A 55,037-nucleotide genomic window follows, 5' to 3' on the forward strand; every position below is an offset into this window, starting at 1 on the left:
GTTCCCATGCCGAACACGGAAGTTAAGCGTCTCAGCGCCGAAAGTAGTTGGGGGATCTCCCCCTGTGAGGATAGGACGTTGCCAGGCAACAACGCAGAGGACGACCGAGCATAACGCTCGGTCGTCTTTTTTATGTTTGGATGTAATATTTATTTGACTAAATGACAAAAAAATATTACATTCGAACGAGAGAGAATTTTTCAAGAAAGAAGGCATTTAAAAGATGGTCAAAAAAATGAGCGGGCAACTTCACAATCGTTTAAGTGTATTACGAGCAGAGCGGAAATGGTCACAGCAACAAGTCGCTGATTTGTTAGGAGTGAGTCGACAAACTATTGTGTCTCTTGAACATAATCGATACAACCCCTCGTTAAAGTTAGCTTTTGAGATTGCAAATTTATTTGATACGACAGTTCATGACGTGTTTCAATATGAAAAAAAGGAGCAACATTTATGATGTTATGGATCAACATTCTTGTCTTTCCAATTTTTCTTATCATGCTTATCATTACATTGAGGTTTTTGTTTGGGAGAGAAGGAAAAGACGAGCGTGGAAAAGAAATTGCAACTGCTTCTTACATGGTGGCCGCCCCGATTTTCCCCATCGGATGGTTACTCATCGAATGGTATCATCGCTGGTTACATGTCTTGTCGTTTGATGTGTATCGTGATGTGATTTCACTTTTGATAGGTTTGACATTTATCGTTCAAGGAGTGACCATCACCGTTCTAAAACGTCGAATCTAATCTGAATCGCACTCACAGCGAGTGCTTTTTTTGTTGGATGAAACATTTAACGAGTGAAGCACGTATAACATTGTATAGAATCAACGTGACCTGACGAATGTCACGTTGACAGGATGTGACATCGAAGGCATGACGATAAATGGCGTTCCAATCGACACCTTAATCAGTACTAAGAGAGGGGAAACGTAATGAAAAATCTTCAGCAGACCCAATTAGACTTACAACAGCGTATCGCCGAGCGTGATCGACTTGTTCGGAAGCAAGAGACACTTACAAAACAGTTGAAAGAGCATGAAACGGTGCGGAAAGCGTTACTTAATACATTCACGAAAGAACAACGCGATGTGTATGACCTTGAAAGCTTTTCACTCGTCAACACATGGTGGAAGTTAAGAGGGACGTTCGATGAACAACGGACGATCGAAATGGAAGAGGCTGCTCGCGCTGAACTGAAATTACGGGAACACGAGGCGATGATTGACGAATTGACGCTCGAACATCGAGATTTACAAGAACAGCTCGAGGCATATGAAGGAATCGACGCTGAGTGGGAGACCTTCTTAGAAACAAAAGAATCGCATCTGGCGAAAGATCCAGCTGTTCGCCGAGACCTCCATCATCTCACGAATCAACAAGCCGAAACGAATGAACTTCTCATCGAGTATCAGGAAGCCATCGTTGCCGGTAAGGCAGCACGCATATCGATTGCAAAAACACTCAAACATTTGGATAGTGCGAAGGGGTGGTCAACGTATGACACGTTCTTCGGGGGTGGTTTGATTGCAACGGCAATGAAGCATGATGCGTTAGATGCTTCCGAGCAGACGATGCACGAATTACAATCTGCGTTGGAGCGCTTCTCCCGTGAATTAGCGGACGTGCAAGGGATGGTTCAGGAGTTGTATGTCGATCGAGGTTCACTCATTCAGTTCGCCGATTATTTCTTGGATGATATTTTTTCCGAGTGGACCATGCACGGACGAATCAATGATTCATTAGATCAAGTGAACGGACTGGATGAGGAAATCAGTCAGCTGATTACTCGTATGACGAGACAAGTGGAACGGTTAGAACAGAAGCTTGAAGAGACTGAAGAAAAAAGAAGACAGCTCATCCTTACGCAATGAGCTGCCTGTCATTAGATTTCTAGTAGTAAGGGTTCTTTTGCTTAGTTCAAGGAGAGTGAAGAGAGAATGAGCAAAACGATGGCATTTCTTATTAGAGGGATGGGAGTCACGGGTGCGCTATTGATTTTATCGATTCCATTTTTCTTTAGTTCTCCCATATCGACCACTCTGATCATTGTCAGTTCGATTTCGTTGATTGCCTTTGTGATGTTTACTGTTTCAGCAATCAGGCTTCGAAAGCGGATAGAGGATGAATGACGCTTATATTAGTAAAGCTATGTACTAAAATCAAGAAAGGAGTAAGTCACTTTGAAAAAACCGTTATTGTGGATTATAGCGGGTGTAACCCTCGTCTCTTTATTGATGGCAACTCAATTATTACTGCCCGTTACCTTTCAAGAAGTTTTTTCGATTTTACTAGTATCGATTATTATAGGATCAGTCATAGGGGTGATTGCTTCGATTTTGCATCACTTTATTATGACTAGAAAAGAAAAAACTAGCTAAAGACAGAGTAAAGCGCCTCGAATAAGAGAATGAAAAAGTATCTTATTCAGAGTGTTTTGATTGATTAAGGAATGTTACACATCACCTTAAAAAATCACCGCTCACGAGGAGCGGTGACTGCGTAACGTTTCTTGAATTCCGAGACCGAGCTGTTCTTGTTCGCGCTCGAGTTGCTCCCATGTGAGAGAGCGATGTCGCAATTCGACGTCGGTCGCCATCGATTCGAGCGTTCGTTGGGTCTCGATATTGTCGAGCCAGTAGTAGAGGTCAATCCCGTCTTCATGTAGGCGCCAAAACGATTTGACGACCTCGAACTCATCGGCCCATTCTCCGACCGGCTTGAATCCATACTTTTCAACGAACGGATAAGGACGTTCTTCCCCGAGCGGGTCGATCACATTTCGGACGAACATCGGCTCAAGACCGGCATGAGCGGTCGCTTCGAGTAAGCGTGTTAACTCAGGCATCGGTTCGATTTCGATGTGTTCCATCACGTCAAACCAGACACGTTTCATATCTTTATCCCATAACGTTGCTTCCACACTATAGGGAGCCCCGGCAGACGAGGGAGCATACATCGTCAACTCGAACGAAAAAGGAATATCCTCTTTATCTCCGGGTCCCAACACGACAGACAGTGGGATTGGTATCTCTTGAATGTCAGATTCTCGATTGAACTCGTTTCCTTCTATAGTGATGTCTTTGAACGTCGTCAAAAAGTTTAGGGTCAATTCTTGCAGTCGGACGACATTGGTCGTCGGGTTAGATACGTGCAAGATTCCAGTCACTACCTGCTTCGGAATGAGTGCCGCAGGGTCAAACGTGATATCAGCTTCAATCTCCGAAAAGAACCATTTTTTGAATCGGTTTCCCCATTTGGACATGGCGGTCGCGCCCCTTTTCTCTAAATTATATGCTGTTATATCTGTTCCCGATTCCTTTTTTCAAAAAACATAGAGAAAAAGGTTGCTTTTTATAACTGTCTCACTTATTATAGAGGATGTCGAAACAATTCAAACCATCGCGGGGTGGAGCAGTCTGGTAGCTCGTCGGGCTCATAACCCGAAGGTCGTCGGTTCAAATCCGGCCCCCGCAACCAATTTTTATTTAATTTCATATGTCGTCGCGGGGTGGAGCAGTCTGGTAGCTCGTCGGGCTCATAACCCGAAGGTCGTTGGTTCAAATCCAGCCCCCGCAACCAATTTTTAAATGAGATAGCGAAACGATAGCGTTTCGTGTTTTTTTTTGCTTAAAATGAAGTGTACAATGAGTACGTAATGAGAAGTGATAAAAGGAGAACCATTCATGTATACATTGATTACGCATTCTGCGGCAGAGACGCAGGCGGTGGCAGAACGTTTGGCTACGCTCGTCGATGCAGGAACGGTCATCACATTAAACGGTGACCTCGGTGCCGGCAAGACGACGTTCACACAAGGGTTCGCAAAAGGACTCGGTGTCACGCGGAACGTCAACAGTCCGACATTCACCATTATGAAACAATACAAAGGGCGTTTGCCGCTCTATCATATGGATGTCTATCGACTCGAGGATACGGGGGATGACATCGGTCTTGAGGAATATATCAACGGTGACGGTGTCGCCATCGTGGAGTGGTCGAACTTGATCGAGTCCTCGCTTCCGGAAGAACGCTTGGCCATCACGATTGAACGGGTCAGCGACGAAGAACGGAAACTGACACTCGCTCCGATGGGTGAGCGTTACGTTCAAATCGCCAAGGAGGTGCTCGCATGAAGCAATTGATGATTGATACCGCGACGACACGTTTATCTGTCGCGTTAAGTGAGGCTGGAGAGATTCAAGCCGAAGCGACGGTCATGGTCTCAAAAAATCATGCGGTCACCCTCATGCCGATGATCGAACAGCTCATGGCAGCAGTCAAATGGACACCGAACATGCTTGAGCGCATCGTTGTCACGACAGGACCTGGGTCGTACACGGGAATTCGGATTGGAGTGACGACGGCGAAAACACTCGCTTATACGCTCAATCTTCCGCTCATCGGGGTATCTGCCCTAAAGCTTATGGCAGCGGCCCCAAATACGGACTTGCCGGTCGTCTCGTTGATTGACGCGCGCCGTGGCAACGCGTATATCGGATACTATCAGCACAACAAGGCACTGACACACGATCAGCACGCCTCGGTCGCGGACTGGTTACGATTGAATAGCCAAGGGCGTTTCCTCGTCGTCGGAGACGTGGAGCCGTTCCGTGACGTGTTAAGCGAATACGACTATATCGAAGCACCGGCTGCCCATCGATACGGGCGCGCGAGTGATTTGGTCGTATTCAGCGATGAGACGAGCGACGTCCATGCGTTTGAACCAGAGTATTTGCGTCTCGCCGAAGCAGAAGCGAAATGGTTAGAGGGACAAAACAATGGCTGACGTGAAAATTCGTCGGATGACGTGGCTCGATGTCGAAGAAGTGACAAAAGTCGAGAAAGCGTCGTTCTCTATTCCATGGACAAAAGAAGCGTTCATGAATGAAATGCTCCGAAATGAACAAGCGATTTATTTTGTCGCGGTCCATGACAAACGGGTCGTCGGTTTTGTCGGGGTATGGCAAATCGTCGATGAAGGACATATCACGAACATTGCCGTCTTACCTGAATTTCGGGGGCAAGGGATTGGAAATCAACTGTTAGCGGAACTCGTCACATTCGCCAAGTCGAAAGGACTTGTCGGATTGACGTTAGAAGTCCGTGTGTCAAACGTCGGCGCACAAAAACTGTATGAACAGTTCGGTTTTATGCAAGCTGGACGGAGAAGGCGCTACTATCAGGATAATAATGAAGACGCCTATATTTATTGGGCGAAGTTAGGAAGTGAATCAGAATGAACACATCACTGATCCTCTCAATCGAGTCGAGCTGTGACGAGACGTCCGTTGCGCTCGTCAAAGACGGAAAGACGTTATTGTCAAACGTAGTCTCTTCTCAAATCGAGAGTCATAAACGATTTGGTGGCGTCGTCCCTGAAGTGGCGTCCCGTCATCATGTCGAGCGTATCACGTATGTCATTGACGACGCGTTAAGCGAAGCAGGCGTGAAGATGGAAGATGTGGACGCGGTCGCAGTCACACAAGGACCAGGTCTCGTCGGTGCCCTTCTCGTCGGCATCAGTGCAGCCAAAGCATTGGCGTTCGCCCATCAAAAACCGCTCATCGGCGTCCATCATATCGCGGGACATATTTACGCGAATGAACTCGTCGAAGAGATGCAATTCCCGCTCGTCTGTCTCGTCGTCTCAGGAGGCCACACGGAACTCGTCTATATGCCAGAACATGGTGTCTTCGAAGTCATCGGTGAGACACGTGATGACGCGGCGGGTGAGGCGTACGATAAGGTCGCGCGCACGCTCAGTCTCCCCTATCCGGGAGGACCTGCGATTGACCGCTTGGCAGCAGTCGGGGAAGACACATACAACTTCCCACGCGTTCGTCTCGAACCGGGTAGCTTCGACTTCAGTTTCAGTGGCTTGAAGTCATCGGTCATCAACGCCGTACACAATGCGGAGCAACGGGGAGAGACGGTCATCCCTGAAAACTTGGCGGCGAGCTTCCAGGCGAGTGTCGTCGAAGTGCTCGTCGAGAAAGCGATCCGTGCCGTGAAGGAAAAAGGGGCGAAGCAATTGCTTGTCGCAGGTGGTGTCGCGGCGAACCGTGGCCTCCGCGCAGCGCTTCAGGAAGCGGCTACAGCTGAAGGGATTCAACTCGTCATTCCACCGCTTGACCTGTGTGGGGACAACGCCGGCATGATTGGGGTTGCGGCACATCACGCGTATGTGCGCGGTAAGCGCGATACACTAGCGATGAATGCGGTTCCTGGGTTATCCTTAGAAGAGAGCATGACAGTCTAGGGGGAAATAGAGACATGACGAAACGCATCATCATCGGAGGACTCATCGTACTACTCGTCGTTGCGACGTTCTTACAAGTACGTGAGATCATCCGCGCTTACAATATCGCCTATCAAGAGGAGATTGTTCCAGAAGAGACACGAGTGAAGTCACTGACTGGAGAAGACACATTGGAGGGCATCGGTCGCGTGACCGGAGAGAATACGCTCATCGAGTCACTATATGGCTACACAAGTGTCGTCGACCAAGAGCCAGAGCGTGTGATCGTCGTTGATCGCAATCTCGGGGTACAGCCAAAAGCGAGCGATGCTTATTATGAAATCGAGCGGGGTCGCGAGGCAACGGAAGAAGAAGCGGCGAAGTTTGATGATTTGATCGAGGAGCTCGACGAACAGCAGCTGTTCGCGCAAGTCATCTCGACACACGAGGCACGCTATGTGACGAATGGCGAAAAGCCGATGACGTTCTATAAGGTGTTCACACGTGACGTCGATACGAACGAGGCTGTCTTCTTTATCGCTGAGGACGGGACGAAGCTCGACTTCCATACGGTAGGATTCCAGCCGTTACGATATTTCTAATATAAAGAGAGGTCGGCGTATGACAACGCTGACCTCTCTTTTTACTGTTTACGCTTTTGGTTGTCGATAATTCTCCCGGTGCCACGTGTTGATACGACTCACGATGAACACGAGAAGGGCGAGAATCCACATGAAGAGTGTCTCTTCGTAGAAGTGGGCCCATACCGAGCCTGGCGCATAGAACGTATGAACGGTCACGTCGACCGGCCAGACGACGATGCGAATGAAGAGCGTGCTCATGAGTAGACCACTGAAGAGACTGAGCAAGATCCCTGGCCACGTCTGAATGATGAAGCCGATGACGACCGGTAAAAAGTAAAAGAGAATAGACGGGACGATCGTCGGCTCACCGCGGATGAGTTCAGATACGAACTCGGTCCCGGTCGGCACGATATAGGCCAGTCCCGTGAGGAACGCTTGAATGAACTCGATTCGCATGGCACGGGTACGCATCATGTATGGAGTTCCTCCCATTCCGCATAGAGTGCGGTGATCGATTCTTTCGCTGCGTCCGATTCGGTCGATAGTTCTTGGGCACGGGCGAAGTCGTTGAAGACGTCCGGCTCACAAAGCAACTGTTCGATCTCGTCGAGACGCTTCTCATGTTGCTCGATCGCCAGCTCGATCTCTTCGATGCGCTGTTTGATCCGGCGCTCTTCCCGTTGCTGTTCCTTGTCGGCGCGTTGTTTTTTCACGACGACCTGCTTCGTCTCCTCACGGGCGAGTCGGGCGAGTTCTTCGAGCTCTTCTTTCTTCTCGACGTAGTACGAATAGTCTCCGAGATACTCATCGATGCCGTTCGGCGTGATCTCTAATACACGTGTCGCGAGACGGTCGATGAAGTAGCGGTCATGCGAGACGAAAAGGATCGTGCCCGGATAGTCGAGGAGGGCATTCTCTAAAATCATCTTCGAGTCGAGATCCAAGTGGTTCGTCGGCTCGTCTAAGATGAGGAGGTTCGGTTGCTCGAGCTTCAGCTTGGCTAACGTAAGACGTGCCCGTTCACCACCCGATAGTTCGAGGACACGTTTCGTGACATCATCCCCGCTGAAGAGGAACTGACCGAGAAGACTCCGCACTTCTTGCTCACGCATGAGCGGCCAGTCGTTCCAAATCTCATCGATGACACGGTTTGTGTCAGACAAGTTTTGTTGCTCCTGATCGTAGTAGCCGATCTCGACGCCGGTCCCGTAACGGATCTCACCCGTGAGGACGGCTTGTTGTTTCGTCAACACTTTGAGAAGTGTCGACTTCCCGACCCCGTTCGGACCGACGAGCGCGACGGATTCACCGCGCTGCAGCTGGAAGCGGAGATTTTTGGCGATTTCTTCCTCATACCCGATGGCGAGGTCACTCGCGCTCAACACATCGTTCCCGCTCTGGCGTTTGATGGAGAACGAGAGGACGGCGCTGCGTTCGTCACCGTCCGGGGCATCGAGTCGGTCGACTTTCTCGAGACGCTTCCGCACGCTTTGTGCACGCTTCGTCGTCGTCGCTCGGGCGATGTTTCGCTGAATGAAATCCTGCATCTTGGCAATCTCTTCTTGCTGCGACTCGAACTGCTTCTTCTCTTGCTCGTAAATGGCGGCCTTCTGTTCGAGATACTTCGTGTAGTTCCCGACGAAGCGACGGCTCCGATGACGTGACAGCTCATAGACGACCGAGACGACACGGTCGAGGAAGTACCGGTCGTGGGAGACGATGAGGACGGCTCCTTTATAGCCGCCCAAGTACTTCTCGAGCCAGGCGAGCGTCTCGATGTCCAAATGGTTCGTCGGCTCATCCAAGATGAGCAGGTCAGGACTTTGAAGGAGCATCTTCGCCAAGGCGAGACGCGTCCGTTGTCCCCCGGATAGCGTGTCGATGCGACGTTCGAAGTCATCCGGATAGAAGCGCATCCCATGGAGGACCGAGCGGATGGTCGCTTCATACTGGTAACCGCCACGCTCTTTGAACGTATGCTGCTCTTCATCGTAAGAAGAGAGGAGACGTTCGTACGCAGCGGCGTCATTTAGGATTCGTTCGGATCCCATATCGGCTTCCATGCGACGGAGCGTCTTCTCCTGCTCGATCAAGTCCGTGAAGACGGTGAGCATCTCGTTCCAGATTGTCTCGTCGGATTCGAGTCCTGAGTCTTGGGCGAGATAGCCGATGGTGACGTCTTTTGGCTTCATGATGTCCCCGGAATCATAGTTGTATTCACCAGCGATGACTTTCAAAAGTGTGGACTTACCGGCACCGTTCCGACCGACGAGGGCGACACGTTCACCTTCCTGGATTTCGAGTTTTACGTTTTCTAAAATCGGCTCGACGCCGAAGGATTTGGATAAGTTGTTGACTTGCAGTAGGATCAAGTGAAAAAACCCCTTTCTCTCTATTTAGTATACTGTATTTTTCAGCGATTTTAGGTATATTCGTTGAGTGGTCATGTGAATTCGTTTACAATCAAGGTGTATGAAATTCAGATTCGTTTGTAACGTGTCGTAAAAAGGAGGCTCTTTCCGTTGAGTCAAAACGAACCAAAGATTCCACAAGCGACAGCCAAACGGTTGCCACTATACTATCGATTTATTCAAAGCCTGCATGCGTCAGGGAAACAACGTGTCTCTTCAGCAGAACTGAGTGAGGCGGTCAAGGTCGATTCGGCTACGATTCGCCGTGATTTCTCGTACTTCGGTGCGCTCGGTAAAAAGGGATATGGCTATAACGTGCAGTATCTGTTAGACTTTTTCCGAAAGACACTGAATCAGGACGAGATTACGAATGTCGCCTTGGTCGGGGTCGGTCACCTTGGGACGGCATTCGTCAACTATAACTTCCTTAAAAACAATAACACACATATCGTCGTCGGGTTCGACGCAGACGAGACAAAAGTCGGCACGACGATGTCAGGCGTCCCAATTCATCACGTCGATGAGATGGAACAGATCATGAAGCAAAACAAGATCGACGTCGCCATTTTGACGGTACCTTCTGCCTATGCGCAGCCCGTCGCAGACGACTTGGTGCGATTCGGCATCAAGGGTATCTTGAACTTCACACCGGCACGACTCACTGTACCGGACACCGTTCGCGTCCATCACATCGATTTGTCGATTGAGCTGCAGTCACTCATTTACTTTATGCAACACTATCCAACCGCTGAGGGGGTCCATCAATAATGGAATTACTAGCATCATCACTCGTCGTCGGGATGCCAGGTGGGGTGAGTCTATTTGTCATCGCCATCATCGCACTCATTCTCTTCGGACCGAAGAAATTACCGGAGTTTGGTCGCGCGGCCGGGCAGACGCTTCGTGAGTTCAAAAATGCAACGAACGGCATGATGAACGAGCACGACGAGAACGACAAGAACGACAAGAAAGCTATCGAAAAGAAAGAGCAGTAAGCCATGAATCATCAACCTGATCAAGAGCGGGAACTCACCGATCACTTGACAGAGCTGCGGAGACGACTGATGCTATCTGCATTTGTCGTCTTTGCCTTCTTTTTGATGGCTTTGCCGAGTGTCAAATATGTACTCGCGTACTTGCAAGAAGATCTCATCGAACGTGGGCTCGAACTGAACGCCTTTGGGGTCGCGGACCCACTCATGATTTACTTGAACTTGGCGCTCGTCATCGGCCTGATTGCGGCGAGCCCATTCCTACTGTATCAAGTGTGGGCATTTGTCGCACCCGGTCTGCATCCGAATGAGCGGAAAGGCACGCTTGCCTATATCCCGATCATCTTCGGATTGTTCTTGATTGGTCTTGCGTTCGCCTACTATTGGTTGTTCCCGCTCGTCCTCGATATCTCGACGGACCTCGGGCAAGACCTCGGACTCGAACAACTCATCGGGGCCAATAATTACTTCACGTTCTTGTTGCAGCTGACAATTCCGTTCGGTCTATTATTCCAATTACCGGTCGTGACGATGTTCCTCACCCGGATCGGTGTCGTGACCCCGTACTTCTTATCGAAGATTCGAAAGTACGCGTACTTTGCGCTATTCGTGGTCGCGGCGTTCATCACACCACCGGACTTGACGTCGCACCTCATGGTGTCACTACCGCTCTTCTTCCTATATGAGATCAGCTTATCGATTTCACGTATCACCTATAAAGGGGTGCTGCGCCGGGAGAAAGAAGCGATGGTGCAAGAACAGATGGATTTAATGAAACAGATGAATGAGAAATGAGCATCGTTCCTTCCAGGGAGACGGTGCTTTTTTGATTTTTGGTAACGAACGTTTTTCAACAACACGAAAACACATGACTGACATGATAAAATAAAGCTACTCAGTTGGATGCCAGGGGGAGAAGCGATGATTTGGGAGTACTACGGGGATGCAATCATCATCATCGGTGTGTTGACGACGATTTTATTGATTGCCATGCTGAACTTTTTGAAGTCGAAATTTAAGCGAAGACTCGTCTTTTCGTTGATGCTGCTCGTGGTAGGATACACGCTGATCTTGATTGGTCTCGTCTTTGTTCGCGGATGGGATGGTCTGGGCTGGAGCATGATCGGCTTCAGTTTATACGTGATCGGTCTTGTCACCTATATCGGCGTCGTCATCTATCACTGGATCAAAGCACGACGCACGACGAATTCGTAAGTGAACCGTTCCGGTTGCGGGACGGTTTTGTTGTCACGCATGGAGTTCAAACTTTAGACACTTTTACGTGAAATAGTGAGCAAAAGGATTGTCAAACCTTCTTGTGAAATAGTACACTAAGTTCAGAAAGTGAATGTGATTTTTATCACAAACGCTAACTTGCCTAACACCTAAAGGAGAGACAATCATATGAAAATCGCAGTCATCGGATGTACACACGCAGGAACAGCAGCTGTTAAAGGATTACTCGCCAAGCATGACAATCTCGACATCACCGTTTACGAGCGGAACGATAACGTCAGCTTCCTCTCGTGTGGGATCGCGCTCCACGTCGGTGGGGTCGTCCAACGTGCGGAAGAGTTGTTCTACTCCTCTCCACGTGAACTTGAAGAACTCGGTGCGACGATGCGCATGAAACATGACGTCTTGTCGATTGACACCGAAGCGAAGACGGTCCACGCCAAAAATCTTGAAACCGGGGAAGACGTGCATGACACGTATGACCGTTTGATTGTCACGACGGGTTCATGGCCAATCGTCCCAACGCTCCCAGGAATCGAAATGAATGGAATCGAGCTCTGTAAAAACTATGCGCATGCCCAACGCATTATCGAGCGTGCGACGGATGCGACGAAGATTGCCGTCATCGGGGCGGGCTATATCGGGGTCGAACTCGTCGAAGCGTTCGAAGCATACGGAAAACATGTCACATTTATCGATAGTGCCGACCGCATCTTGAACAAATATCTCGATAAGTCGTTCACAGATCCATTAGAAGCGGACATGACCAGTCGCGGGATTGATCTCGAACTCGGTCAGACGGTCGATGCGTTCCGTGGAACAGATGGGAACGTCACACATGTCGTGACAGACAAAGGTGAATTCGAAGCGGATCTCGTCATCTTGTGCGTCGGATTCCGTCCGAATACAGGACTCCTAGAAGGACAGGTCGACATGCTCGGGAACGGCGCCATCATCGTCGATGAATACATGCGCACGAGCAACCCGGATATCTTTGCGGCGGGGGACAGTTGTGCCGTCTACTACAACCCGGCACGCACACACGCCTATATCCCACTTGCGACGAACGCTGTCCGCATGGGAACGCTCGTCGCGGAGAACTTGATGCAACCACGAGTCCGCTACCAAGGAACACAAGGAACGTCAGGACTTCGACTTTATGACTGGAATATCGCGTCGTCTGGTCTGACGGAAGAAGCGGCAGCACTCTTTGGGCTCGAAGTCGAAAGTGTCGTCATCGAAGACGCGTATCGTCCGGAGTTCATGCCGACCGCAGAGAAAGTCGAATTCAAACTCGTCTATGAAAAAGGAACACACCGTATTGTCGGTGGACAAGTGCTATCGAAAGCGGATTTGACGCAAGCGGTCAACACACTCTCGCTAGCCATCCAAAACGAGATGACAATCGAAGAGCTCGCCTATGTCGACTTCTTCTTCCAACCGCACTACAACAAACCATGGCACTTCCTGAACAGCGGAGCGCTTGAAGCGATGAAAGACAAAGTGAATGCCTAACAAAAAACGCGGAAGCTAAAAGCTTTCGCGTTTTTTATAGATAGCGTGGGGCATCTTTCATGGAATTCGTCAAAATCATATAAAGCAGGAAACTCCCAGGTAGGATCAAAAAGATGAGTCGAACTCCGATTGATGAAATACCAAAGTATTCAGCAATCCCACCGCATACTCCAGACAGAGAGCGGTCGGTCGCCGACTTACGAAGTGTACGTTGCATAGAAAAAGCTCCTTATGAGTTGATATGTAAATTTTACCATATGAGTACAAAGATGTCCGCTTCGATTGATTCGTGTATGTAGATTATTTACAAGTCACTCGGGGAAATAGGATAGGGTAAGTGCGCGTCATGTTGTCTACCTTGAAGGAGGAATTTTTCATGGCTAAAAAGGAAAAACAACCGTATCATATCGTCACGTTCACGTTCCCGGAAGAGGCGATTTCGTATCAGGCGTTCAGTAAGCTGAAAAAGTACCATGCGGATGGGCTTGTCGGTTTTGAACAGCTTGTCGTCATCAAGCGTGAAGAGAACGGGGCGTTTTCGTTTGAGGATGCGGCACAGCTCGCACCGGTCAACAAGTCGACGAAAGGTGCGCTCATCGGGATGGCCGTTGGAATCCTCGGCGGTCCGTTCGGCATCCTGTTCGGGACACTCACAGGTGGTCTCATCGGCGGCACGAAAGACGTGAAGCATATGCAAGGCATTCAAGACACGTTCAAGCGGACAGTCGGTAACATCGAGCCGGGTCAGACAGGCGTCATGGCCATCGGGGATGAATTCGATCCATCAATTTTAGACGGGCTTGCAGAAGAGTTCGGAGGGACGGTCACGCGGACAGACGAGGAGCTGTGAGACATGAAACTCGGAATCTTAGGTGCCGGGAAAGTCGGACGCACGCTCGGGGAGCAGTTCGAACAAGCTGGCTATGAGGTGCTGTACGGGACACGGACGGAACGGGAGGGCACATTGACCTTACAAGAAGTCGCCTCAGCGAGCGATGTGCTTCTGCTATGTACACCGTTCGCGGCAGCGGTCGACCTGTTACCGACACTCGACGGACTGGATGGGAAAGTATTGATTGATGTGACGAATCCAATTGCCATCGAGTTTAACGAAGTCGAGCGCCCAGACGGAGTGTCAGGTGCGGAGTATTTGCAGCGACTCATTCCTGATACGAAAGTTGTGAAGGCGTTCAATCAGACAGGGGTCGAGAATTTAGGCGATCCGAATGGGTCCGCCATGTTCGTCGCAGGTGAAGATGAAGAAGCGGTGCGGCTTGTCGTCGAGCTATCGAACAAAATCGGCTTCGATACGCATCCGCTCCACGGTCTGAAGCTGGCTCGTGAGTTGGAAGGATTAGCGTGGCTATGGATTCATTACGCGGTGAAAGAACGGAAAACACGAGACTTCGCATTCTACTTAACAGAAAGCTAAAAGGCGATCGGGGCAAATGCCTCGATCGTCTTTTTTGATTAGAATCCAGCTTGACGTTCTTCACGTGCTTCGAGTCTTGCAATGGTTTCCCGTTCGATGGCTTCAACTTCTCGTTGTTGCCAACCTGGAATCAGGAAGGCGTCGACAAGAACCCAGATGCCAGAGATTAGAAAACCAAAGATTCCAATAAAAATAAAAGTTAAAACAAATGATGCAACGATTAAAAGAATCATCGCTACAGCAGAACCGGTCTTCTTGAAATAAAAACGGTGTCCGCCGAATCCGCCAAGGAAGAACCAAAGCAAATACGCCACGAGAAGGTTTGGTTTTCGCTTTTCGACTTCGCTGTTTACATACAGCAACTCTTCTGTTGTCAGATTTGAAGTAGAATAACTCATCATGATTTCCTACTTTCTTAATTTGAAATTGTTATAATGAATGCAGGTTTCATTGTATCGGAAAATAAAGTGATTCCCACGAATTACTAAAAGATATTTATAACAAAGAGGAGAATTTGGATGGTATTAGCGATTTTGACGTTCATCGTCGCCTTCGTACACGTCGTTGGTGGGGCGATTGCCCTTTATCAATATCCGCAATACAAACGTATGGCCATCAGTGCCATCGTACTCGGGTTCGTCTACGGTGGGTTGACCGTAGCTGTGATTGGATTATGACGAACAGACGACTGCGTTCGCGTCTTCAAATGAAGAGTGGCTATCAGTTAGGGACATACTTATTTTTAGGGCTCATCATCTTTGATTTACTCTTAGGTGACGTTCCAAGAATCTCTTTTGCGATGTATGCCTTGTTCTTTTACTTTTGGCAACGTGAACGTGTCGAGAAAGAAGAGAAGGGGTTAGCCGAAAAGATGAAGCAGCAGTCAAATGAGTGGACGATCACACTCGTCATCTTACTTTGTTTAGTAGGATATGTGGTCTCCCTTGGCCTACAATATCCTTCTGTTTCGTTGCTCGAGCTGAGCATCTATGGCTTCTCGACAATCTTCTGCATCCGGGCATTGACCTTGATCTATGCGATGCACCAACAACAGATCGACTAAAACCCATCCCTTCGCGTGAGAAAGGATGGGTTTGATTTAGGAAGCCGCTCGTCGTAGGACGAGCTTTTCGTTTACATAGATGCCGCTATAGACGAGGAAGCAGCCGAAGCTGACCAACAGTCCGATGTAGACGCTCATCATGAACGGGGTGAGAAGCGACCCGATTAAAATCGTCGATCGTGATAAGAAGTCGGCACCGGCGAACGATGTCCCCGCAAATGCCGAGTACGCACCACGTCGGTCTTCTGGCATCATGTTCGCCTTCTCCGTATTCAATACGGGCGAGTACAACAATTCGCCGAACGTCGCGATGAGCATGAAACCGAGAAGGAGCATCATCGAATTCGCACTCGTGATGACGGCGTACCCGATCGTGTATAATGCGAGCCCACTGAGAAGCGTGTGTTTATTTGAGAAGCGGGAGGCAAGACGTTGAATGAAGAACGTCAACGCAACGACGATAAGCGTATTTTCGATTTGAATGAGGCTCATCATCCGCACCCCGTTGATCGTCCATGATTCGATCGAGAGCGGTTCGAATGAATCAGCGAGTCGGACCGCGACATAACTACCCATCGAGAACTCGGCGGCGAGGATACACATCGAGCCGAAGACGACTTTGACGAACGGACGGTCACGCCAGGCGATTTGATAACTTTGGAACACGTCGACGAAGACGAGGCGAAGCTTTTGTGAGGTCCACGTCCGTTTCGTGTCCTCGAGGAAGATGGCGTACGCAATCGGCAACATGCTCGACGTGAACGTCAAAATCCAAAACAGTAACAGTTGGTTGCTGACATAGAGCCAGCCCCCTAGAGCCGTCCCGATCGTGATGGATAAGTTGATCAACCAGTAATCGAGCGCGTAAACGGCTTTTCGGTTCTCCGGCGTTGTCGCGTCGATGATGATGGCGCTCATCGCAGGCCGCCCGAGGTTATTCGTGACCGTGAAAATCGTATAGGCAATCATAAAGACGATCATCTGGTCGAACTGAAGACTGAGCGTCATGACGAGAAACATCGAGGCCGTGAGGCTAGCCGTCAACACGAGGAGTCGTTTTCGTGAAAACTTATCAGCGAGGTATCCCCCGATTAACCCGATGACGTATCCGAGACAGACGAGCGAGATCAAGAAGACGCCCGCGATCCATTCATTGAACGCTTTGACAAAGAGAAGTGCCATGAACGGCATGATCGCGAATGAGACCGAACGGTTGAAAAACGATGTAACGAGTCGAACTTTTATTGGTTTAGGTATATCTTTCCATTTCATCTTGTCACCTTCCATTCTGTACCTGTATGATAAACAAGACAACGAATTTGAAAAATGGACGACATGGGGAAATGATGTCCACTTTTAAGGGGGGATGTGACGTGGATGCATATTTATTTCGATTGTGGAAAGAGTGTCGGGACGGAGCGTACACGATTTCCGATATGGCGGAAGCCATTCATTTAAGCCCGAAACAGACGAAGCGCCATTTGGCACGGTGGCAAGAAGAAGGGTGGCTCACGTATACGAGCGGCCGCGGACGGGGGAATTTGACGCGTCTCGAATGGCTACGACACGTCGAGCGTGATTTGGCAAAACAGCTACTCGAACGCATGGAGAAAGAGTCGGTCGAAGCGGTGACGAATCAGCTGGAGTGGGACTGGTCACCAGCACAGGCAGGTCGGTTCATGCGTCAGCTCGAGAAAAAGTTTGGTTACGTCCAAACGTCGAGCGATGCGCTCATCATCCCGCGTCGTCGTCACTTTTTAACGACACATCCACTCGAGGCGGCTGACATTCATAGCGCCCACCTCGTCCAGAACGTCTTCAATCGTCTGTTCATGATTGACGCGTCTGGTGAGGTCACAGGGGAGCTCGCGCATCACTATGAATGGCAGGGAAGTACGCTCGTCTTGTTTCTTCGGAAAGGGGTCCGATTCCATGACGGGTCGCTCATGACGAGTAAAGATGTGACGAAGAGTCTGCGCATGCTCGTCCAGTCGGATGCGTATCGATATATGTACCGGCACGTCCGGCATATCGCATCGAACGGTACGTATCGCGTCGATGTCACGCTCGACCGACGCCGGAATTCGTACATCCCGAAACTGTCGATGATTCATACGAGCATCGCCAAAGGAAGTGTCGGGACAGGACCGTTTCAATTGGACCAGCATGATCGGGAGAAGACGGTCCTCCTCGCCTTCGAGAATTATTTTGGCGTCCGAGCACTTTTGGATCGGGTCGAGTTCATCAAAGTACCGGACGGATACGACCCGACGTATCGCATCTCATCAAGAGACTCCAAAGAAACCGGACAAATCTCGACACCGTCCGGGTTCGGGCTTGTCATCTTGAACAGTCATCCGAATAGTGTGTTCGCCAATGAAGAGGCGCGACATTATATCCATCGGTTGATTGCGGAGATTCGACCGGAGATTGGGACGTTGCATGAGCGGAGAACGCCGAACGATCGAGGTTTTCTCGGTTCTATGAGCGAGACGTATCGCATTCCAAAAGGAATACCCGTCACGTTCGACCGACCGATTCGAATCAAACAGACGGACTTCACGAACGATACGACCGATTGGATTGCCGAGATGTTGACGCGGCACGGCATTGCTTATGAGTTCGTGCCCATCAGCTTCAAAGATTCGATCCATGACAAAACGTATTATGAATACGTCGATTTGGTCGTTCACGGAGAAGTGTTCGAGCGGAACATCACACTCGGGTTTGAACAGTTCATGACGAACGAATACTCGCCGCCACATAAAGTGTTTCCTCATATAAAAGGGATGACGGAACGGCTCGGGCAATATGATGACCTGCCGTTTGAGGACTGGTTGCCGCTGCACCGAGAGATCGAACGTGAGTTGAAAGAGAAGTCGTACTTCATCCCGCTCTATAATGAGGAGCGAACGATTCCGTTCCCGGTCGAGCTAAAGGACGTCTGTGTCGATTTGTTCGGCTATTTTGATTTTGCGAAACTATGGATTCCATCATAAGGAGAGGTTCGATGAGGAAAAAACTATTGTTGGCATTTCTTTTATTCAATCCAATCGTATTTTTGATTGGATGGTGGAATGGGGAATGGGTGATGATTACAGTGGCGGGATTCGGTGTTATCTTCCATGCACTTTATCAGGAGCAACTCGAACAGTTCGACGAAGAGAAGGTGAAGTCATTGATGCAAAATATCGATTCGAAACTCGTCTCATCGATTGGTTTTCTTTCAATTTTTAGCCTTTTTGTCGTCGTCTGGTTTTTTAACGAGATGACAGTTCCGTTGCTTGATACGATGTACGTCGTGTTTGGTGTTATCATGACGCGTCGTGGTCTGTTGATTCGTAGTGCCGTACTCCATGAAAAGATTGATTTGACGAACGTCATCCATATAAAGAAAACCCCGAGCTCGTAAAACTCGGGGTTTCATTATGCGGATTTGTCCGTGCCTTCTTTTTTGACTTTTCGAGCGAGTGCCAAGATTTGATACACTTTGAAAAAGTCGTAAGCGGCGACGGCGATGATAAAGTACGTCCAGAAGCTGAAGCCGTACTCTTGTACCGAGAAGTACGCGAGGACGGTGAACAACACACCGAACGAGAGACTGAAGAGCATCATCACTTTTAGTTGTCGCGGCATAACTACCACCTCATTTCTACATTAAAAATAGTACGAGCATCACGAGCGCGTTATTGAACGCGTGGATGGCGATTGGAACGATCAATCGTCTTGTCTTCGCATACGCATATGAGAACGCGAAACTCATCGCGATATAGACGAGGAATCGATTATCTTGGTGGATGAGCGCGAATAGAATCGAACTGACCCCAAAGGCGATCCAGAACCCGAAGCGTGCATTCAAGTTCCCGAACAAGATGTGACGGAAGAGAATCTCTTCGATGATTGGTCCGAGCAAAATAACCGGCAAAATCAGGAGTGGAATGACTTCCACCATCTCGGCAATGTTTTGCGTGTTCATCGATTCGACGAGGTCACCAGAGATGGCCGTCTCAATCAAGTTCGCCACGATGACGAGCCCGTATTGCATCAAAATCCCGAGCCCGATCCATTTGACCGTGTCGTTCAAGTTCGATTGGATGCCTTGCGCTTTGTATTGCTTCAAATCCGGCCAGATGAGCAGGATTGACAGAACAATCGTCACACTGAATCCGATGGCGAGCCAGAGCCCGACGAACGTTTCCGTTAACCATTCCGGTCGTACTTCAGTGAGGACGAGCGGGAATAGTTGAACGAACGCATAGAGTAAAATCGGGGTGAGGTGCCGGAGACGAATGTTAGGCGCCATCGAAAAACGGGTATTTATCGATTGGTTTGAGTTTAGTGTAGCCAATTCAACACGTCCTTAATCATAAGAATGAACCTACCTTTTTCTCATTGTAACAAATAAGTTCTCTTGACCGCGAGTAAGAGCATTTTTTAATGTATCCTACTTGATTTTTTAATCGTCGCATACTACACTTATCAATGTTAGCACTCCTTTTAACTGAGTGCTAAAACCTTACGATACACATTACATCATTCATATTCGGAGGAGGGTTTTTCCATGTTAAAACCACTAGGCGATCGTGTCATCATCGAAGTCGTGGAGAAAGAAGAAAAGACGATCGGGGGCATCGTGCTTCCTGATACGGCGAAAGAAAAGCCGCAACAAGGGAAAGTCGTCGCAGTCGGTACAGGCCGCGTGACGGACGAAGGCAAGCGCATCGATCTCGACGTGAAAGAAAATGATTTGGTCATCTACTCGAAGTACGCAGGTACCGAAGTGAAGCATGATGGAAAAGAGTACTTAATCGTTCGCGAGAGCGATATTCTCGCAATCGTAGGCTAAGCACCATTATTCAAAAACTTTTTTAGGGGGAAATGAACGATGGCAAAAGATATCAAATTCTCAGAAGATGCACGTCACGCGATGCTTCGCGGCGTCGACGCACTCGCTGACGCAGTCAAGGTAACGATCGGACCAAAAGGACGTAACGTCGTCCTCGAGAAGAAATTCGGTTCACCACTCATCACGAACGATGGTGTGACAATCGCGAAAGAAATCGAACTCGAAGACCGCTTCGAAAACATGGGCGCAAAACTCGTTGCTGAAGTCGCGTCGAAGACGAACGAAGTCGCAGGGGACGGTACGACAACAGCGACAGTTCTCGCACAAGCGATGATCCGTGAAGGGCTCAAGAACGTCACAGCGGGCGCGAACCCGATGATCCTTCGTAAAGGGATCGACAAAGCGGTTCGTTGCGCACTCGAGGAATTGAAATTGATTTCAAAACCAATCGAGTCAAAAGAAGCAATCGCACAAGTTGCAGCCATTTCAGCAGCGGACGAAGAAGTCGGCGAATTGATCGCAGAAGCGATGGAACGCGTCGGTAACGACGGTGTCATCACAATCGAAGAATCACGCGGCTTCACGACAGAACTCGACGTCGTCGAAGGGATGCAGTTCGACCGTGGATACTTGTCACCTTACATGATTTCAGACTCAGACAAGATGGAAGCGTCACTCGACAACCCGTACATCTTGATCACAGACAAGAAAATCTCGAACATTCAAGAAATCATCCCAGTGCTCGAGCAAGTCGTGCAACAAGGGAAGCCGATCTTGATCGTCGCAGAAGATATCGAAGGCGATGCACTCGCGACACTCGTCTTGAACAAACTCCGTGGTACGTTCAACGCGGTAGCGGTTAAAGCACCAGGATTCGGTGACCGTCGTAAAGCGATGCTCGAGGACCTCGCGACACTCACAGGTGGTCAAGTCATCACGGAAGACCTCGGTCTCGACCTCAAATCAGCGTCACTCGACATGCTCGGTCGCGCATCGAAAGTCGTCGTCACAAAAGACACAACGACTGTCGTCGAAGGTGCAGGGAACGAAGAAACAATCAAAGCACGCGTTCAAACAATCCGTAACCAAATCGAAGAGACAACGTCTGACTTCGACCGTGAAAAACTCCAAGAGCGTCTCGCGAAACTCGCAGGTGGCGTAGCCGTTGTGAAAGTCGGTGCAGCTACGGAGACAGAACTCAAAGAGCGTAAACTCCGCATCGAAGACGCGCTCAACGCGACACGTGCGGCCGTTGAAGAAGGAATCGTTGCGGGTGGTGGTACATCACTCATCAACGTTATCCCAGCCGTTCGTGCGCTCCTTGCAGAAGTGACGGCGGATGAAGCAACTGGTGTGAAACTTGTCCTTCGTGCACTCGAAGCACCGGTCCGTCAAATCGCGGAAAACGCGGGTGAAGAAGGTTCGGTCATCGTCGAGAAGCTCAAGAACGAGTCAGTCGGTGTCGGCTACAACGCGGCAACTGGCGAATACGTCGACATGATCGCACACGGAATCGTCGACCCAGCAAAAGTGACGCGTTCAGCACTCCAAAACGCGGCATCTGTCTCAGCGATGTTCCTCACAACGGAGGCCGTCATCGCAGACAAGCCAGAAAAAGACGCTCCTGCAATGCCTGACATGGGCGGCATGGGTGGAATGGGCGGCATGATGTAAGTCATACGCCTTCACAGGAACCATTCATCAGCGAAAGCTGGTGGGTGGTTTTTTTAATGTTTTCAATGATGGCTAATAACCGGATTAAAAAAGTGGCAAAGTTAGTTAAGGATTTTTATCCTCACTACCGATTATATTTTTAAAGTACTGATAATGTTATATAATGGAATTGATAAAATTGAAAAGTAATATAATGTATTTTGATAATCCATTTTAATTAGGGAGGGATTGATTTTGCAGGAAGCGATATATGAGGGAAAGAACGTAACTTTATCAGTTTTATTAGATGAAAAGCGAGAAATTCGTGAATTGAAAAAAAGTTCGGCTAAAGGAGCATTTAGCTGCCCATATTGTAATGAAACACTTATCATAAGGGCCGGGAGTGATCGGGTACATCACTTCTCTCACAAACAATCAAAATCATGTGAACTTTCTATTGTCGCTACTGAAAGTGACAAATATCAGGAGCAAATTAAACGAGAGTCGAAACAGCATTCGGTTATAAAAAACTTTATCCATGATGAACTGAAAGCTCAACAAAAACTAAATAAAGAACTTGAAATTGAATACGGTTTTGTAGCTAAGGCGACTGAAAAGTGGCGTTACTATCCTGATATTATCGTAAAAAATGTGGATAAAGAAATTGCGATTACGGTGCTTACCAATGTGACACAAAATCGAGATGAAAAATTGGCTAATCAAATTATTAAACGAAATACATACTTTAAAGAAAAGGGACTTATACCCATTTGGTTCATTGAAAATACAGAACAGTCGATTGATTTAGGTCGTCATGTGATCCACCTTTGGGAAGCTGAGTTAAATCTAGCGATGAAAACTCCTGAAGATTTAATGTGGGAAACATTATTGAATGAAACAGCGCGTGATCAATCCCTATTTGAACTATTTGATTACCATCATCAACATACTCCAGATTTTTATAAAATTCGAAGCCTTTACTACATCCAATCTAAAGAAGATAGTATCCAATTCTCTGTTCGACGCTTTATTGAAGATGAGCAAAAAAATCCATTCCGAGCATTTGCCTTAAATGGAGGATATGAAATCAGCCTATCCACTGCCCTGTTGACTACTCAAACATTACAACTAAGCGATCCGAAAATCGAAATGCAACTAAGGAATTCCTTTTTACAAGAATTGCAGCAGAAGAAAAATGAATACATGGAGAAACAAAAAGAAATCGCAGACGCAAATAGAACTGAATTACTAAACAAGCGTTACGATTCATCAAAACGTCAAGTAAGCTCGAAGAATTTGCTATCAAAAATCCATTTTCGAATGGCAATTTTAGAATATTTCAAAACGTGTAGAACAAGATTGATAAATGCTGACGATGTAGCGGAGTATCTAGTGCTCAACGGTGCTTCAAATGAGTCTTACAATACAGGACGCTACAAAATTTACTCAGATGTCTGTTCTTGTCTCGATCAATTAGCCGAAGAAAATATAATTGAACTTTCGTCAACGGGTGGGCAGCGAGATCGAACGTATGTTGTAAAAAAATAAAACCATAATAATACCTAGAAACAGCAAAGTATCGAGTAGAATTCTGAATGGCAATTTTGATAACAGATTGTATGTGTTTGAAGGTATTAAATGGAAATTCAAGTCACCTATACATCTCCATATTGAAATATATAGGTGACGTATTGATTAAAACATTATTGGGCTTGTCTTCCTTCGAAAAGTCTTTGTAGAAAAAAGTTATCCTTCTCTGAGCGAAGACCTTGAAGATACTCCAAATAGTCAATTTTTTGAATCGAACCGACGGAACGCTTTTTTGTTCCTGGCATTTCAGTAATGACTTCCATCACGTCGACGGTAGTTGAACCGCGGGGCATTACTAGATATCTTGCTACACTAATTTCTTTTCCTTTACCTACATGTCCATAGCGCACAACTGCTTTCCAATAAGACCACTCTGTAATCGCCTCATTAGTATTCATAACATCTCATCTCATCCCTTCTTCTAATGTTCATTGAATTCAAAGCAAATATTCAACTACGTTATTAAGTTGATTTTAGAAAACGAACGAGAATAAGGTATGTAATAAAATTGACTAAGGTTAATATTTTATGAGGTGTAGTCAAAAGCGCAACAGACAAAAGTGAAAAGACGAAAAATAAAGCAGTGGCCTCGTGTAGTATAAAGTTACGACGAAACTATATTAATACATGATTTAATTTCTAACAGATAAGGAGAGTTTGAAATGGCCACACCGATTACAATTTTTAAAAATAATCAGAGACTAAGGGAAGAGTCGAATATTCAATTAGCAGCAACATTCTTCTCAGACCTTTTAAATTTAAATAAGTCGAAATGCTTTAACGCAATTGAAAGAGGCTATACATATAACATTCCATTTTTTGACCAAGAGGATGAGTATCGATTTGTTGCTCCAAAGGATATTGCATTGAAGAGAAGGATTGAATTAGAAGAGAAGGATTGAATTAGAAGAGAGAGACCATCATAATGCCCGTCGGATTTGGATTATCCCAGCAAATCCGAATGAATATGACTTAGAGAGTGCTTTCGGTCGATATGATTTTTTACATTGGAGACGGTCTTTCAACTACGAAAATGGCGACATCTTATTTATCTATCTGTCTGGCCATATTCAGAAAGTACGTTATAAAGTTGAAGTAATTGAAGGGGTTGTGCGCTCTTCAGATGTAAGTTACGATCGTACATTTCGGAAAGATGAAGTTCAGTTTGAGGATTCTAAAGAATTGGACTGGTCTCGCATTCGTTTGTTAGACGAAGTAGACACTGACCTATTGTCTTTAGAATATTTGCGAGAATATGGGTTGAAAGGAAATATTCAAGGATCGATGAAGTTGACGGGAGAATTGAAAGACTACATCACTTCGTTTTTCGACAAAGATTTAACCGCTGAGTATTATGCAGACGAAGTACCAGAGTCATTAGAAGAAGGAAAACGAAAAGTTGTTACAGTTAATACGTATGAACGTAATCCGCTCGCACGTAAAAGATGCATGGAGTACTATGGGGTGAGCTGTCAAGTTTGCCAAATCGATTTTGAACAAATATATGGTGAAGTCGGTAGAGATTTTATTCATGTGCATCATATTAAACCACTTCATGACATAGGACAGAATTATGTGGTAGATCCAATAACTGACTTAAGACCGGTTTGTCCAAATTGCCATGCGATGCTACATCGAAAAGAAGGTGGCGAGTACTTAACGATTGAACAGCTGAAAAATAGAATAAAATCTAACCTTGGGGGAAATCATGATCATTTATAACGAACCGAAGTACATGTTTGTAGAGCACATCTTAGAAAAAGAAATTAGTTATATCCTTAGTAAAAACATCGAAGAAAAAATGAATCGACGCGTTAGTGCTTCCGAGATGACTTCATGGGAAAACTCACTTTCAGAAATGATGCGAGTCATTCGAGGAGAATCGATACCTGATGACGTAAATATTCTTCTTGAGTTTAATTTACCATCAACTCAAAAACGAATTGATTTCATTATTGCAGGGAAAGATAAGGATGGTCAAAAGAATGCAATTATTATCGAACTAAAGCAATGGACGAAGGCTGATCTCGCTGACGGAGATGGTATCGTCCAAACCGCATTTCACGGTAGAACCCAATCGACCGTCCACCCTTCTTATCAAGCTTTATCGTATCGCCGGTACTTAGAAAATTATCTCGAATCGGTAGATCCGATCGAGTCTGATATAACACTCGATTCATGCGCTTATTTACATAATTATATTCGTTCAAGGAAACATGAAAATGAACCTTTATTGAATGATAGATACAGCCATTATTACAAGGAAGCACCGATTTATTTCAAAATGGATGACCTTCGCTTAGCTGATTACGTCACAAAGCGAGTAGGTGCCGGTCAAGGGTCAGAAATCGCGTCAGAAATTGAGACAGGAAAACTGAGACCTTCCAAAAGATTAGTAGAAACATTAAATCTAATGTTTGAGGGGAACGAAGAGTTCATTTTGTTAGATGAACAGAAAGTGGCCTATGAACAGATCTTAACGATTTATACGGAGCATGTGTTACACACGGACGAGAAGCACGTAGTATTAATTAAGGGAGGACCGGGAACTGGTAAATCTGTAATCGGTTTAAATGCTCTAAAGGCACTCATGAATGAACAGGCGTTAGTCGAGTACATTACGCCGAATGCAGCTTTTCGAGAAGTTTTACGGAAAAAATTAGTAAGACAAAAAAGCATGATTGAAATTCGAGATATGTTCAAAGGTTCTGGTTCTTATGTAGATACTCAAATGAATAAAATTGACGTATTAGTTTGTGATGAGGCGCACCGTTTAAAGAACCATGGACATATGCAACGAAAAATTGAAGGAGAGAATCAAGCAACTCAAATTATTCGGAGTGCGAAAATGAGTGTTTTCTTCATTGATGATGAGCAAATGATTTCGAAGAAAGATATTGGGTCCTATTCGTTGATTAAAGAGGAAGCCAAGAAACAAAATGCAATTATTCACGAATTAACATTGGATTCTCAATTCCGATGTGGTGGATCAGGTAACTATATTGAATGGGTGAATGGACTCTTTAATAATGAAGAGACAATAGAATTAGACGGATCATATGATATTCAAATACTAGACTCACCAAAGGAACTAATTGACGAAGTCGTGTCAAAACGTGACGGTCGAGTGACCGCAGGATATGCTTGGAGTTGGACAAAAGAACGAATAGATGGACAACTTGTTCCTGATGTTCAAATTCCTGAACATGATTTTGCAATGCCTTGGAATGATTCGAAACGTTTAGACTGGGCAATCCATCCAGATGGAAGAGAACAGATTGGATGTATTCATACAGTACAGGGCTTAGAAATGACATATGCAGGTGTAATCATAGGTCCTGATTTAGGTTATGATCCACAATCAAGACAATTGATTGTACGGCGGGAAGAATTCAAAGATAGTGGCGCTAGACCGGCAAAACCGAAAAAGAATGAAATGGACGCTCTTAATCGGCTCGTGAAAAATACGTATCGCACATTAATGACTCGTGGGATGAAGGGGTGTTACGTGTATTGTTGTGATCCTGAATTACAAAAATATATGAAGCAGCGTATATCTTTATAGTCCTTAAGAATAGCAAGTTGACTGGAAGTATGTTTACTTGGTTGTCATTTCTTTTAGATACGTTGTTCTGTACAGGATAGATAAGAAAGAGAAATTACAAAATCATCGTATGTAGAATTAGATAATGTGAAACTTCCCTCCCTTTTGTTCGTAATGAGTAAGAAAGGGGGGTACTTCGATGGCGCCACGTTGTACGAATTGTCGGTATAGATGGAAAGCGAGAGAGGTATGGTCACTCGGGTTTTCAAAAGACGGAAAGGCGTGTTCGAACTGTGGACACACACAATATATTTCTGGTGAAACGCAGCGTCTGTTTACATTAGGCTATTTGAGTCTTCTGTTTGTTCCATTTCTTCTAGTTCGAATCCGACTAAGCGATGAGAATAATCCTTTTCCATAAATCGTTTGAATATGAGACCTGCGTCACGACATCGATCGTGACGCGTTTTTTGTGTCTTCTTGAAATCAAATGCACCCAAATTTGCACAAATGTTCGTTTAAGTGTACATTTGTGCAAAGGGGTGTGACTGAATGTCAGAAGAACTGAAGAGGCTTTACGAAGTAGCGCACTTGTATTACGAACAGAATCAAACACAATACCAGATTGCGGAGACGCTCGATGTCAATCGGGCAACCATCAGCCGCATGTTAAAACGCATTCGGGATTTAGGGATTGTGAAATTTCAAATCGATTATGATCGCTATCAATCAATTGACGTGGCAGTTCAACTAAAAGAGCAGTTCGGTCTAAAGCATGTCATCTTAGTGCCCGAAAAATCAGGACAACGTGAAGAAACGTTACAGCGTATGGGGGAAGCGTGCGCAACATATGTCGAGTCGGTGGTGACCGACAACGATGTGATTGGCTTTTCTTGGGGGACAGCACTCGCTTCCGTCGTGGAAGCACTCACACCGAAAGAGGCGTATTCAACTATCCAATGTGTGCCACTCATCGGTGGGCCAGACGGAAAACTCGAAAGTCGTTTCCATGCGAACACGTTAGCGTATGACGCCTCACGAAAATGGCGTGGACGTTCTAAACTAATCGATGTTCCTGCTATTTTACCGGATGCCGCCATCAAACAAGCATTGACGCAGTCAACACATGCTCAGGAAGTCGTGGAGCTATGGGAGCGGATGAACATCGCCCTCTTTGGAATCGGTTCGGCCCAACTGAACCAGGAATCCAACTGGTTGGCTTTCTATGGCCAAACGTTTACCAAAGAAATAAACGAACTCCAAATCATCGGAGATCTTTGCTCGCACTTTTATAATCAAAATGGAGAGACCGTGACCACTTCGTTATCGGATCGAACAGTCCATATTGAGCATCGACAACTCGCAAAGGTGCCACTTAAAATCGGGGTTGCCTATGGAAGTGAGAAAGTAGAGGCGATTCGAGTCGCCGCCGAGCATCAGCTAATTGATGTCATCGTGACAACTGATCGTACGGCCCAACAACTGTTACAGGGGGAATGAACAGATGGATGTAAAAGAGAAGTGTGCTGAAGCCGCGCTCCCTTGGATTGAGTCAGGGATGACAATCGGTCTTGGGGGTGGCAGTACGATTCAACACCTAATCAATAGGATTCATGCGAATGAACTGGACGTGACAATCGTGACACCTTCATTTGTGACACGACGCGCTTGTTTGGAAAAAGGGCTTCGGGTTGTCGAGACGGGGGATATCTCGCTGATCGACCTTGCCTTTGACGGGTGTGACCAAGTCGATACACGACACCACGCCTTGAAGAGTGGGGGCGGGATTCATACGGAAGAAAAACTCATTGCGACAATGGCGACGCGATATGTATTACTAGTGGATGACTCTAAATTTGTGGAGTGTTTGACGTTCGATCATCCAATTGTCTTAGAAGTTCTTCCACAGGCATTCACCTATGTGAGCGAGAAAGTCCGAGAACTCCTATGGGTAACATCTCTACAAGTTCGTCAAAGTTTGAACAGTGATGGAGCACTAGTGACCGTGAACGGAAACCGATTACTCGACGTGGTCGTCCGCCCGTCTGAAGATCCGATTGAGGTGCACCACCAGTTATCTCAAGTACGTGGCGTGGTTGATACGTCCTTGTTCACAGATGTCGTCACGCACGTCATCGTTGCATCGCATCACGATACGGTCGTCTATTCAACAGAAACGGGGGAAGAGAAATGAAGCAATGGGGAATCATTGGACCAGGTACGATTGCGACAGAATTCGCTCAAGCACTCGCGCAATCAGATGGTATTGCCTACGGAGTGTGGGGACGAGATGTAGAAAAAGCCGAACAATTTGCGCAAAAATATAGTGTAAAAAAGGTCTATCAAACGTTAGATGAGATGTTATCTTCACCTGACATCGACATCGTCTATGTGGCGACGCCTCATCATCTTCACTATTCGATGATGGAACAAGCCATCGCACATGGAAAGCATGTCCTTTGCGAAAAAGCCATCACACTAAACAGTGAAGAGCTCGAGAACATTCAACGTCTGGCTGATGATCAAGGGGTAGTTGTGCTCGAAGCGATGACGATTTATCATATGCCGCTCTTTGAAGAGTTGAGACGTCGTGTTCAGGCAGGTGCAATCGGACGAGTCAATATGATTCATGTGACGTTTGGCAGTTATAAAGAAGATGATCCGTCCAACCGTTTCTTCAATCCGGAATTGGCTGGGGGTGCGATGCTCGATATCGGGACGTACGCCTTATCGTTCGCTCGAAATTTCTTGGACGAAGAAGTGGTGGAAGTGTTGACGACGATGAAACCATACAAGACCGGGGTCGATGAACAATCGAGTATGATCCTTCGTACGGGTTCTGATCAAATGGTGAACATTACCCTTGCGATGCGGACAAAGTTACCGAAGCAAGGAGTAGTTGCCGGAGAAGACGGGTACATTACCGTCAATTCGTTTCCTCGTGCAACGGAGGCGACCATCACGTACACGAAAGATGGCTCGGTTGAGACCGTTCAGCTCGGGGAGACGGAGCAGGCATTACGCTATGAAATCGACGCGATGCATCGTGTCATTTCTGGTGAAGCTGACGAGACGCGACTTTATTCACGGGATGTCATGACGTGGATGGATCGGATCCGTCAACAATGGAAGGGGACTCATCATGAACAGAGGAATTGATCACATTGGAATGACGGTGCCTTCTATTGAGAAGGCGACTACTTTTTTGAAAGATGCGTTCGACGCTGAGATTTGCTATGACGTGCAACGTCCAGAAGACGAACCGATGGAAGGGGAAGAGGCGGAGCAACAACTGGACTTACCAGACGGACAACAAATCATCCATATGCGACTGCTTCAAATCAAATCAGGACCGTCTATCGAATTGTTTCAAGTCGAGCGAGTAAATGAAACCGAACCGACAGGAATCTCATCGTACGGTTTACATCATTTCGCGATTTATGTGGATGATATGCAAGAGGCGGCTCAGCGCTTTGAACGTGCGGGTGGACAGTTGTTATCGAAACCACATCCGTTAGCCGGAGTCGAAGACAATGGAGATAACCGAGGTGTATACGGGAAGGCACCGTGGGGATTGCTCATCGAGCTGATTGCCTATCCGGACGGAATTGATTATCCTGCGTCGAGTGAACAGGAGCGTTGGACACCGGCGGAACATAAATGAGTGTAGATGAAAAGAATCGCCCTTTTCGCGGGCGATTCTTTTTTAGTCCGTCTGTTTCCGATTATACATCACAACGCTACCGACGAATGCGGCAAGCGCCCACGCAGTTAGCAACCCAAGCTCTAGCCCGACTGCACCGAATTTCGCACCGTCTTCCACTTGGTGGGCCACATCAATCAAGAGCACGTTCGGTAAATACTCGAGCACTCCGATGATGGCGAAACGGTCTTGTAGTGGCAACAACATCGGTGAGAACGAGAAGAAAAAGAACGGCAACATGACAATCAGTGAAGCTTCCATGACCGTCTTCGTCATCAAGCCGAACATCGTTCCGATTCCGATATAAAAGAATGTCGAGACGATGAGCGCGAGGGCGATCACAGCCAGATTTTGCGGGGCATAATCCATCAAAAACGACGAAGCTACGATGAGGATCATCGTCGTCACGAATGTGAGAGCGCTCTTTCCGAGCAAGATGTCGAGCGTGCTCGCCGGGGACAACATGAGCCCGCGAAGCGTGTTTTTCTCCTTTTCTTCGGCGATCAATGCACACTGCACAAAGATGGCGACGAGGCTGAACGTGATGTTGATGACGAAGTACGTGACATCGACGCCACCGTCACCGATTCGCGAATAGAAGACAGCGAAGAAGAGCGGCATAATCAAGGTCGACGAGACGAACAAGTTTCGAGACAAATCTTTATAGTCTTTTTGGAAAATGGCGAGTGCGCGTTTCATTGAAAAAGTCATGATAATTTCCTCCCTGTCACTTCGATAAAGATGTCGCCGAGTGTCGGCTCATTGGAGTGGATCGATGCGATATTTTTAGCACGCATCTGTTTATGGAGCCAGTCCGCGCCTTCGTCGGTTTGCGTCACTTCATGCGTCTGACCGTTGTTCAATTCGACAAGCATCGATCCCGTCGCATATTTCCTGCGCAATATGTTCGGGGCATCGAGCAGTTGAATCGACCCTTGATGTAAGAAAGCGACACGATCACATAGCTCTTCGGCTTCTTGCATGTCGTGTGTCGTTAAAAAGATGGTCGTCCCATTAGCCTTCAACCGTTCAATCCCTTTATAGATATGTCGAGAGTTGACCGGATCGAGAGCAGATGTCGGTTCATCTAGAAACAGGAGCTCTGGCTCATGAAGAAGGGCGCGTGCGAGCGTCACCCGTTGCAACATCCCTCTAGAGAGTTTGTCGATGCGCTTTTTCCGTTCCCCGCTAAGATTGACCATGTTCAATACCTCATCGATTCGAGTCTTCGGTTCATCATAGAGGTCACAATATAAACTCAGGTTCTCTTCTATAGAAAGTCGTGTATACAGACCGCTATTGTCCGTCAACACGCCGATGCGTTTACGGTACTGTTCTTGTTTCAAGTCAGCGACCGGCACACCGAAGACGGTAGCATCTCCAGATGTCTGTGCGAGTTGTGACGTCAAAATTTTAATCGTCGTCGTCTTTCCTGAACCACTCGGTCCTAAGAAGCCGAACACTTCCCCTTTTCCTACCGTGAACGTCACATCATGTAACGCTTCCTCGTTCCCAAACAATTTCTTCAACCCGTTCACTTGAATGATTGGTTCCATTCCTGTTCCTCCTTGTCGATGTCATCTTGCTTGCTTCTATCGTATAAGGAATAAAGGGGGACCGCATTCAAATGGCGACAAACGGCGCTTATCATGACGTGAACGAAGCGAATAGAACTGTGAATGGAGACTATTTGAGCCCCATCATCGTCTTCAATTCTGCCATTTTTGTCTTAGATAACGGAATCGTTGTCTTCTCTGAATCATCCAAGACGAGACTGAAGCTATTTTTCGTATAGGTGATGACCTCACGGACACGTTGTAAGTTCACGAGATAGGACCGATGGCAGCGGAAGAAACCGTACGGAGTCAAACGCGTCTCGAGCTCGTTCATTGTGAAGACGCTCGGGAACTGATCCGATTGACTATGTAAAATCGACTGTCCGTCCTGACTTTCGATGAAGTCGATTTCAGGAGGATCGAGTAAGATGATTTTTTCGTTCACTTTCGTTGGGATTTTCTCGAAACGGACGTGGATGACCTCAGATGAGATGTCTGTCTCATCCTCTTCTTCCGGTTCCACGTCTAACAGGCGCAAGTGACGATGGTCAATCCGATAAACGGTCGATGTCATGAAGAGCGCACTCTCTATGTTGCTCGTCAACACGAGGACGGCTTTTTGTCTCGACGTCAATGTCTGTAACGTATCGCGTAAAAGGTGTCGTGTTTCTTGGTCCACGTCTTGATCCGGTTCTTCAAACACATACAGGTCACGGTCCTGGAGAAGCAGCGCGGCGTACTGCGTGCGTCTGACAAGGGAGCGATTGAGACGATGGAGGCGGTGCTTGCGGTAAGTCGTGAGTTGAAGCTGTTGCATCACCGATTCGACTGATTCGGATGAATCATAAAGACGCTTGGTGAAGCGTAAACACTCCTCGATGGTGAGTCGGTCGTATAAACCGTCCCGGATGGAGAAGAGAGACAGCGTTGAAGCGTGGTTGATGTTCCCGGTAAATGTCATGATTTCCTGACTGATGAGACCGAAGATGATTTCTCGGGAAATGACGCCACAGTGGACAGCCGCTAACTCACCTGGTTGGATCGTAAATGAAATGTTTTCGAGAATGAGTGTGTCTTGTTGGCGAACCGAGACGTTTTGAAAAGTAAGCACCGAATCCCTCCCTTTTTAGTTGGAGTATAACATTTTACAGAGAAGGGCTTAAGAGGAAGATGATTACACATGAAAGTTACATCTTTTGGTAAAATAGGATGCGTAACGAATTAGTGAAGGGAAGTGACTCTAATCAATGGATAAGCAATTCGAAGAGATGCAAACACGCATGTTCGAGTTAGAATCTCAAGTTGAAATGCTTCAATCCCTTCTATTTCGAGTGATTGAGCAAGATTCAATACTACATAATCAGGTGAAAACTGAATTAGAGTACGTCTTATTAAAACATGACCTACCAGTCGGAAAGAGACATGATGTTTCATTTTTTCTGATTCGTCTCGAGAAGGCGTATAAGTTTGAAAACAAAATACCGACGTTCGCTTCATTTCATGAAGAATTGAAACTAGTGCTTGAATTAGAGGAGTTATCAGAAGAGGTTTCCGTTCGATTGATTCAAGAGTATGTAAGACGTGGAGTTTTTACTGTGGGTAACATGATTAAATATAAATAGTGAGGACGTGCATGTATGAATGAAGTACAACGATTAATGGATGAGGTCATTAGATTCAGAAATGAGCGTGATTGGGCGTTTCATCATAACCCGAAGGACTTGGCACTTTCCCTGTCCCTCGAGGCGAGTGAGTTACTTGAAGTATTCCAGTGGATCTCGAGTGAAGAAGCGCTTGAGACGAAAAAGACGGAGATGGAAGAGGAGTTGGCAGACGTGTTGATCTATGCGCTGACGTTCGCACATGCTGCTGGCATCGATGTCTCGAAAGCAATTGAAGACAAGCTCGTGAAAAACGCAGTGAAGTATCCGAGTCCTCAGTCGAACGCATAGAGTAAAGAAGTACAATCCATCAGGACTGTACTTCTTTTTGTAACACATCTTTCATGACCTCATTTGTCGTTTGAATCGATGCAAATTCTTCATTCAAACTAGCGAGCGACACATCATGGATGACCGCTGCGGGGATCCATGTCCCGCTGATCGATTGACGGTCGAATGTTGCCGTCGCATCGGAGACGACGATTGGATTGAATCCTAAGTTTCCCGCCATCCGTGCGGTCGTCTCGACACAATGGTTCGTGATCAATCCGGTGATGACCATCTGTGTCGCACCAAGTGCTTCAAGTCGTTCCTGTAAGTCCGTTCCGATGAAGGCGCTATTCACCTGTTTCGTCAGGATGACATCTTGTTCACGAGGTTGGATGAAGTCTTGGAACAAATGACCGTCTTTTTTGAAATAGAAGAGTGAGGTTGGAACGTTCGTGACATGTTGGACGTAGATGATTGGTTGATTTTGAGCTTCCCATGCTTCAATCAACCGCGCGATATTCTCTTCACATTGTGGATTATTGCGGTTTCCCCAGCTTGGATCATGAAAGGCTTTTTGGACATCGATGATGAGTAATGGAACGACTGTTGTTTGCATGTTGATTCCCCCTTGAATTGGTTACTTCAAGTGTATGCAACGGAGGAATACAGATACATAGAGGTTTGACGGAAGTTTCAGCGAATGACTTAAGAAAGAACGGATAATGTACCGTTTCACTTTATTTTTGAAAGGTGAATGCCAAATGGATGAAATAGACCGCCATATTCTTGAATTGATGCAACAACAAGCCCGGATTTCGATGACCGAATTAGGACGACAGATTGGATTATCTACGCCCGCTACGACCGAACGGGTAAAGCGACTTGAAGACCGTAAAGTCATTACAGGATACCGGGCCATCGTAAATCCCGAAAAGATGGACAAGCATATGACTGCCTTTATTCTTTATGACACACATCGGTGTGAGGCGTTCCGTGAATTTTGTCGTCAACAGCCGTCCGTGATTGAATGTCATCGTTTAGCCGGGCAGTATAGTTACCTCGTCAAAGTGGTAACGGAAAACGTGCGCACGTTGGAGACGTTCATCGACGAATCGATGGAGTATGGTCGTCCCTCGTCCCTGATTAATCTATCTTCACCTGTCTCATTTAGACCCATCATATAATATGACCGGGTTATTTTTTTATCGTAGTTCTTTTGCTGAAATCTTTTAAACTAGCCGAAGAGGAACGATGAAAGGATTGAAAGGCATTGGGATTTTATTATACATACCAGCATGAAGCTGCGTGGCATCAGGCTTTAAAGAAGGGATATCTTGAAGCAAGCGGGGAACACGCATTGTTTATGGATCCTGATTATGATGATTTTAAAATATATTATGATTGGATGGTCGAGCAATACGAGAAGCGTACCGATATTTCGATGAATGGGAACTATCCCATCTGGTGTTGGGACGAGTTTCCCGATTTAGGCAGGGATGGACATATTGATCAAGGTGCGAAAGGAATTGTCTTAACGGTTGAGATTCCAGATGAAGCAGTATTGGCATCAGAGTTTCAATACTGGCATATCGTCTTGAATAATGGATATGTTTTCGAAAGTTATGATGAGGAGAACGCTGATTATGACGATTCTCACTTTTCAAAAGAAGAGATCCGAAAATCATGGGAGCGCATTTTTGATCGTGCATGGTGTGAGTCGACCGTAGCGAATCAACCTTCAGTCGGTTTGACATATCAGTATGTCACTCATCGTGTCGATCTCACACAAGTTCGAGCCGTTATGCCTTTTGTCGGTCGAGGCGATAGTTTATTAGACCGAGTGAGAGGGATGGGATGGCGAATCGGGCATAAGCTCGGACTCATTCGATCTAAACCGTTTGAATGGAAAGTGTGATAAGACGAAACGCAGCTAACCTGAGTCAGCTGCGTTTTGCGTTCGAATCTAATTGTTGTTCGATGTGGTCGAGACGTTCGATCAATACTTTTATCTGCTTCGAGCGTTCACGTTCCATAAAGAGTTGCTCGTCAGCCCGTTTCTCAAAACGCACGACGACATTACGAATCCACAACATACCGATGATTAGTACGGCGATTGGCAAAATCGTGAAGATGAGTCCGAATAATGAAACCATGATGACGTTCATATAGACATGCCTCCCTTTCTACGCCTTCATTATACTTCCAAATCCATCCAAAGCGAAAGAGTGGCACTGGCATTGTACCCTTTATTCTCGGTACACTGAATAGAGAGAGTTGAAAGGAGTCGATGGAATGGAAATCTATTATACATATCAGCACGCAGATGCATGGGAAGCCGCTAAGCGAAATGGCTTTTTATTTGGCAACCCGAACTACGGCATGCTTAAAGATCAGGATGATGCCAATCATCGACCTGCCTATGACTGGCTGGCTGACCAATATGAGCAGCGCATGAAACGATTACTGAATGGGAATGATCTTGTTTGGCTTAGTGATACCCCACCCAACGTCGCGCGTGGTGGTTTTCTAAAGGTTGGGGAACCGGGTGTCGTCTTGACCGTCGAGCTACCCGATGAGGCCGTGTTAGAACTGGAAGCAGGATATTGGGTATTCTCCTTAAATCGATGGTTCCTTTCTTTTGAAGACCGTGAGGCAGAGAGCGAAGAAGAACTGCGTACATCGTGGGAGAAGATGTTCGACCGTGAATGGTGCGAAGCAATCGTTGAGGAATATCCCGAAACGAATACGAAATATTACTATATTGTCGACCAGATTCATCTTCACCAGGTGCTCGGTGTCCAATCGTTCATCGAACAAGGTGTATCATGAACAAGCCCACCCGACTTGGAACGGACGATGCTGGTTACGTCATCAACCAAACGTCCATCCGTCATATACAGCCTGAGTTTGAAACCGTCCTCTATAAAGCAATCGAACTGGTGAAAGAAGCATTCGGTGAACAGCTACATAGCATATACCTTTACGGAAGTATCGGGCGCGGGACGGCCGTTGCTGGGCAATCGGATCTCGATTTGACGGTGCTCGTGCATGAGGACATCGATGCCACAGAATTGGTGGAGCAGACGGAGCAATTACTAAAGGAACATCCGGAAGTCATTAAAATCGACTACGATATCGGTCGTCTGGATGTGGCCCTGGATTCAGCGAACCGTTTTGAATGGGGCTTTTGGCTAAGACATCTCTGTACGTGTGTTTACGGGGAAGATGTCTCGACTCAATTCCCGCGCATGAAGCCGGATGCTCGTGTGAGTGAGGCGTTGAACCAGGACTTGGTTTCCTCGATTGAAGCAGCCAAGTTGAAATTGCTTCGTGGACAGATGTCTCATCTGGAGAAACGCTCCATTGTGAAGCGCGTCATCCGAGGGTGGTATTTAACAATCAACGTAAAGGATGAGAGTTTTGCGACCACTGTAGAAGCGTGCTTGGCGATTCTAAAACTCTATTTCCCGGAAGATCAGCGAGTAGAGGAAGGGGAAACACTGTTGAGACAAGATGACATCACGAATCAACAGCTTCTAGATTATCTGAATGAAATAGATTGGACTTAACGATGCCGTTCTGCAATTGGGATGTACCCGTTCGGTCGTCTTCGCTTCACATCTGTGTCAAAGAAAAAATGAGGGACATATAGAGCGCTTGATACGTACATAATGATGACAAATTCGACTGCGGTCGGCCATTGAATGAGGTCGAATAAAAATAGAGACCATACGGGATATGAAACGAGACACATCGCCACAGTCATCCGACCCTTAGTTTGAATAAAACGGTACAAAATGCGCATCAATACGATATAAGGGAAGAATAGATAATAGAACATATTTTTCAATTGATGTCGTCCTTTCTTGCATATGTAAAGCCATCTAACTCAGTATAATCGAGGAGAGACGTACGACAAAGGAGAAGTTACAATGAAATCAATCGCCATCATCGGAGCTGGTGTCAGTGGGCTTTATGCCGCGAGCCAGCTTCATCAAAACGGATATGACGTCACAATCTTTGAGGCACGTGACCGAGTTGGTGGACGTATCTTCACGAAGGACGGCTACGACCTCGGTCCGACGTGGTATTGGCCGGATACGGAGAAGACGATCTCTGAACTCGTGGATACACTCGGACTCAAGTCATTCGTTCAACACACGACAGGACAAATGGTACTCGAACGTCAAACGACGACCGCACCGGAACGACATGTGTTACCGGAAGAAAGCATCGTCTTATCCAAGCGTTTAGTCGGTGGGATGACGAGTCTGGTGGAAGCTCTGCATGCGAAGTTGCCCGATGACATCGTTCGACTTGGACACCGCCTGACCTCGATCGAGCGACAGTCAGACCGAGTCCAACTGACGTTTCAAAATGGTTCGGTGCACCACACGGATAACGTGATCCTTGCGATTCCACCACGTCTCGTTGCGGATGTAGCGATTGCACCTACGCTATCCGCTTCAACACGCAATGCGCTCAAGACGACACCTACGTGGATGGCGTCCCAGGCAAAGGCGCTCATTGTATATGAGACACCGTTTTGGCGAGACGAAGGTCTGTCTGGATTTGGGATGAGTTGGGTCGGTCCACTCCAAGAGATTCATGACGCCTCGCCAATGGACGGACAAGGCGCGCTGTTCGGATTCTTCCGTCTGTCACCGGATGAACGGACAGCGTTAGGGGAAGGACAAGTGAAGACGCGTGTCATCGAACAGCTAGAGAAGTTATACGGTCCGAAAGCGAATGAATTCGTGCGGTTTCATTACATGGATTGGTCGACAGAATCAGAGACAGCGACATCTGATGACCTCATGCCGCTCACGGCATTCCCGGCTTACCGTCCAATCGAGCTCGGGGACCGTCTCCATTTGATCGGTTCGGAGACGGATGCGCAGTTTGGGGGACATATTGAAGGGGCGTTACGGTCAGCGGAGCGGGTTGTAAAGCAATTCAACATAGAAGATTAATCGAGCCTGTCACCCTGTGTGACGGGTTTGTTTCGTATAAGGAAAGATCATGATGAATACAACACAACTTCAAGCACAAGAGGAACAATTAGCACTTTTGACGCTCGGTCACGAAGAGGCACTTCAACTCGGTCAAACGATCATCGACTTGGAGAAAGAGGACGGGGTGAACGTCGCTGTTCATATCGAAAAGAACCTTATCCCGGTCTTCACGTATTTGATGGAAGGAACGCCAGAAGAGAATTACATGTGGTTGTTTCGGAAGAAACGGGTGACGGACCACTATCAACTTAGCTCGCACTTCATCGCAAAGCGTTTTGAAGAGTCGGGTCTCTCACACGATACAGATTCACTGTTACCAGCGAGGAACGCTTCCGATCCGCGTGAACGGTGTCGGGATGATTGGTACGGTGTCAGTCGCAGGCTTAGCATTGGAGATTGATCATAAGTATGCGGTTAGAGGCATGGAACGTTATCGACAGTGTCAAAATTAAATGAAGAAAAAACGACTTAAAATCAAGAACAATTTGATTTTAAGTCGTTTTTTCTTATTGGATGGAAAATATAAGTACATTTTTATAGAAACGTTTCGATAAACCATTGCATCTCTTTTTGTAAGCGCTTATAATTTTGGTATACACAGGTGAAACGTTTCGATTAACAAATAAAAGTTAAAGGCGGGATAGAATGAGAGCGACACAATTAGTGCAGGAGATGACAGTAGCTGAAAAGGTGGGACAGCTTGTTCAGACACTGCCATCCATTTTTTCGGATGATGAGCAAGATGTGATCACCGGACCGATTGCGGAGTTGTTGAAAGAAGACGGCATCACCGACGAGAATAGGTGGAACATCGGATCGGTCATCGGGATCAGCAACGCTAAACAAGCGCAAAAGTTGCAGGAAAGTTACTTGCGACATAATCGACTCGGCATCCCGCTCTTGTTCATGGCGGACATCATTCACGGACACCGGACGATTTTCCCGGTCCCGCTCGCGATGGCCTGTTCGTGGGATCTCAACGAAATTGAACAAATGGCACGCACTTCTTCCGTTGAAGCGACCGTTTCCGGTCTACACGTCACGTTCTCTCCTATGGCTGACTTGTCACGCGACCCACGATGGGGGCGTGTCATGGAATCGAGCGGAGAAGACGTGTGGTTGAACGGTGAGATGGCGGCGGCATTCGTCCGTGGTTATCAGTCGGACGATTTGACGAGAGACGATACGCTGGCTGCCTGCGTCAAGCACTTCGCGGCGTATGGCGCGCCGGAAGGAGGACGCGACTACAATACGGTCGATGTATCTGACCGCGAGCTGCGTGAGTTCCATTTGCCGGCCTATAAACGAGCCCTTGAAGAGGGGGCGAAGATGGTAATGACGAGTTTCAATGTCGTCCATGGTGTTCCGGCCACGGCTAGTGAATATCTAATGCGGGATATCCTCCGCAGTGACTGGGGCTTTGAAGGTGTATTGATCTCGGACTGGACTGCAATCAAAGAACTCATCCATCATGGCGTCGCCGAGACGCTGAAGGATGCGGGTGAACTCGCACTCCGAGCTGGCGTTGATATTGATATGATGTCGGGCGCATACACGAATCATCTGGAAGCGGTGCTTGCAGATGGGGTCGATGAGGCTTTACTGGATGAGGCGGTCTTGCGGATCTTGAAGCTAAAAGAAGAATTAGGTTTATTCGACAACCCTTACCGAGGGATTGATCAAGCGAAAGAGACAACGCTCCACCTTTCAGATGTGCATCGAGACCAGGCGCGTCGTCTGGCAGAAAAGAGTGCGGTCCTTTTGAAAAATGATGGTGTCCTTCCGTTACAAAAGCAACGCATCGCGCTCATCGGACCGTTCGCCGACTCAAACGACGTGCTTGGTCCGTGGGACGGATATGGGAAAAGAGAAGAAGCCGTGACGTTGCGGCAGGCATTTGACCGGGCTGAAATTCCTTATGTGTTTGCGGAAGGATCGACCGTCGAAAAAGAAATTGATTGGACGGAGGCTTGCCGCATCGCAGAACAGTCGGATGTCGTCATCCTGGCGCTTGGCGAAGCCTCGTGGATGAGCGGTGAAGCCGGCAGCCGTACGGACATTCGTCTTCCGAAGACACAGCGCGAAGGGCTTAAGCGTCTAAAGTCACTCGGGAAACCAGTCGTGACGATTTTGTTCAATGGCCGTCCGCTCGATTTGCGCGACGTCGTTGAACATTCGGATGCGGTGCTTGAGGCCTGGTATCCGGGAACTGAAGCTGGTTCGGCGCTTGTGAACTTATTGTACGGGCAAGTCAGTCCGTCGGGGAAACTGACGATGTCGTTTCCTTATAACATCGGACAAGTACCGATCCGCTACGACGCGTTGCGGACAGGGCGTCCGTCAGACATCGAACACGCTGACCCACGCTACACGAGCAAATATCTCGACGCACCGAACGAGCCGCTTTTCCCTTTCGGATATGGTATGACATACACAACGTTTAGCTACAACGATTTCATCGTCAAAGACAAAACAGGCGGCATCGTCGAGGCGACTGTCGTCATTCGAAATGATGGGGCGACGACGGCAGAAGAAATTATCCAATGGTATATCCAAGACAACATAGCCAAAGTCTCACGGCCGGTCAAACAATTGAAAGGGTACGAGAAAGTGACCCTCAAAGCCGGCGAATCCGTGACGGTAACGTTCACCGTTGAAGGAGATATGCTCCGCTATCTTCAGCCGAACGGTTCGTTTGACGCTGATCAGGGAACGTTTACGCTTTTTGTGGGCCCGAACAGCCGTGACGTATTGGCAAAATCTTTTGAACTAAAAACAAAAACGAGGTGTACGACGTGAATGTATTAACCGAACAGACAACACTAACATGCGGAGACGTGAGCCTTTCGCTCACTCCGATGGGAGACATCCGCCAATTTAAAACCGGACCGATCATGGTCAATCAGTTAATCCATCATCCATTTGACGGCTCGATGGCAAACCTTTATGTCCGACATGAGGGCGGAGTTGCCCGACCGTTGCTGGGATTGCATTCACCTAGTGATTTTGCGGCCTCTGGTCAGGAAATCGTTTGGTCAGGACACTATCCGGAGTTCGCATATGAAGTACGAGGGACAATCAGTGACCACGGCGTTCGCTTTGACGCTACATTCGAAGGGACAGGTCAATTCGACGTCACGTACGTCCAAGATCTCGGGCTTGCTGATGAAGGTGGTGTTCGCACGAATGAGGCTTACATGGCCCAGTATATCGACTATATGAAGACGGATACGGCGCTGATGGCGCGCCAAAATCAAAAGCAGTCGACCGGGTTCCCGGCGATTCGAATGACGTCGTCCCGAACTATCGTAGAATATGCGACGGATGGTTTTGATGTATATGGTACATCGTATAAATTGACCGGGCGGGCCGCAGGACTAGACAATGCGTTGCCTTCCCGTGTCTATCAATATGAGTTCGCTTTGCCGACACTTCGTACAGAGACGTTAGACATGGGGACGGAACGAGAAATCACATTCGAATTATCATTCGTTCAAGATCATCCTGAAGAGCTGACAGAGAATTCAATCAAGCATTTCACAACAATCGAAGCGGGCACGCCTGTCGATCAAACAGTACGTCCGCGCCCGCGGCTTCACCAATCGTTCCAACCAATCAGCGGTGGCGGGCTCGCGATGAGCGAAATCGAGCGCCTCTACCCGGTGCGACGACTCGAAGAGATAGAGGGTGGACAGCTCATGTCCTTCTTCACCGAAGAGGGTTCGCACGTCGTCTTAGCGGCGAAAGAGCCTCTCGTTGAGCGAAGTCACGGGAACATCTTATTGAACGCTGGGAGTCTGATGCCGGACGAGTCGAAGCTCGCGACGACCGTATTCATGAACGGTGTCTTTAACTCGCATATCGTTTACGGCAACACAAACTTCAACAAATGGACGACCAACGTCCGTAATCCACTCAATGTCCCGAAAACGTCAGGGCAACGCATCTATGTCGAGATGAACGGGGCATACCGTTTGCTGACGATGCCGAGTCTGTTCGAGATGCGTCTGAACGAGGCCGTATGGCGCTACGAGTTAGACGGGGAGACGATTATCGTCCGTACAGTTATCGCCTCAGATGCTCCTGTTATCAAGACGACCGTCGAATCGTCGCAATCGCGACGGATCGTCATGAGCCACCAGGTCGCGATGAACACGCAAGAGTACGTCGTTCCGTTCCGTATGGAGCAGATGGACAACCGGCTCCTATTCAAAGCGGACAATACGGCAGACAGCGCCGGAACACGACCTAATTTGGCGTACGCGATCGAAAGCAATCAGCCGTTTGAGCTCCTCAAAACGTCAGATTGGTTCGACCGACTGTTTGAGGACGATCTCGTCTGGATGTCTTTTGAGCCGAGTGAGCGTGTGACGATGCACCTTGGACTGGCCACTCACGTCCCGTTCGGACTTGATGAAAATCAGGAGCGACACGCTTACCGGACGTGGATGGATAGCTATATGAACGGACTCACGCTTGAAGGTGAGACACCTGACATCGAAGCGTTGAATATTCAAGCGTTTTGGTACGTTCAAAACATGCGGGTACACTATCAATCACCGCACGGTCTAGAGCAGTATGGTGGAGCCGCTTGGGGGACGCGGGACGTTTCACAAGGACCGATGGAGTTCTTGCTTGCGACCGGTCATTTTGAAGAGGCGCGAAAACTCTTGCTCGTGATTTTCAGTCATCAATTTAAGGACGGAGATTGGCCACAATGGTTCATGTTCGACGAATATGAGGGTATCCAACAAGAGGATAGTCATGGCGATGTCATCGTTTGGCCGCTCAAGGCATTGTCGGATTACTTAGCCCGAACTGAGGACGTGACGTGTCTAGACGAAATAATTCCATTCCGCTATCGTGATGGAAAGACAGAAGCGGAAGCTTCACTGTATTCGCACGTGGAACGAGCACTTGGATTCATTGAAGATCACTTTGTCGAAGGTTCTGTCTTTTCGGCTTACGGTGGAGGAGACTGGGACGACACGCTCCAACCAGCCGATGAGGATTTGAAACGTCACCTCATCAGTTCATGGACGGTCACATTGACGTACCAAACGTTCCGTCAGTTGCACGAACAGTTGCCGGCGTCACATTTGGCAGATCGTTTAGGTGAGTTGAGCCAAGCAATTCGGAAGCAGTTCACAGACGAGATGATTCGAGACGGGGTTATCGCAGGATTCTTAAAAGAAGTTGATGGACGCTTCGAGGCGATGCTTCATCCGTCCGACGAAACGCTGCCAATGCGCTACCGCTTGTTGCCAATGACGCGCAGTGTCATCGCTGAACTTGTCGACCAAGACCAGATGACACGTAACTTTGATTTAATCGCCACGCATTTGACGTTCCCGGACGGAGTCCGTCTCATGAACCGACCTGCCGAGTACCAAGGCGGAGTCAGTCGTCACTTTATGCGGGCCGAACAGGCCGCGAACTTTGGTCGTGAGATTGGGCTGCAGTACGTTCATGCTCATATTCGCTACATCGAGGCGCTCGCGAAGGCGGGGCTTCGAGAGAAAATTCGCCCGGCCTTCAATATGATTAACCCGGTCCGGATGGATGAAGTGAAAAATGCCGCACCGAGACAACGAAATGCCTACTTCAGTAGTTCGGATGGAGATTTCGCTGACCGCTATACGGCGGAGGCACAGTTCAACCGTTTGAAAGATGGAGCGGTACCCGTGAAAGCAGGATGGCGCATTTATTCGAGTGGACCGGGAATCTGGTTCAACCAGCTCGTCTCGAATTACCTGGGGATTCGTCTCGGGACAAATCATGTCGAATTCGATCCGATTGTCGATGCGGACACATATGTGAAAATCCGCCTGTTCGGTGCGGAGACGATGGTCCAGTTCCGTACGGGTGAGCCGAGTATAACGCTGAATGGTCAGAAGTTGAACGGTCACACTCTAACGAACCCATACCGCGAAGCAGGACAGCGTGTCGAAAAAGATGAATTTTTGCGCTACGCCAAGGAAAAGAATGAGTTAGTGATTACGGTGAAGGGGTGACGAATTCGTCACCCTTTTCTTAATAGGAGGACCATATGAACGCAAAAAAAGTGAGCACAGTCTATCAAGTATATCCAAAGAGTTTTCAAGACAGCGACGGTGACGGGGTCGGTGATTTACAAGGAGTGATCAGTCGCCTCGACTATTTAAGCTGGCTCGGGGTAGAGATGATTTGGTTGAATCCGGTTTACGTCTCACCCGGTTACGATAACGGCTATGACGTCGCAGACTATACACGAATCGATTCTCTGTTCGGGTCGATGGATGATATGAACGAGTTGATTCGTGAAGCACGTGTCAGAGGAATCGGCATCATGATGGACATCGTCGCCAATCACACGTCGCATCAGCATGAGTGGTTCCTTCAATCCGAACGTGACCCGGAAGGAGAATTCAGTGATTTCTACATTTGGCGTGATACGCCGAATGAATGGAGATCGTTCTTCGGGGGTGGGACGTGGACGTACTCACCGGTTCGGGGTCAGTACTATTTCCACTCATTCGCTCCGGAACAACCAGATTTGAATTGGGAGAATGAGCAAGTACGCAAGGAAATGTCAGCAGTCTTAGCATTTTGGGTCGAGCGCGGGGTGACTGGTTTTCGGTTTGATGTCATTGATTTAATTGGTAAAGACGTCAATCGAAAGCAATGGCTTGTCTTTCCGTTGATGCGCCGTTACTTGAAAGATTTAGTCGCGCAAGTTGACACCTCTTCCTTGTTGCTTGTTGGGGAAGCGGGCGGGTTGACTCCGAACGAAATTCTAACTTTGCAACGGGACGGTTCGCTCGACGTCGTCTTCAATTTTGAAGTGTGTGCTCTCGATGAGCAGGCAGGGCAAGGCAAATGGGAGCTTGCTCCGTTCGAGCCGTCGAGACTGAAAACCACTCTCGATACGTGGCAACGAGCGTTTGCGGTGGAAGGACGCAATAGCCTGTTCTGGAACAATCATGATCAACCGCGTGTCATTTCACGGTGGTATGATGGTGACGAGCGGGCTGCGAAGATGCTCGCAGTCCTCCTGTACGGGTTGAAAGGAATCCCGTTTTTGTATCAAGGAGAAGAGATCGGGATGACGAACGGTACGATTGCGACAGAGGAGTACCAAGATATCGAGACGCTAAATTATTTGCGGACGGGTGGAACGCTTGATGCTGTTCGCATGAAAGGGCGTGACCATGCCCGAATTCCGATGGCATGGGACGAAGGAACGAACTCGTTCAGCACGGGAACACCGTGGCTTCGATCAGCTCACGACGAAGCAGGCAGGGACGTCGCGACGATGAGTTCAGATGAAACGAGTCTGCTTCATCTGTACCGAGAATTGATTGCGTTACGCCGGACAAATAGACTGCTTCGAGACGGAGCTTATGAACTCGTCCCGACGGAGGAGCGGCTATATGTGTATCGCCGCATAATCGATGGAGAGCCCCCACTCCTTGTCGTCGCAAATTTGTCTCAAGATACGCTACCGCTACCCAGTGGTTGCGGGGAACGTTTAGTTTCGACAGAGAAGGTTGAGGCGCCAATGCTACGGCCGTATGAAGCGTTCATATGTTATAATTTTTGACAGAAGGAAGTGAGGAAATGGCAGGAATTAAAGACATCGCAAAAGAGGCTGGCGTTTCGATATCGACCGTCTCATATGCGCTGAACGGCAGTCCGAAAGTGACAGAAAAGACGAGGCAACGCATCATTAAAATCGCTGAAGAGTTGAACTACGTGCCGAACGCTGCGGCGAGGACGCTAAAAACGAGAAAGACGCATATTATTGGAGCCTTTTTAGGCGATTATTCCGGATCGTTCTATGGAGAGTTATTAAAAGGCATCAACCAAGAGCTGTCTGATACTGGCTATGAGTTGATTGTTTGCAACGGTCCCGAATCACATCGTCTGATGACCGAACGCATGGTGGATGGGGCGCTCATCTTAGGGCATCGCTTCACCCAAGAACAGATTTTAGAGTTCGCAGACCGAGGCCACCCGCTGACGATGCTCGACCGTGAGATTGAGCATCCGAACATCAGTTGTGTGCTGCTCGATAATCAGATTGGGATGAATCAAGAGATGGACGCCATCTTAGAGACCAATCCTGGACAAATCCATCTTGTGAACGGACCGGTCGGCAATCATGACGCTGTCGAACGACGAAAAGTTGTCGTTGATCGCGCGAACGCGGCTAGGGTAACCGTCCGGGAATGGACCGGTGAATTCACGAAACGGTCAGGCATTCGTGCAGCGAGTGACTTACTTGAAGTTCTCGAAGAAGGGGATGCTATTATCTGTTTAAATGATGACATGGCGCTCGGGGTTTATGACGTCTTGCAAAACTCTTCTTTCAGAATCGGAGAAGACATTTCGCTCGTTGGCTTTGATAAACTCGAGATTACCAACTATACGCAGCCCCGAATCGCGAGCGTCAGTTATTCGAAGCCTGACTGGGGCAAAAAGGCGGCTCGCGCATTACTCCATCTGATTGAAGAAAAAGAAAATTCGAAAGAGACAATCCCTTCAAAGTTCATGAAAGACGCCTCGATTCGAAAAAAAAAATAATAAAAGATAAAATACGTATTGTAAGCGGATACATTGTGAACTATAATGTTTATAGAAACGTTTAACCTGTTGATTTGCAGTAAAACCTTTGTATAAACATTATTTTTTTACACGATAATCGAAACGTTTCGATTATCGAGAAAAGGAGGAATTCAGATGAAGAAATTAGGGTTAGCAGCGGTAGCGGGCACGGTAATCATTTCAGGTCTATTGGCGGGATGTTCTTCTGGATCGAGCGGCGATGACGCAAATACTATCACGGTCTGGGCAATGGGTGAAGAAGGAAAAGCTTTACCGAAACTAGCAGAACAGTATGAAAAAGAAAACGAAGGCGTCAACGTCAAAGTACAAGCAATCCCTTGGGATACAGCACACGATAAACTGTTGACTGCGGTCGCTTCGAAAAATGGTCCAGATGTCGTCCAAATGGGAACGTCTTGGATGCCTGAATTCGTAGAGGCGGGAGCACTCGCGAATATGAAAGATTTCGTAAAAGATTACCCGGAACTTGATCCATCAAACTTTTATGAAGGATCGGTTGAAACGGTTCAATTCGAGGACGGTCTTTACGGGGCACCTTGGTATGTCGATACACGTGTTCTTTATTATCGGAAAGACGCACTTGAAAAAGTAGGTTACCCGGAAGCGCCAAAAACGTGGGATGAATTAGAAGACGCTTCGAAAAAACTTGCAGCTCGTGACGGGGAAGACATGTACGGGATTACGTTGGACACGAACGACCAAATGCTATCGTTTATGTTCGCTCGTCAAAACGGTTCAGAGCTGTTAACAGAAAATCAAGAGCCGCTCTTTGATCAACCAGAATTCATCGAAAGCGCAGAATATTTAACAAACTACTTCACAGAAGGATATGCACCAATCGATTTAGGGCTTGATGTTGTGCAGGCGTTCGGGGCAGAAGAACCGAACGTGCCGATGTTCATCAGTGGGCCATGGATGATTAACATTATCAATGATCAAATGCCTGACATTGAAGAGAAGTGGGGCACAGCCGTTCTTCCAGCGAAAGAAAATAATATCTCGTTCCTTGGTGGATCGAACTTAAGTATTTTTGAAAGCAGTGAAAAGAAAGACGAAGCCGCAAAGTTTATCGCATATATGAGTAAACCAGAAACACAGACTGAGTGGATGGAGATGACGAAGTCACTTCCATCAACAAAAGCGACATGGGCAGAGAACGAGACGCTCAAAAACGATGAGAAACTCAGAACATTCGGTGAGCAGATGGAAGCGGCAGAGCCGATGCCGATGATGATAACGTGGGAAAAAGTAGCACAAACATATTTGCAGAGCTTTGAGAAAATGTATCGCGGTGCGGCTACTGTAGAGGATGAAGTTAAGGTGTTCCAAGAAAAAGCGAAGTCGATTTTAAAATAAACAGAGGGGTACCCCCCTCTCGTTTAATTAAAGGAGAACCTTATGAAACAATTTCTTAATGATCGAGCGCCGTATGTGCTCGTCGCGCCGACGGTTCTTTTGTTACTCATGTTCTCAATCATGCCTTTATTTATTGCTTTTTTCATGAGTTTTACAGACATGGATTTGGCGGGAATTGCGAACTGGGCAAACATTGAATGGATCGGACTCACCAATTACATTGAAATTTTCAAAGATGAAGTGTTCATCCAAGCGTTATTGAACACGATTGTTTATGTCGTTATTGGAGTACCGATTGTGATAGGTCTTTCGCTCGCGATTGCGATGGCAATCAATTTCGGGACTGGTAAAGTTTTCGAATGGTTCCGTGTCGTCTTTTATATGCCGTCAATCACGAACGTCGTAGCAGTCGCAGTTGTCTGGGGCTTCTTGTTTAATCCACAGTACGGTCTCTTCAATTTTCTATTAAATACAGTCGGTCTTCCAGACGTCCCATGGCTACAAGATCCGTTTATCGCTAAGTTATCGTTGATCATGCTTGCCGTATGGCGTGCGGTCGGAATCAATATGATTATTTTCTTGGCAGCACTGCAAGGGATTCCACGCACGTACTATGAAGCGGCATCGTTAGATGGGGCAAGTACGTTCCAGCAAATGTTCAAGATTACAATTCCGTTGCTCCGATACGCGATTTTCTTCGTAACGGTGACAACTTTAATCGGATGGATTCAGTTCTTCGAAGAACCGTTCATCATGACCGAGGGCGGTCCGCTCAATTCGACGACGTCGCTCGCGTTGTTTATCTACAACAACGGCTTCCAGCTCAGTAACTTCGGTTATGCGGCTGCCGGGTCGGTCGTGCTGTTCATTCTGATCATTACAGTGACACTCATTCAGTTCCGTCTTCAAAAGAACGAAAACAACTATTAAGGAGGGGCATTCATGATTCCAAATGAAAAACCGGTAGCCGTGAATGTGAAGCGGGAGAAATTCTCGCCACTTCCCGACTTAAACCATAAACGAAAAGCCAAACTCTCGCAGTTGCTCGTCGCGCTTGTTTTGACCGTCCTCGGTATCGCTTTCATGTTGCCGTTCTTCTGGATGGTAATATCGTCCTTTAAAACGGATGCGGAAATCTTGTCGCTACCGCTGACAATCTTACCCGAGAACGTGACGTTCGAGCATTACATCGATTTATTCGTGAATTTAAACTTTTTAACGTATTTGAAGAATACGTTGTTAATCGTGCTCGCATCATTTTTCGGTCTATTGCTCACGGCAATGGCTGGTTATGCGTTTGCGAAGCATAAGTTTAAGGGGAGTAACATCTTGTTCATCGGTGTCTTGGCGACAATGATGATTCCAGGTCAGGTTACGATGATTCCCGTTTATTTGATGCTCAATCAAATGGGTCTGACGAACACCATGATGGGGATTGTCCTCCCCGGTCTCGTTGGTGCGTTCGGGGTATTCTTGTTCCGTCAGTTCATGACGACGATTCCTGAGGAAATGTTAGAAGCGGCCCGATTGGATGGAGCGAGTGAGTTTCGAATTTTCTTCTCAATCATATTGCCGATGTCAAAACCGATTTTGGCGGTACAAGGAATTTTAACTTTCATCGGTGCTTGGAACAGTTTCTTGTGGCCGCTTATTATCGCTAATGATGAAGCTCTTTACACATTGTCGGTTGGATTAGCGCTTCTACAGGGGCAGCATGGTGGAAACTACGCCTTACAGATGGCTGGGGCCACATTCATGGTTGTGCCGATTATCATTATCTTTATGATTTTCCAAAAACATATCATCGAAGGATACAATATATCTGGAATGAAATAAAATAATGGTGAACTACAAGAAAGGGATTTCCGATTTGGAAATCCCTTTCTTTATTTGAATTTCTGAATCATCAACGCGAGCGATCGGTTGATCATCTTCATCTCGTCATCTTCGAGGACGGAGAACATCTCTTCAGCGAGACGTTCTTCAATCGCATCGATTTGTTTCGAGTACGCCAGGCCGTTCGGACCAAGCCGGATGAAGCTTTCTCGAAGGTTCTCAGGATTCTTTTCCCGCGCGACGAAGTCACGTTGCTCGAGCACTTTGAGCACCTGACTGACGGCACTTTTAGAGATGGACATCTTCGTAGCAATCTCTGTCGTCGTCCACGTCTCTTGGCGTTTAAAGAGAAGCAGCATCTGTTCTTGTTGATAGCTCAATTCGAACTGATTCAGCTCCGTGAAATATTTCGTGAACAGCAAGTCGAGCTCATCGATTTGGCGATACATCGTGAGGACTTGTTGCTTTCGTGTTTCATTCAACGTGTCATTCATCCTTTCTTTACCGTGTCCGCCGGAACGTTTCGCTCCGGAGATATAAGAGGACACCACACACTAATCCGATTATACCAAACGCCAGCAAGAGCGTTTGAATCGGGACAGCCAAGGCAACGAGAACCGATAAGATGGCGAACGCGATCGGTTCCAGGCCAGAAGCGGCGAGTGACATGATGCTCATGACACGACCGATTTTGTCAGAGTCGCTTTGTTCCTGCATGATGGTGACGGTCGGCAAGTAGACGAGCATGATCATAAATCCGCTCATAGAGGCCGCGACGGCGAGAAGCGGAATCGATTGAACCTGCGTGTAGAGGAAGAACGCGCCGAGTGTCAGAAACAGTGCGTGGAAGACGAAGCGTCCACGATGAACCGACCGCAGGAATAGAATCAGGAAGCTTGCGACGAACGTCCCGACGGCGAGACCGCCTTCAATCATACTCAAATCAAAAGCTGTCCCTCCGACCGAGCCAACGAGAATCGGGATACTCATGATGAGTGGTCCCATGACGAACAAGTTGACGATGGCGATCGCGAACGTCCCACTGCGTAACACAGGTGTCTGCGATACGTAACGAATGCCCTCTTTCAAATCAACGAGTACATCTTTCGCTGAGAGTGGGGCGACCTCGGGAATGTTGTCTTGAATCAGCCGTGGCATAATCAAAATCGCGGAGAGAAAAATCAACACAGCCGACATCCCGAAACTGAGACCAAAACTTCCCCACGTCAGTAGGATCCCTGCAAGGAATGGGCCGATGACGAACATCAACTCGAGTGACCCTTGGAAAAGGGAGTTCGCCCGTTGCAACTGTTGACCTGATACGATTGAAGGTATAAGCGATGACAGTGCCGGGTATGACATGCCGTCTAAAAGACCAAACAATACGGAGATAATCAAGAGGGCTGTCACCGAATACGCATCAGCAAAATGGAGCGAAACGACAATTAACATCAACACACCTTGCCCGATATTCGTTAAGCACAACAAGCGACTCTTTTGGAATCGGTCGGCGAACACACCGCCGAATACCATCATGACGACACGCGGCAACGAGACCGCCGTCAAGATAATCCCGAGAAGTGCCGGTTGCTTCAACACATCGATGGTCAACCATGAGACGCTCAAGAAGAAAATCGAAAACCCGAGCGTGAGCGTCATTCCTGATAACCAGGTAAATATAAATCGGGAATTGTTCAATAAACCCATGTTAATAACCTCTTACTTTCATTCTTCAAAATATAGTTAAGTTAACTAAACTATAAAGCGAGAAGGTTATAACGTCAAGAAGCATGACTTTGGTACGAAAATGTAAAATAACGGAACTTTTCTCATGCTCATCCCGTATAGTGGAATAAGAGGTGAATCAAGATGAATAAGCAAGAACGATTACATACAATCAAACAATCAAATCGAAAGCGACTTTTACAACGACTCTTTCTAGCAATTCCGGCTGCTCTTGCGGTCTACTTCTTAATGCGGACGGACGGGAACATCTGGATCGGGTTCCCCATCATCGGCGGGGTGTTGCTTGCGACTCGTCACTTCTTCTCAAATGAAGCGGACGCAATCGGACAATTGTCGGACCAGGAACAGGTGAAACGTGTTGTGACACTGCAGTATCACCTGGACTTCCTCTTCATCGCGTTGCTCGGACTCGTCAATCCGCTAGCCATTCGAATCATGGAATGGTCTTGGATTCCTGCGGTTCTCATCGGTGGGGCATTGCTTTATATCTTATGGGCTCAAGAGAAGCTCGATCAACAAATTCGCTGGCTCGACCCAGAACAACCGACACGTCGCGAGATTCGACGATTCTGAAAGGATGAATGAGATGAACAAACAAGAACGAATCAATACGATTTATCGTTATCAACAGCGTTGGCTCTTTTGGAGAATGGGACTGGCAGGTCTTACTGGGATGTTCGTCTTTCTTGCACTTCAGTCTGACGGTGCGTCAAAGTATACAATTCCATTAGGAGTTACATTAGTGGGCATGCTGTTCGCCATCGGACGAGAGCGTCGCTTCGTCAGAAAGTTGACTGATGTGGAACAAGCCAAGCGCATCATCGACTGGCAATATGTATCGGAAATGGGGCTTCTCGTCTTATTAGCTATTCTCTTCCCATTAATCGTCCTAATCAACTGGCCGGTCTGGTCGCTATTCGTCGTCTTCTTAAGCGGAGTCATCTTATTGCATCTCGCACAGAAAATGCTCGACCGACAGATGCCGCAGTATGACGAAGAACAGCCAATGCGCCGCGAAATCAAACTCGACTTCGTGAAAGACTGAGGTGATACCGTGGACAAAGCAGAGCGACTTCAACAGATTGAACAGTTTGAGAAACGAAATACTCATCTCAATATCATCGTGAGCGTAATCATGCTAGGCGTATCCATCTATTTTCTTTCGACATGGAGTCCGTATAGCATTCTCCTACCAGGTGTCGCACTTCTCTATACGACATGGCTTGAATGGCACAAGATGAAACTGCAGCAATCCTTCAACGAATCGACACGCTATCATCGTCTATTACGTATCGATTTTTCTGTCATGTTGAGCAGTTTGATCTGGTTCATGATTTTGATTGGGTTGCATTTCAACGGAATCGATATCTTACCGTGGATGAGTTGGACGCTTCTCATCGGCGGTCCGTGTCTCATATTGATTCCGCTTTGGATTGACCGAAAACAGTCCGCGCTTGATGAGCACCACATTACATCTGGCGAATGGACCCGGGCAAATCGGGAACGTTTGAAACATACGTTAGATGATATTTCAAGGAAAGGTCGTAAGCAGTCATGACAAATAAAGAACGGATTCAAGTAATCGGAGGATATCGGCAGTCGCGACAAACCCTCCATCTTTGGCTCACGGGAGCCTTTATTTTTTGTAACAGTTTTGTGCTCGGTTTTGACACATGGTGGATATGGGGAATCGGTTCGGTCCTCACGGCACTCCTACTCATAGGACTGACAATCAAGGAAGGGCGTGTCGTACAGATTTTCACGGCGGGTCGAGGCATCCTGCTGACAAAACGCTTATATCGCCTCTATTCTTACTGGATTGGAGCGGTCACAGGGGCGATTCTCTTCAGTCGTCTCCAGATTGCGTCCGTCGCGTGGGTCATCATCGGTCTAGGTATCGTCGTGTTAGCATGGACGCACTATCAGACCGTCCAACAATTGCGACAAGCCGACTCGGAGCAACCGACACGAGATGAGGTGACGAAGCACTACCGCTCGTATGAAAGGAGTACATATGCTGACGAAAGAAAAGCGAATTGAGCAGTTGCTGGAGCAGGATGACAGTCATTGGCGTTGGGGGTGGGGCGTCGCCATCGCAACCGTCGTGATGACGCTCGTGATTGCCACGCAGTCTAAACTCTATCCTCCGCTCCTCGTCTTCATCAGTTTTTTCCCATATC

General features: G+C 47.4%; 67 protein-coding genes, 2 tRNA genes, 1 rRNA gene and 1 pseudogene (1 of these 71 running past the window's edge). 54 read left to right on the top strand and 17 right to left on the bottom strand.

The genetic code is table 11. From position 1 onward, the window contains the following. The 5 genes from rrf to KNO98_RS12810 all read left to right on the top strand — a co-directional run. Positions 1 to 87: ribosomal RNA gene (rrf, locus tag KNO98_RS12790) — 5S ribosomal RNA — on the top strand; the annotation flags it as partial. Between the two features lie 136 nt (positions 88 to 223). Continuing rightward, complete coding sequence (locus KNO98_RS12795; RefSeq protein ID WP_214701191.1) at positions 224 to 457, top strand: helix-turn-helix transcriptional regulator; 234 nt, start codon at positions 224 to 226, stop codon at positions 455 to 457. Further along, on the top strand, positions 454 to 747 hold the full coding sequence (locus KNO98_RS12800) for a hypothetical protein (RefSeq protein ID WP_251129569.1): 294 nt from the start codon (positions 454 to 456) through the stop codon (positions 745 to 747). The genes KNO98_RS12795 and KNO98_RS12800 overlap by 4 nt, the downstream gene beginning before the upstream one ends. Before the next feature lie 188 nt (positions 748 to 935). Further along, entirely contained in the window at positions 936 to 1,874 is a 939-nt protein-coding gene (locus tag KNO98_RS12805) for a coiled-coil domain-containing protein (protein ID WP_214701193.1), read from the top strand. A 309-nt stretch (positions 1,875 to 2,183) separates the two neighbouring features. Next, on the top strand, positions 2,184 to 2,381 hold the full coding sequence (locus tag KNO98_RS12810; protein WP_214701195.1) for a hypothetical protein: 198 nt from the start codon (positions 2,184 to 2,186) through the stop codon (positions 2,379 to 2,381). Positions 2,382 to 2,482: 101 nt separating this feature from the next. Here KNO98_RS12810 and KNO98_RS12815 read toward each other — a convergent pair whose 3' ends face one another. Then, positions 2,483 to 3,265, bottom strand: coding sequence for a sporulation protein (locus tag KNO98_RS12815; RefSeq protein WP_214701197.1), 783 nt, complete (start codon positions 3,263 to 3,265; stop codon positions 2,483 to 2,485). A 138-nt stretch (positions 3,266 to 3,403) separates the two neighbouring features. Between KNO98_RS12815 and KNO98_RS12820 the strand changes: the two genes are divergently transcribed. From KNO98_RS12820 to KNO98_RS12850, 7 genes are all read left to right on the top strand, one after another. After that, positions 3,404 to 3,480, top strand: a tRNA-Met gene (locus KNO98_RS12820). A gap of 25 nt (positions 3,481 to 3,505) precedes the next feature. Next, positions 3,506 to 3,582, top strand: a tRNA-Met gene (locus KNO98_RS12825). 104 nt (positions 3,583 to 3,686) lie between these two features. Then, positions 3,687 to 4,136 carry a tRNA (adenosine(37)-N6)-threonylcarbamoyltransferase complex ATPase subunit type 1 TsaE gene (gene tsaE, locus KNO98_RS12830; RefSeq protein WP_214701199.1) on the top strand — a complete coding sequence of 150 codons (450 nt, stop codon included), beginning with the start codon at positions 3,687 to 3,689 and terminating at the stop codon, positions 4,134 to 4,136. Then, positions 4,133 to 4,789, top strand: coding sequence for a tRNA (adenosine(37)-N6)-threonylcarbamoyltransferase complex dimerization subunit type 1 TsaB (tsaB, locus tag KNO98_RS12835; RefSeq protein WP_214701201.1), 657 nt, complete (start codon positions 4,133 to 4,135; stop codon positions 4,787 to 4,789). Before tsaE ends, tsaB begins: the two co-directional genes overlap by 4 nt. Continuing rightward, positions 4,782 to 5,243 (top strand): ribosomal protein S18-alanine N-acetyltransferase, encoded by a 462-nt coding sequence (gene rimI, locus KNO98_RS12840; protein WP_214701202.1) that lies wholly within the window; start codon positions 4,782 to 4,784, stop codon positions 5,241 to 5,243. Before tsaB ends, rimI begins: the two co-directional genes overlap by 8 nt. After that, a complete protein-coding gene (gene tsaD / locus KNO98_RS12845) occupies positions 5,240 to 6,262 on the top strand; it encodes a tRNA (adenosine(37)-N6)-threonylcarbamoyltransferase complex transferase subunit TsaD (RefSeq protein ID WP_214701204.1) in 1,023 nt (340 codons plus the stop codon). Before rimI ends, tsaD begins: the two co-directional genes overlap by 4 nt. A 14-nt stretch (positions 6,263 to 6,276) precedes the next feature. After that, entirely contained in the window at positions 6,277 to 6,843 is a 567-nt protein-coding gene (locus KNO98_RS12850) for a hypothetical protein (RefSeq protein ID WP_214701206.1), read from the top strand. A gap of 48 nt (positions 6,844 to 6,891) precedes the next feature. On the opposite strand, the gene KNO98_RS12855 is transcribed toward KNO98_RS12850, so the two are convergent. Then, positions 6,892 to 7,299, bottom strand: coding sequence for a hypothetical protein (locus KNO98_RS12855; RefSeq protein WP_026824457.1), 408 nt, complete (start codon positions 7,297 to 7,299; stop codon positions 6,892 to 6,894). Beyond that, the gene (locus tag KNO98_RS12860; protein WP_214701208.1) at positions 7,296 to 9,197 is read right to left on the bottom strand and encodes an ABC-F family ATP-binding cassette domain-containing protein; all 1,902 of its coding nucleotides are present in this window, start codon (positions 9,195 to 9,197) and stop codon (positions 7,296 to 7,298) included. Before KNO98_RS12860 ends, KNO98_RS12855 begins: the two co-directional genes overlap by 4 nt. Before the next feature lie 150 nt (positions 9,198 to 9,347). Here KNO98_RS12860 and KNO98_RS12865 point away from each other — a divergent pair, with 150 nt between their 5' ends. The 5 genes from KNO98_RS12865 (at position 9,348) to KNO98_RS12885 (ending at position 12,979) form a co-directional block, all read left to right on the top strand. Next, positions 9,348 to 10,004 carry a redox-sensing transcriptional repressor Rex gene (locus KNO98_RS12865; protein ID WP_026824455.1) on the top strand — a complete coding sequence of 219 codons (657 nt, stop codon included), beginning with the start codon at positions 9,348 to 9,350 and terminating at the stop codon, positions 10,002 to 10,004. 32 nt (positions 10,005 to 10,036) lie between these two features. Then, entirely contained in the window at positions 10,037 to 10,231 is a 195-nt protein-coding gene (locus KNO98_RS12870; RefSeq protein WP_214701348.1) for a twin-arginine translocase TatA/TatE family subunit, read from the top strand. A gap of 3 nt (positions 10,232 to 10,234) precedes the next feature. Further along, positions 10,235 to 11,023, top strand: a complete 789-nt coding sequence (tatC, locus tag KNO98_RS12875; RefSeq protein ID WP_026824453.1) for a twin-arginine translocase subunit TatC — start codon at positions 10,235 to 10,237, stop codon at positions 11,021 to 11,023. 126 nt (positions 11,024 to 11,149) lie between these two features. Then, a complete protein-coding gene (locus KNO98_RS12880) occupies positions 11,150 to 11,443 on the top strand; it encodes a YesK family protein (RefSeq protein WP_026824452.1) in 294 nt (97 codons plus the stop codon). 189 nt (positions 11,444 to 11,632) lie between these two features. Further along, positions 11,633 to 12,979 (top strand): FAD-dependent oxidoreductase, encoded by a 1,347-nt coding sequence (locus KNO98_RS12885; protein ID WP_214701210.1) that lies wholly within the window; start codon positions 11,633 to 11,635, stop codon positions 12,977 to 12,979. Positions 12,980 to 13,013: 34 nt separating this feature from the next. On the opposite strand, the gene KNO98_RS12890 is transcribed toward KNO98_RS12885, so the two are convergent. Continuing rightward, complete coding sequence (locus KNO98_RS12890; protein ID WP_074032578.1) at positions 13,014 to 13,196, bottom strand: PspC domain-containing protein; 183 nt, start codon at positions 13,194 to 13,196, stop codon at positions 13,014 to 13,016. Between the two features lie 159 nt (positions 13,197 to 13,355). Between KNO98_RS12890 and KNO98_RS12895 the strand changes: the two genes are divergently transcribed. Further along, on the top strand, positions 13,356 to 13,829 hold the full coding sequence (locus tag KNO98_RS12895; RefSeq protein WP_214701212.1) for a hypothetical protein: 474 nt from the start codon (positions 13,356 to 13,358) through the stop codon (positions 13,827 to 13,829). A gap of 3 nt (positions 13,830 to 13,832) precedes the next feature. Beyond that, entirely contained in the window at positions 13,833 to 14,411 is a 579-nt protein-coding gene (locus KNO98_RS12900) for an NADPH-dependent F420 reductase (protein WP_214701213.1), read from the top strand. Between the two features lie 38 nt (positions 14,412 to 14,449). On the opposite strand, the gene KNO98_RS12905 is transcribed toward KNO98_RS12900, so the two are convergent. Beyond that, a complete protein-coding gene (locus KNO98_RS12905) occupies positions 14,450 to 14,809 on the bottom strand; it encodes a TM2 domain-containing protein (RefSeq protein WP_034770675.1) in 360 nt (119 codons plus the stop codon). A 120-nt stretch (positions 14,810 to 14,929) separates the two neighbouring features. Here KNO98_RS12905 and KNO98_RS12910 point away from each other — a divergent pair, with 120 nt between their 5' ends. Then, complete coding sequence (locus tag KNO98_RS12910; RefSeq protein ID WP_026824443.1) at positions 14,930 to 15,088, top strand: hypothetical protein; 159 nt, start codon at positions 14,930 to 14,932, stop codon at positions 15,086 to 15,088. Further along, a complete protein-coding gene (locus KNO98_RS12915) occupies positions 15,085 to 15,474 on the top strand; it encodes a hypothetical protein (RefSeq protein WP_214701215.1) in 390 nt (129 codons plus the stop codon). Before KNO98_RS12910 ends, KNO98_RS12915 begins: the two co-directional genes overlap by 4 nt. Positions 15,475 to 15,510: 36 nt before the next feature. Here KNO98_RS12915 and KNO98_RS12920 read toward each other — a convergent pair whose 3' ends face one another. Further along, positions 15,511 to 16,746 carry an MDR family MFS transporter gene (locus KNO98_RS12920; RefSeq protein ID WP_214701217.1) on the bottom strand — a complete coding sequence of 412 codons (1,236 nt, stop codon included), beginning with the start codon at positions 16,744 to 16,746 and terminating at the stop codon, positions 15,511 to 15,513. Between the two features lie 101 nt (positions 16,747 to 16,847). On the opposite strand from KNO98_RS12920, the gene KNO98_RS12925 reads away from it, so the two are divergent. Continuing rightward, positions 16,848 to 18,473: an ABC transporter substrate-binding protein gene (locus KNO98_RS12925; RefSeq protein ID WP_214701220.1), complete on the top strand. Its 1,626-nt coding sequence runs from the start codon at positions 16,848 to 16,850 to the stop codon at positions 18,471 to 18,473. Positions 18,474 to 18,484: 11 nt separating this feature from the next. Next, positions 18,485 to 18,886 carry a hypothetical protein gene (locus KNO98_RS12930; protein ID WP_214701222.1) on the top strand — a complete coding sequence of 134 codons (402 nt, stop codon included), beginning with the start codon at positions 18,485 to 18,487 and terminating at the stop codon, positions 18,884 to 18,886. 14 nt (positions 18,887 to 18,900) lie between these two features. Here KNO98_RS12930 and KNO98_RS12935 read toward each other — a convergent pair whose 3' ends face one another. After that, a complete protein-coding gene (locus KNO98_RS12935) occupies positions 18,901 to 19,110 on the bottom strand; it encodes a YdiK family protein (protein ID WP_015880600.1) in 210 nt (69 codons plus the stop codon). A gap of 16 nt (positions 19,111 to 19,126) precedes the next feature. Then, positions 19,127 to 19,822: a CPBP family intramembrane glutamic endopeptidase gene (locus KNO98_RS12940; RefSeq protein WP_251129568.1), complete on the bottom strand. Its 696-nt coding sequence runs from the start codon at positions 19,820 to 19,822 to the stop codon at positions 19,127 to 19,129. Positions 19,823 to 20,035: 213 nt separating this feature from the next. Between KNO98_RS12940 and groES the strand changes: the two genes are divergently transcribed. The 3 genes from groES to KNO98_RS12955 all read left to right on the top strand — a co-directional run bounded on the left by groES (position 20,036) and on the right by KNO98_RS12955 (position 23,521). Continuing rightward, the gene (gene groES / locus KNO98_RS12945) at positions 20,036 to 20,320 is read left to right on the top strand and encodes a co-chaperone GroES (protein ID WP_015880602.1); all 285 of its coding nucleotides are present in this window, start codon (positions 20,036 to 20,038) and stop codon (positions 20,318 to 20,320) included. Positions 20,321 to 20,359: 39 nt separating this feature from the next. Further along, positions 20,360 to 21,994 carry a chaperonin GroEL gene (groL, locus tag KNO98_RS12950; RefSeq protein WP_214701224.1) on the top strand — a complete coding sequence of 545 codons (1,635 nt, stop codon included), beginning with the start codon at positions 20,360 to 20,362 and terminating at the stop codon, positions 21,992 to 21,994. Between the two features lie 234 nt (positions 21,995 to 22,228). After that, positions 22,229 to 23,521, top strand: a complete 1,293-nt coding sequence (locus KNO98_RS12955; protein ID WP_214701225.1) for a competence protein CoiA family protein — start codon at positions 22,229 to 22,231, stop codon at positions 23,519 to 23,521. Positions 23,522 to 23,676: 155 nt separating this feature from the next. Here KNO98_RS12955 and KNO98_RS12960 read toward each other — a convergent pair whose 3' ends face one another. Continuing rightward, complete coding sequence (locus KNO98_RS12960; protein WP_214701226.1) at positions 23,677 to 23,961, bottom strand: hypothetical protein; 285 nt, start codon at positions 23,959 to 23,961, stop codon at positions 23,677 to 23,679. 264 nt (positions 23,962 to 24,225) lie between these two features. Between KNO98_RS12960 and KNO98_RS14720 the strand changes: the two genes are divergently transcribed. From KNO98_RS14720 to KNO98_RS12990, 7 genes are all read left to right on the top strand, one after another. Further along, positions 24,226 to 24,465 carry a hypothetical protein gene (locus KNO98_RS14720; RefSeq protein WP_251129567.1) on the top strand — a complete coding sequence of 80 codons (240 nt, stop codon included), beginning with the start codon at positions 24,226 to 24,228 and terminating at the stop codon, positions 24,463 to 24,465. A gap of 208 nt (positions 24,466 to 24,673) precedes the next feature. After that, the gene (locus KNO98_RS14840) at positions 24,674 to 25,285 is read left to right on the top strand and encodes an HNH endonuclease (protein ID WP_353047767.1); all 612 of its coding nucleotides are present in this window, start codon (positions 24,674 to 24,676) and stop codon (positions 25,283 to 25,285) included. Then, entirely contained in the window at positions 25,272 to 27,128 is a 1,857-nt protein-coding gene (locus tag KNO98_RS12970) for a DUF2075 domain-containing protein (protein WP_214701227.1), read from the top strand. The genes KNO98_RS14840 and KNO98_RS12970 overlap by 14 nt, the downstream gene beginning before the upstream one ends. A 531-nt stretch (positions 27,129 to 27,659) precedes the next feature. Continuing rightward, positions 27,660 to 28,607, top strand: a complete 948-nt coding sequence (locus KNO98_RS12975) for a sugar-binding transcriptional regulator (protein WP_214701228.1) — start codon at positions 27,660 to 27,662, stop codon at positions 28,605 to 28,607. A 4-nt stretch (positions 28,608 to 28,611) separates the two neighbouring features. Continuing rightward, the gene (gene rpiA, locus KNO98_RS12980; protein WP_214701229.1) at positions 28,612 to 29,301 is read left to right on the top strand and encodes a ribose 5-phosphate isomerase A; all 690 of its coding nucleotides are present in this window, start codon (positions 28,612 to 28,614) and stop codon (positions 29,299 to 29,301) included. Next, entirely contained in the window at positions 29,298 to 30,266 is a 969-nt protein-coding gene (locus tag KNO98_RS12985; protein ID WP_214701230.1) for a Gfo/Idh/MocA family protein, read from the top strand. The genes rpiA and KNO98_RS12985 overlap by 4 nt, the downstream gene beginning before the upstream one ends. Continuing rightward, positions 30,250 to 30,771: a VOC family protein gene (locus KNO98_RS12990; protein WP_214701232.1), complete on the top strand. Its 522-nt coding sequence runs from the start codon at positions 30,250 to 30,252 to the stop codon at positions 30,769 to 30,771. Before KNO98_RS12985 ends, KNO98_RS12990 begins: the two co-directional genes overlap by 17 nt. Before the next feature lie 42 nt (positions 30,772 to 30,813). Here KNO98_RS12990 and KNO98_RS12995 read toward each other — a convergent pair whose 3' ends face one another. The 3 genes from KNO98_RS12995 to KNO98_RS14845 all read right to left on the bottom strand — a co-directional run bounded on the left by KNO98_RS12995 (position 30,814) and on the right by KNO98_RS14845 (position 33,477). Then, positions 30,814 to 31,521, bottom strand: a complete 708-nt coding sequence (locus KNO98_RS12995) for an ABC transporter permease (protein ID WP_214701235.1) — start codon at positions 31,519 to 31,521, stop codon at positions 30,814 to 30,816. Beyond that, positions 31,518 to 32,366: an ABC transporter ATP-binding protein gene (locus KNO98_RS13000; protein WP_214701236.1), complete on the bottom strand. Its 849-nt coding sequence runs from the start codon at positions 32,364 to 32,366 to the stop codon at positions 31,518 to 31,520. The genes KNO98_RS12995 and KNO98_RS13000 overlap by 4 nt, the downstream gene beginning before the upstream one ends. A 130-nt stretch (positions 32,367 to 32,496) precedes the next feature. After that, a complete protein-coding gene (locus tag KNO98_RS14845) occupies positions 32,497 to 33,477 on the bottom strand; it encodes a LytTR family transcriptional regulator DNA-binding domain-containing protein (protein WP_214701238.1) in 981 nt (326 codons plus the stop codon). A 136-nt stretch (positions 33,478 to 33,613) separates the two neighbouring features. On the opposite strand from KNO98_RS14845, the gene KNO98_RS13010 reads away from it, so the two are divergent. Further along, positions 33,614 to 33,988 carry a hypothetical protein gene (locus tag KNO98_RS13010; protein ID WP_214701240.1) on the top strand — a complete coding sequence of 125 codons (375 nt, stop codon included), beginning with the start codon at positions 33,614 to 33,616 and terminating at the stop codon, positions 33,986 to 33,988. Between the two features lie 15 nt (positions 33,989 to 34,003). Beyond that, positions 34,004 to 34,318, top strand: a complete 315-nt coding sequence (locus tag KNO98_RS13015; protein ID WP_214701241.1) for a nucleotide pyrophosphohydrolase — start codon at positions 34,004 to 34,006, stop codon at positions 34,316 to 34,318. A 19-nt stretch (positions 34,319 to 34,337) separates the two neighbouring features. Here KNO98_RS13015 and KNO98_RS13020 read toward each other — a convergent pair whose 3' ends face one another. Then, on the bottom strand, positions 34,338 to 34,913 hold the full coding sequence (locus tag KNO98_RS13020; RefSeq protein ID WP_214701243.1) for a cysteine hydrolase family protein: 576 nt from the start codon (positions 34,911 to 34,913) through the stop codon (positions 34,338 to 34,340). Positions 34,914 to 35,058: 145 nt separating this feature from the next. Here KNO98_RS13020 and KNO98_RS13025 point away from each other — a divergent pair, with 145 nt between their 5' ends. Together KNO98_RS13025 and KNO98_RS13030 are read left to right on the top strand one after the other, a co-directional pair. Next, entirely contained in the window at positions 35,059 to 35,481 is a 423-nt protein-coding gene (locus tag KNO98_RS13025) for an Lrp/AsnC family transcriptional regulator (protein ID WP_214701244.1), read from the top strand. Positions 35,482 to 35,567: 86 nt separating this feature from the next. Next, complete coding sequence (locus tag KNO98_RS13030; RefSeq protein WP_214701246.1) at positions 35,568 to 36,212, top strand: DUF3841 domain-containing protein; 645 nt, start codon at positions 35,568 to 35,570, stop codon at positions 36,210 to 36,212. Between the two features lie 25 nt (positions 36,213 to 36,237). On the opposite strand, the gene KNO98_RS13035 is transcribed toward KNO98_RS13030, so the two are convergent. Next, positions 36,238 to 36,462 carry a hypothetical protein gene (locus tag KNO98_RS13035; RefSeq protein WP_214701248.1) on the bottom strand — a complete coding sequence of 75 codons (225 nt, stop codon included), beginning with the start codon at positions 36,460 to 36,462 and terminating at the stop codon, positions 36,238 to 36,240. A 127-nt stretch (positions 36,463 to 36,589) separates the two neighbouring features. Between KNO98_RS13035 and KNO98_RS13040 the strand changes: the two genes are divergently transcribed. Together KNO98_RS13040 and KNO98_RS13045 are read left to right on the top strand one after the other, a co-directional pair. Continuing rightward, complete coding sequence (locus KNO98_RS13040; protein ID WP_214701249.1) at positions 36,590 to 37,126, top strand: DUF3841 domain-containing protein; 537 nt, start codon at positions 36,590 to 36,592, stop codon at positions 37,124 to 37,126. Next, a complete protein-coding gene (locus KNO98_RS13045; RefSeq protein ID WP_214701250.1) occupies positions 37,123 to 37,866 on the top strand; it encodes a nucleotidyltransferase domain-containing protein in 744 nt (247 codons plus the stop codon). The genes KNO98_RS13040 and KNO98_RS13045 overlap by 4 nt, the downstream gene beginning before the upstream one ends. On the opposite strand, the gene KNO98_RS13050 is transcribed toward KNO98_RS13045, so the two are convergent. After that, positions 37,863 to 38,147, bottom strand: coding sequence for a hypothetical protein (locus KNO98_RS13050; RefSeq protein ID WP_026824420.1), 285 nt, complete (start codon positions 38,145 to 38,147; stop codon positions 37,863 to 37,865). The genes KNO98_RS13045 and KNO98_RS13050 overlap by 4 nt on opposite strands. An 82-nt stretch (positions 38,148 to 38,229) precedes the next feature. Here KNO98_RS13050 and KNO98_RS13055 point away from each other — a divergent pair, with 82 nt between their 5' ends. The 10 genes and pseudogenes from KNO98_RS13055 (at position 38,230) to KNO98_RS13095 (ending at position 51,111) form a co-directional block, all read left to right on the top strand. Further along, entirely contained in the window at positions 38,230 to 39,270 is a 1,041-nt protein-coding gene (locus KNO98_RS13055) for a flavin monoamine oxidase family protein (RefSeq protein WP_214701251.1), read from the top strand. Positions 39,271 to 39,322: 52 nt separating this feature from the next. Then, positions 39,323 to 39,586: pseudogene (locus KNO98_RS13060) on the top strand (heme-binding protein); the annotation flags it as partial. Positions 39,587 to 39,653: 67 nt separating this feature from the next. Then, positions 39,654 to 39,764, top strand: a complete 111-nt coding sequence (locus KNO98_RS14850; RefSeq protein ID WP_161634142.1) for a heme-degrading domain-containing protein — start codon at positions 39,654 to 39,656, stop codon at positions 39,762 to 39,764. 193 nt (positions 39,765 to 39,957) lie between these two features. Further along, positions 39,958 to 42,111, top strand: coding sequence for a glycoside hydrolase family 3 N-terminal domain-containing protein (locus KNO98_RS13065; RefSeq protein ID WP_251130028.1), 2,154 nt, complete (start codon positions 39,958 to 39,960; stop codon positions 42,109 to 42,111). After that, positions 42,108 to 45,326, top strand: a complete 3,219-nt coding sequence (locus KNO98_RS14855) for a GH36-type glycosyl hydrolase domain-containing protein (protein WP_214701253.1) — start codon at positions 42,108 to 42,110, stop codon at positions 45,324 to 45,326. The genes KNO98_RS13065 and KNO98_RS14855 overlap by 4 nt, the downstream gene beginning before the upstream one ends. A gap of 35 nt (positions 45,327 to 45,361) precedes the next feature. Further along, positions 45,362 to 46,894: an alpha-glucosidase gene (locus KNO98_RS13075; protein WP_214701255.1), complete on the top strand. Its 1,533-nt coding sequence runs from the start codon at positions 45,362 to 45,364 to the stop codon at positions 46,892 to 46,894. Between the two features lie 17 nt (positions 46,895 to 46,911). Continuing rightward, the gene (locus KNO98_RS13080) at positions 46,912 to 47,877 is read left to right on the top strand and encodes a LacI family DNA-binding transcriptional regulator (RefSeq protein ID WP_214701257.1); all 966 of its coding nucleotides are present in this window, start codon (positions 46,912 to 46,914) and stop codon (positions 47,875 to 47,877) included. A 156-nt stretch (positions 47,878 to 48,033) separates the two neighbouring features. Further along, complete coding sequence (locus KNO98_RS13085; protein ID WP_214701259.1) at positions 48,034 to 49,275, top strand: sugar ABC transporter substrate-binding protein; 1,242 nt, start codon at positions 48,034 to 48,036, stop codon at positions 49,273 to 49,275. Positions 49,276 to 49,317: 42 nt separating this feature from the next. Next, positions 49,318 to 50,205 carry a carbohydrate ABC transporter permease gene (locus tag KNO98_RS13090; protein ID WP_214701260.1) on the top strand — a complete coding sequence of 296 codons (888 nt, stop codon included), beginning with the start codon at positions 49,318 to 49,320 and terminating at the stop codon, positions 50,203 to 50,205. Between the two features lie 12 nt (positions 50,206 to 50,217). Beyond that, a complete protein-coding gene (locus tag KNO98_RS13095; protein WP_152538858.1) occupies positions 50,218 to 51,111 on the top strand; it encodes a carbohydrate ABC transporter permease in 894 nt (297 codons plus the stop codon). A 50-nt stretch (positions 51,112 to 51,161) separates the two neighbouring features. Here KNO98_RS13095 and KNO98_RS13100 read toward each other — a convergent pair whose 3' ends face one another. Further along, positions 51,162 to 51,593, bottom strand: coding sequence for a MarR family winged helix-turn-helix transcriptional regulator (locus tag KNO98_RS13100; RefSeq protein ID WP_214701262.1), 432 nt, complete (start codon positions 51,591 to 51,593; stop codon positions 51,162 to 51,164). Positions 51,594 to 51,612: 19 nt separating this feature from the next. After that, on the bottom strand, positions 51,613 to 52,818 hold the full coding sequence (locus KNO98_RS13105; protein WP_214701264.1) for an MFS transporter: 1,206 nt from the start codon (positions 52,816 to 52,818) through the stop codon (positions 51,613 to 51,615). Positions 52,819 to 52,980: 162 nt separating this feature from the next. Here KNO98_RS13105 and KNO98_RS13110 point away from each other — a divergent pair, with 162 nt between their 5' ends. The 5 genes in view from KNO98_RS13110 to KNO98_RS13130 are tightly spaced (at most 13 nt apart) and all read left to right on the top strand, a layout consistent with a single transcriptional unit that may run on beyond the window. Next, positions 52,981 to 53,430 carry a hypothetical protein gene (locus tag KNO98_RS13110; RefSeq protein WP_214701266.1) on the top strand — a complete coding sequence of 150 codons (450 nt, stop codon included), beginning with the start codon at positions 52,981 to 52,983 and terminating at the stop codon, positions 53,428 to 53,430. 13 nt (positions 53,431 to 53,443) lie between these two features. Then, positions 53,444 to 53,902, top strand: coding sequence for a hypothetical protein (locus KNO98_RS13115; RefSeq protein ID WP_214701268.1), 459 nt, complete (start codon positions 53,444 to 53,446; stop codon positions 53,900 to 53,902). A gap of 9 nt (positions 53,903 to 53,911) precedes the next feature. Then, entirely contained in the window at positions 53,912 to 54,415 is a 504-nt protein-coding gene (locus tag KNO98_RS13120) for a hypothetical protein (protein ID WP_214701269.1), read from the top strand. Next, the gene (locus KNO98_RS13125; protein WP_214701270.1) at positions 54,412 to 54,897 is read left to right on the top strand and encodes a hypothetical protein; all 486 of its coding nucleotides are present in this window, start codon (positions 54,412 to 54,414) and stop codon (positions 54,895 to 54,897) included. The genes KNO98_RS13120 and KNO98_RS13125 overlap by 4 nt, the downstream gene beginning before the upstream one ends. After that, a protein-coding gene (locus KNO98_RS13130; protein WP_214701271.1) for a hypothetical protein crosses the window boundary here: on the top strand, positions 54,872 to 55,037 show its beginning. 317 nt of this gene lie beyond the right edge of the window; 166 of the gene's 483 nt are visible here — the first part of the coding sequence; the start codon lies at positions 54,872 to 54,874; the stop codon falls past the right edge of the window. Before KNO98_RS13125 ends, KNO98_RS13130 begins: the two co-directional genes overlap by 26 nt.

The organism is Exiguobacterium sp. s57, assembly GCF_018617685.1.
Lineage (GTDB): Bacteria > Bacillota > Bacilli > Exiguobacteriales > Exiguobacteriaceae > Exiguobacterium > Exiguobacterium marinum.

Excerpts from the sequence above, each read along its gene's own strand:
- KNO98_RS12985 (WP_214701230.1), top strand. The coding sequence starts at position 29,298 with ATGAAGCAATGGGGAATCATTGGACCAGGTACGATTGCGACAGAATTC.
- KNO98_RS13095 (WP_152538858.1), top strand. The coding sequence starts at position 50,218 with ATGATTCCAAATGAAAAACCGGTAGCCGTGAATGTGAAGCGGGAGAAA.
- KNO98_RS12990 (WP_214701232.1), top strand. The coding sequence starts at position 30,250 with ATGAACAGAGGAATTGATCACATTGGAATGACGGTGCCTTCTATTGAG.
- KNO98_RS12930 (WP_214701222.1), top strand. The coding sequence starts at position 18,485 with ATGAGGAAAAAACTATTGTTGGCATTTCTTTTATTCAATCCAATCGTA.
- KNO98_RS12890 (WP_074032578.1), bottom strand. The coding sequence starts at position 13,196 with ATGCAACGTACACTTCGTAAGTCGGCGACCGACCGCTCTCTGTCTGGA.
- KNO98_RS13110 (WP_214701266.1), top strand. The coding sequence starts at position 52,981 with ATGAATAAGCAAGAACGATTACATACAATCAAACAATCAAATCGAAAG.
- KNO98_RS12995 (WP_214701235.1), bottom strand. The coding sequence starts at position 31,521 with ATGACTTTTTCAATGAAACGCGCACTCGCCATTTTCCAAAAAGACTAT.
- KNO98_RS13105 (WP_214701264.1), bottom strand. The coding sequence starts at position 52,818 with ATGGGTTTATTGAACAATTCCCGATTTATATTTACCTGGTTATCAGGA.
- KNO98_RS12970 (WP_214701227.1), top strand. The coding sequence starts at position 25,272 with ATGATCATTTATAACGAACCGAAGTACATGTTTGTAGAGCACATCTTA.
- KNO98_RS12915 (WP_214701215.1), top strand. The coding sequence starts at position 15,085 with ATGACGAACAGACGACTGCGTTCGCGTCTTCAAATGAAGAGTGGCTAT.
- KNO98_RS12880 (WP_026824452.1), top strand. The coding sequence starts at position 11,150 with ATGATTTGGGAGTACTACGGGGATGCAATCATCATCATCGGTGTGTTG.
- KNO98_RS13000 (WP_214701236.1), bottom strand. The coding sequence starts at position 32,366 with ATGGAACCAATCATTCAAGTGAACGGGTTGAAGAAATTGTTTGGGAAC.
- KNO98_RS13035 (WP_214701248.1), bottom strand. The coding sequence starts at position 36,462 with ATGAACGTCATCATGGTTTCATTATTCGGACTCATCTTCACGATTTTG.
- KNO98_RS13065 (WP_251130028.1), top strand. The coding sequence starts at position 39,958 with ATGAGAGCGACACAATTAGTGCAGGAGATGACAGTAGCTGAAAAGGTG.
- KNO98_RS12855 (WP_026824457.1), bottom strand. The coding sequence starts at position 7,299 with ATGATGCGTACCCGTGCCATGCGAATCGAGTTCATTCAAGCGTTCCTC.
- KNO98_RS13040 (WP_214701249.1), top strand. The coding sequence starts at position 36,590 with ATGGAAATCTATTATACATATCAGCACGCAGATGCATGGGAAGCCGCT.
- KNO98_RS13020 (WP_214701243.1), bottom strand. The coding sequence starts at position 34,913 with ATGCAAACAACAGTCGTTCCATTACTCATCATCGATGTCCAAAAAGCC.
- KNO98_RS12815 (WP_214701197.1), bottom strand. The coding sequence starts at position 3,265 with ATGTCCAAATGGGGAAACCGATTCAAAAAATGGTTCTTTTCGGAGATT.
- KNO98_RS12905 (WP_034770675.1), bottom strand. The coding sequence starts at position 14,809 with ATGAGTTATTCTACTTCAAATCTGACAACAGAAGAGTTGCTGTATGTA.
- KNO98_RS13015 (WP_214701241.1), top strand. The coding sequence starts at position 34,004 with ATGAATGAAGTACAACGATTAATGGATGAGGTCATTAGATTCAGAAAT.
- tsaD (WP_214701204.1), top strand. The coding sequence starts at position 5,240 with ATGAACACATCACTGATCCTCTCAATCGAGTCGAGCTGTGACGAGACG.
- KNO98_RS12910 (WP_026824443.1), top strand. The coding sequence starts at position 14,930 with ATGGTATTAGCGATTTTGACGTTCATCGTCGCCTTCGTACACGTCGTT.
- groL (WP_214701224.1), top strand. The coding sequence starts at position 20,360 with ATGGCAAAAGATATCAAATTCTCAGAAGATGCACGTCACGCGATGCTT.
- KNO98_RS14720 (WP_251129567.1), top strand. The coding sequence starts at position 24,226 with ATGGCCACACCGATTACAATTTTTAAAAATAATCAGAGACTAAGGGAA.
- KNO98_RS13045 (WP_214701250.1), top strand. The coding sequence starts at position 37,123 with ATGAACAAGCCCACCCGACTTGGAACGGACGATGCTGGTTACGTCATC.
- KNO98_RS12960 (WP_214701226.1), bottom strand. The coding sequence starts at position 23,961 with ATGAATACTAATGAGGCGATTACAGAGTGGTCTTATTGGAAAGCAGTT.
- KNO98_RS13055 (WP_214701251.1), top strand. The coding sequence starts at position 38,230 with ATGAAATCAATCGCCATCATCGGAGCTGGTGTCAGTGGGCTTTATGCC.
- tsaE (WP_214701199.1), top strand. The coding sequence starts at position 3,687 with ATGTATACATTGATTACGCATTCTGCGGCAGAGACGCAGGCGGTGGCA.
- KNO98_RS12935 (WP_015880600.1), bottom strand. The coding sequence starts at position 19,110 with ATGCCGCGACAACTAAAAGTGATGATGCTCTTCAGTCTCTCGTTCGGT.
- KNO98_RS12975 (WP_214701228.1), top strand. The coding sequence starts at position 27,660 with ATGTCAGAAGAACTGAAGAGGCTTTACGAAGTAGCGCACTTGTATTAC.
- tsaB (WP_214701201.1), top strand. The coding sequence starts at position 4,133 with ATGAAGCAATTGATGATTGATACCGCGACGACACGTTTATCTGTCGCG.
- KNO98_RS12920 (WP_214701217.1), bottom strand. The coding sequence starts at position 16,746 with ATGAAATGGAAAGATATACCTAAACCAATAAAAGTTCGACTCGTTACA.
- KNO98_RS13125 (WP_214701270.1), top strand. The coding sequence starts at position 54,412 with ATGACAAATAAAGAACGGATTCAAGTAATCGGAGGATATCGGCAGTCG.
- KNO98_RS13075 (WP_214701255.1), top strand. The coding sequence starts at position 45,362 with ATGAACGCAAAAAAAGTGAGCACAGTCTATCAAGTATATCCAAAGAGT.
- KNO98_RS13090 (WP_214701260.1), top strand. The coding sequence starts at position 49,318 with ATGAAACAATTTCTTAATGATCGAGCGCCGTATGTGCTCGTCGCGCCG.
- KNO98_RS12870 (WP_214701348.1), top strand. The coding sequence starts at position 10,037 with ATGCCAGGTGGGGTGAGTCTATTTGTCATCGCCATCATCGCACTCATT.
- KNO98_RS13010 (WP_214701240.1), top strand. The coding sequence starts at position 33,614 with ATGGATAAGCAATTCGAAGAGATGCAAACACGCATGTTCGAGTTAGAA.
- KNO98_RS12805 (WP_214701193.1), top strand. The coding sequence starts at position 936 with ATGAAAAATCTTCAGCAGACCCAATTAGACTTACAACAGCGTATCGCC.
- groES (WP_015880602.1), top strand. The coding sequence starts at position 20,036 with ATGTTAAAACCACTAGGCGATCGTGTCATCATCGAAGTCGTGGAGAAA.
- KNO98_RS13080 (WP_214701257.1), top strand. The coding sequence starts at position 46,912 with ATGGCAGGAATTAAAGACATCGCAAAAGAGGCTGGCGTTTCGATATCG.
- rpiA (WP_214701229.1), top strand. The coding sequence starts at position 28,612 with ATGGATGTAAAAGAGAAGTGTGCTGAAGCCGCGCTCCCTTGGATTGAG.
- KNO98_RS12885 (WP_214701210.1), top strand. The coding sequence starts at position 11,633 with ATGAAAATCGCAGTCATCGGATGTACACACGCAGGAACAGCAGCTGTT.
- rimI (WP_214701202.1), top strand. The coding sequence starts at position 4,782 with ATGGCTGACGTGAAAATTCGTCGGATGACGTGGCTCGATGTCGAAGAA.
- KNO98_RS13085 (WP_214701259.1), top strand. The coding sequence starts at position 48,034 with ATGAAGAAATTAGGGTTAGCAGCGGTAGCGGGCACGGTAATCATTTCA.
- KNO98_RS12800 (WP_251129569.1), top strand. The coding sequence starts at position 454 with ATGATGTTATGGATCAACATTCTTGTCTTTCCAATTTTTCTTATCATG.
- KNO98_RS13025 (WP_214701244.1), top strand. The coding sequence starts at position 35,059 with ATGGATGAAATAGACCGCCATATTCTTGAATTGATGCAACAACAAGCC.
- KNO98_RS12850 (WP_214701206.1), top strand. The coding sequence starts at position 6,277 with ATGACGAAACGCATCATCATCGGAGGACTCATCGTACTACTCGTCGTT.
- tatC (WP_026824453.1), top strand. The coding sequence starts at position 10,235 with ATGAATCATCAACCTGATCAAGAGCGGGAACTCACCGATCACTTGACA.
- KNO98_RS12900 (WP_214701213.1), top strand. The coding sequence starts at position 13,833 with ATGAAACTCGGAATCTTAGGTGCCGGGAAAGTCGGACGCACGCTCGGG.
- KNO98_RS13115 (WP_214701268.1), top strand. The coding sequence starts at position 53,444 with ATGAACAAACAAGAACGAATCAATACGATTTATCGTTATCAACAGCGT.
- KNO98_RS12795 (WP_214701191.1), top strand. The coding sequence starts at position 224 with ATGGTCAAAAAAATGAGCGGGCAACTTCACAATCGTTTAAGTGTATTA.
- KNO98_RS12895 (WP_214701212.1), top strand. The coding sequence starts at position 13,356 with ATGGCTAAAAAGGAAAAACAACCGTATCATATCGTCACGTTCACGTTC.